General features: G+C 63.4%; 52 protein-coding genes and 1 pseudogene (1 of these 53 running past the window's edge). 37 read left to right on the top strand and 16 right to left on the bottom strand.

Annotation, left to right across the window (positions count from 1 at the left end; genetic code table 11):
- Window positions 1-147: the start of an amino acid ABC transporter permease gene (locus NCR38_RS24535; RefSeq protein WP_061119143.1), read on the bottom strand. The gene continues 498 nt to the left of window position 1, outside the view; 147 of the gene's 645 nt are visible here — the first part of the coding sequence; its start codon is at window positions 145-147; its stop codon lies beyond the left edge, outside the window.
- Window positions 148-174: 27 nt separating this feature from the next.
- Window positions 175-1,044, bottom strand: a complete 870-nt coding sequence (locus NCR38_RS24530) for a transporter substrate-binding domain-containing protein (protein ID WP_061119142.1) — start codon at window positions 1,042-1,044, stop codon at window positions 175-177.
- A gap of 333 nt (window positions 1,045-1,377) precedes the next feature.
- Here NCR38_RS24530 and NCR38_RS24525 point away from each other — a divergent pair.
- Window positions 1,378-1,533, top strand: a pseudogene (locus NCR38_RS24525) (2,4-dienoyl-CoA reductase); the annotation flags it as partial.
- A 54-nt stretch (window positions 1,534-1,587) separates the two neighbouring features.
- On the opposite strand, the gene NCR38_RS24520 reads toward NCR38_RS24525, so the two are convergent.
- Entirely contained in the window at window positions 1,588-2,979 is a 1,392-nt protein-coding gene (locus NCR38_RS24520) for a PLP-dependent aminotransferase family protein (RefSeq protein ID WP_250477730.1), read from the bottom strand.
- A gap of 380 nt (window positions 2,980-3,359) precedes the next feature.
- Between NCR38_RS24520 and NCR38_RS24515 the strand changes: the two genes are divergently transcribed.
- The 15 genes from NCR38_RS24515 (at window position 3,360) to NCR38_RS24445 (ending at window position 18,542) form a co-directional block, all read left to right on the top strand.
- Window positions 3,360-3,842, top strand: coding sequence for an MSMEG_0572/Sll0783 family nitrogen starvation response protein (locus NCR38_RS24515; protein ID WP_061119141.1), 483 nt, complete (start codon window positions 3,360-3,362; stop codon window positions 3,840-3,842).
- 5 nt (window positions 3,843-3,847) lie between these two features.
- Complete coding sequence (locus NCR38_RS24510) at window positions 3,848-4,855, top strand: Nit6803 family nitrilase (protein ID WP_250477729.1); 1,008 nt, start codon at window positions 3,848-3,850, stop codon at window positions 4,853-4,855.
- Window positions 4,848-5,918, top strand: coding sequence for an MSMEG_0568 family radical SAM protein (locus NCR38_RS24505; protein WP_061119140.1), 1,071 nt, complete (start codon window positions 4,848-4,850; stop codon window positions 5,916-5,918). Before NCR38_RS24510 ends, NCR38_RS24505 begins: the two co-directional genes overlap by 8 nt.
- Before the next feature lie 2 nt (window positions 5,919-5,920).
- Complete coding sequence (locus NCR38_RS24500; protein ID WP_061119139.1) at window positions 5,921-6,481, top strand: MSMEG_0567/Sll0786 family nitrogen starvation N-acetyltransferase; 561 nt, start codon at window positions 5,921-5,923, stop codon at window positions 6,479-6,481.
- Window positions 6,478-7,428: a sll0787 family AIR synthase-like protein gene (locus tag NCR38_RS24495; RefSeq protein WP_061119138.1), complete on the top strand. Its 951-nt coding sequence runs from the start codon at window positions 6,478-6,480 to the stop codon at window positions 7,426-7,428. The genes NCR38_RS24500 and NCR38_RS24495 overlap by 4 nt, the downstream gene beginning before the upstream one ends.
- Window positions 7,416-8,603 (top strand): MSMEG_0565 family glycosyltransferase, encoded by a 1,188-nt coding sequence (locus NCR38_RS24490; RefSeq protein WP_409219305.1) that lies wholly within the window; start codon window positions 7,416-7,418, stop codon window positions 8,601-8,603. The genes NCR38_RS24495 and NCR38_RS24490 overlap by 13 nt, the downstream gene beginning before the upstream one ends.
- A 13-nt stretch (window positions 8,604-8,616) precedes the next feature.
- Window positions 8,617-8,901, top strand: a complete 285-nt coding sequence (locus NCR38_RS24485) for an MSMEG_0570 family nitrogen starvation response protein (protein WP_061119137.1) — start codon at window positions 8,617-8,619, stop codon at window positions 8,899-8,901.
- Between the two features lie 25 nt (window positions 8,902-8,926).
- Entirely contained in the window at window positions 8,927-10,216 is a 1,290-nt protein-coding gene (locus NCR38_RS24480; protein ID WP_061119136.1) for an MSMEG_0569 family flavin-dependent oxidoreductase, read from the top strand.
- 6 nt (window positions 10,217-10,222) lie between these two features.
- On the top strand, window positions 10,223-11,050 hold the full coding sequence (locus NCR38_RS24475; protein ID WP_061119135.1) for a Pnap_2097 family protein: 828 nt from the start codon (window positions 10,223-10,225) through the stop codon (window positions 11,048-11,050).
- Window positions 11,047-13,152: a methylmalonyl-CoA mutase gene (gene scpA, locus NCR38_RS24470; RefSeq protein WP_061119134.1), complete on the top strand. Its 2,106-nt coding sequence runs from the start codon at window positions 11,047-11,049 to the stop codon at window positions 13,150-13,152. The genes NCR38_RS24475 and scpA overlap by 4 nt, the downstream gene beginning before the upstream one ends.
- 297 nt (window positions 13,153-13,449) lie before the next feature.
- Window positions 13,450-14,751 (top strand): gallate dioxygenase, encoded by a 1,302-nt coding sequence (locus NCR38_RS24465; RefSeq protein WP_061119133.1) that lies wholly within the window; start codon window positions 13,450-13,452, stop codon window positions 14,749-14,751.
- 26 nt (window positions 14,752-14,777) lie between these two features.
- Window positions 14,778-16,127 carry an aromatic acid/H+ symport family MFS transporter gene (locus NCR38_RS24460; protein WP_061119132.1) on the top strand — a complete coding sequence of 450 codons (1,350 nt, stop codon included), beginning with the start codon at window positions 14,778-14,780 and terminating at the stop codon, window positions 16,125-16,127.
- Window positions 16,128-16,142: 15 nt separating this feature from the next.
- Entirely contained in the window at window positions 16,143-17,168 is a 1,026-nt protein-coding gene (locus tag NCR38_RS24455) for an amidohydrolase family protein (RefSeq protein WP_061119131.1), read from the top strand.
- A 1-nt stretch (window position 17,169) separates the two neighbouring features.
- The gene (gene ligK, locus NCR38_RS24450) at window positions 17,170-17,853 is read left to right on the top strand and encodes a 4-carboxy-4-hydroxy-2-oxoadipate aldolase/oxaloacetate decarboxylase (protein WP_061119130.1); all 684 of its coding nucleotides are present in this window, start codon (window positions 17,170-17,172) and stop codon (window positions 17,851-17,853) included.
- Window positions 17,854-17,858: 5 nt separating this feature from the next.
- Complete coding sequence (locus tag NCR38_RS24445; RefSeq protein WP_250477728.1) at window positions 17,859-18,542, top strand: substrate-binding domain-containing protein; 684 nt, start codon at window positions 17,859-17,861, stop codon at window positions 18,540-18,542.
- Window positions 18,543-18,633: 91 nt separating this feature from the next.
- Here the strand turns inward: NCR38_RS24445 and NCR38_RS24440 are convergent, their stop codons facing one another.
- The 3 genes from NCR38_RS24440 to NCR38_RS24430 all read right to left on the bottom strand — a co-directional run bounded on the left by NCR38_RS24440 (window position 18,634) and on the right by NCR38_RS24430 (window position 22,147).
- A complete protein-coding gene (locus NCR38_RS24440; RefSeq protein ID WP_061119129.1) occupies window positions 18,634-19,554 on the bottom strand; it encodes a dihydrodipicolinate synthase family protein in 921 nt (306 codons plus the stop codon).
- Between the two features lie 295 nt (window positions 19,555-19,849).
- Window positions 19,850-20,851: a 4-hydroxythreonine-4-phosphate dehydrogenase PdxA gene (locus NCR38_RS24435; protein ID WP_061119128.1), complete on the bottom strand. Its 1,002-nt coding sequence runs from the start codon at window positions 20,849-20,851 to the stop codon at window positions 19,850-19,852.
- A gap of 120 nt (window positions 20,852-20,971) precedes the next feature.
- The gene (locus tag NCR38_RS24430; protein ID WP_061119127.1) at window positions 20,972-22,147 is read right to left on the bottom strand and encodes an L-rhamnonate dehydratase; all 1,176 of its coding nucleotides are present in this window, start codon (window positions 22,145-22,147) and stop codon (window positions 20,972-20,974) included.
- 145 nt (window positions 22,148-22,292) lie between these two features.
- On the opposite strand from NCR38_RS24430, the gene NCR38_RS24425 reads away from it, so the two are divergent.
- The gene (locus NCR38_RS24425; protein ID WP_250477727.1) at window positions 22,293-23,216 is read left to right on the top strand and encodes a LysR family transcriptional regulator; all 924 of its coding nucleotides are present in this window, start codon (window positions 22,293-22,295) and stop codon (window positions 23,214-23,216) included.
- A 19-nt stretch (window positions 23,217-23,235) separates the two neighbouring features.
- On the opposite strand, the gene NCR38_RS34360 is transcribed toward NCR38_RS24425, so the two are convergent.
- The gene (locus NCR38_RS34360) at window positions 23,236-23,706 is read right to left on the bottom strand and encodes an Lrp/AsnC family transcriptional regulator (RefSeq protein ID WP_061119125.1); all 471 of its coding nucleotides are present in this window, start codon (window positions 23,704-23,706) and stop codon (window positions 23,236-23,238) included.
- Between the two features lie 294 nt (window positions 23,707-24,000).
- Between NCR38_RS34360 and NCR38_RS24415 the strand changes: the two genes are divergently transcribed.
- The 9 genes from NCR38_RS24415 to NCR38_RS24375 all read left to right on the top strand — a co-directional run bounded on the left by NCR38_RS24415 (window position 24,001) and on the right by NCR38_RS24375 (window position 33,537).
- On the top strand, window positions 24,001-24,828 hold the full coding sequence (locus NCR38_RS24415) for an alpha/beta hydrolase (protein ID WP_061119124.1): 828 nt from the start codon (window positions 24,001-24,003) through the stop codon (window positions 24,826-24,828).
- Window positions 24,829-25,770 (top strand): tryptophan 2,3-dioxygenase, encoded by a 942-nt coding sequence (locus tag NCR38_RS24410; protein ID WP_061119123.1) that lies wholly within the window; start codon window positions 24,829-24,831, stop codon window positions 25,768-25,770.
- A 3-nt stretch (window positions 25,771-25,773) separates the two neighbouring features.
- Window positions 25,774-27,000 (top strand): kynureninase, encoded by a 1,227-nt coding sequence (gene kynU / locus NCR38_RS24405; protein WP_061119122.1) that lies wholly within the window; start codon window positions 25,774-25,776, stop codon window positions 26,998-27,000.
- Window positions 27,001-27,069: 69 nt separating this feature from the next.
- On the top strand, window positions 27,070-28,467 hold the full coding sequence (locus NCR38_RS24400; RefSeq protein ID WP_250477726.1) for an amino acid permease: 1,398 nt from the start codon (window positions 27,070-27,072) through the stop codon (window positions 28,465-28,467).
- Window positions 28,468-28,500: 33 nt separating this feature from the next.
- Complete coding sequence (locus NCR38_RS24395; RefSeq protein ID WP_061119120.1) at window positions 28,501-29,634, top strand: cupin domain-containing protein; 1,134 nt, start codon at window positions 28,501-28,503, stop codon at window positions 29,632-29,634.
- 43 nt (window positions 29,635-29,677) lie between these two features.
- A complete protein-coding gene (locus NCR38_RS24390; protein WP_061119119.1) occupies window positions 29,678-30,634 on the top strand; it encodes a fumarylacetoacetate hydrolase family protein in 957 nt (318 codons plus the stop codon).
- Window positions 30,634-31,650 (top strand): carbon-nitrogen hydrolase family protein, encoded by a 1,017-nt coding sequence (locus tag NCR38_RS24385; protein ID WP_061119118.1) that lies wholly within the window; start codon window positions 30,634-30,636, stop codon window positions 31,648-31,650. Before NCR38_RS24390 ends, NCR38_RS24385 begins: the two co-directional genes overlap by 1 nt.
- Window positions 31,643-32,401: an Asp/Glu racemase gene (locus NCR38_RS24380; RefSeq protein ID WP_061119117.1), complete on the top strand. Its 759-nt coding sequence runs from the start codon at window positions 31,643-31,645 to the stop codon at window positions 32,399-32,401. Before NCR38_RS24385 ends, NCR38_RS24380 begins: the two co-directional genes overlap by 8 nt.
- A gap of 68 nt (window positions 32,402-32,469) precedes the next feature.
- On the top strand, window positions 32,470-33,537 hold the full coding sequence (locus NCR38_RS24375; RefSeq protein WP_086961225.1) for a porin: 1,068 nt from the start codon (window positions 32,470-32,472) through the stop codon (window positions 33,535-33,537).
- Window positions 33,538-33,710: 173 nt separating this feature from the next.
- Here NCR38_RS24375 and NCR38_RS24370 read toward each other — a convergent pair whose 3' ends face one another.
- From NCR38_RS24370 to NCR38_RS24360, 3 genes are all read right to left on the bottom strand, one after another.
- Complete coding sequence (locus NCR38_RS24370) at window positions 33,711-35,036, bottom strand: MFS transporter (protein WP_061119116.1); 1,326 nt, start codon at window positions 35,034-35,036, stop codon at window positions 33,711-33,713.
- A 227-nt stretch (window positions 35,037-35,263) separates the two neighbouring features.
- On the bottom strand, window positions 35,264-36,820 hold the full coding sequence (locus NCR38_RS24365) for a methyl-accepting chemotaxis protein (protein WP_061119115.1): 1,557 nt from the start codon (window positions 36,818-36,820) through the stop codon (window positions 35,264-35,266).
- A 172-nt stretch (window positions 36,821-36,992) separates the two neighbouring features.
- On the bottom strand, window positions 36,993-37,772 hold the full coding sequence (locus tag NCR38_RS24360) for a DUF2182 domain-containing protein (RefSeq protein ID WP_086961244.1): 780 nt from the start codon (window positions 37,770-37,772) through the stop codon (window positions 36,993-36,995).
- A 99-nt stretch (window positions 37,773-37,871) separates the two neighbouring features.
- On the opposite strand from NCR38_RS24360, the gene NCR38_RS24355 reads away from it, so the two are divergent.
- The 5 genes from NCR38_RS24355 (at window position 37,872) to NCR38_RS24335 (ending at window position 44,177) form a co-directional block, all read left to right on the top strand.
- A complete protein-coding gene (locus NCR38_RS24355) occupies window positions 37,872-39,092 on the top strand; it encodes a hypothetical protein (protein WP_061119113.1) in 1,221 nt (406 codons plus the stop codon).
- A gap of 36 nt (window positions 39,093-39,128) precedes the next feature.
- Window positions 39,129-39,767: a hypothetical protein gene (locus NCR38_RS24350; protein ID WP_061119112.1), complete on the top strand. Its 639-nt coding sequence runs from the start codon at window positions 39,129-39,131 to the stop codon at window positions 39,765-39,767.
- Between the two features lie 126 nt (window positions 39,768-39,893).
- Complete coding sequence (locus NCR38_RS24345; protein ID WP_061119111.1) at window positions 39,894-42,173, top strand: EAL domain-containing protein; 2,280 nt, start codon at window positions 39,894-39,896, stop codon at window positions 42,171-42,173.
- 49 nt (window positions 42,174-42,222) lie between these two features.
- On the top strand, window positions 42,223-42,873 hold the full coding sequence (locus NCR38_RS24340) for a hypothetical protein (protein WP_061119110.1): 651 nt from the start codon (window positions 42,223-42,225) through the stop codon (window positions 42,871-42,873).
- Window positions 42,874-42,959: 86 nt separating this feature from the next.
- Entirely contained in the window at window positions 42,960-44,177 is a 1,218-nt protein-coding gene (locus tag NCR38_RS24335) for an MFS transporter (RefSeq protein WP_250477724.1), read from the top strand.
- Here NCR38_RS24335 and NCR38_RS24330 read toward each other — a convergent pair.
- Entirely contained in the window at window positions 44,119-45,102 is a 984-nt protein-coding gene (locus NCR38_RS24330) for a LysR family transcriptional regulator (RefSeq protein ID WP_061119258.1), read from the bottom strand. The genes NCR38_RS24335 and NCR38_RS24330 overlap by 59 nt on opposite strands.
- 120 nt (window positions 45,103-45,222) lie before the next feature.
- Between NCR38_RS24330 and NCR38_RS24325 the strand changes: the two genes are divergently transcribed.
- The 4 genes from NCR38_RS24325 to NCR38_RS24310 all read left to right on the top strand — a co-directional run bounded on the left by NCR38_RS24325 (window position 45,223) and on the right by NCR38_RS24310 (window position 51,350).
- Window positions 45,223-46,536 (top strand): MFS transporter, encoded by a 1,314-nt coding sequence (locus NCR38_RS24325; RefSeq protein ID WP_061119108.1) that lies wholly within the window; start codon window positions 45,223-45,225, stop codon window positions 46,534-46,536.
- A gap of 31 nt (window positions 46,537-46,567) precedes the next feature.
- The gene (locus tag NCR38_RS24320; RefSeq protein ID WP_061119107.1) at window positions 46,568-48,076 is read left to right on the top strand and encodes a M81 family metallopeptidase; all 1,509 of its coding nucleotides are present in this window, start codon (window positions 46,568-46,570) and stop codon (window positions 48,074-48,076) included.
- A 54-nt stretch (window positions 48,077-48,130) separates the two neighbouring features.
- Window positions 48,131-49,159, top strand: a complete 1,029-nt coding sequence (locus NCR38_RS24315; protein ID WP_061119106.1) for an alpha/beta fold hydrolase — start codon at window positions 48,131-48,133, stop codon at window positions 49,157-49,159.
- Window positions 49,160-49,373: 214 nt separating this feature from the next.
- A complete protein-coding gene (locus NCR38_RS24310; protein WP_061119105.1) occupies window positions 49,374-51,350 on the top strand; it encodes a PhoX family phosphatase in 1,977 nt (658 codons plus the stop codon).
- A gap of 61 nt (window positions 51,351-51,411) precedes the next feature.
- Here NCR38_RS24310 and NCR38_RS24305 read toward each other — a convergent pair whose 3' ends face one another.
- Window positions 51,412-51,615, bottom strand: a complete 204-nt coding sequence (locus tag NCR38_RS24305) for a hypothetical protein (RefSeq protein WP_061119104.1) — start codon at window positions 51,613-51,615, stop codon at window positions 51,412-51,414.
- 383 nt (window positions 51,616-51,998) lie between these two features.
- Between NCR38_RS24305 and NCR38_RS24300 the strand changes: the two genes are divergently transcribed.
- Window positions 51,999-53,105 (top strand): porin, encoded by a 1,107-nt coding sequence (locus NCR38_RS24300; protein ID WP_250477723.1) that lies wholly within the window; start codon window positions 51,999-52,001, stop codon window positions 53,103-53,105.
- 54 nt (window positions 53,106-53,159) lie between these two features.
- Here NCR38_RS24300 and NCR38_RS24295 read toward each other — a convergent pair whose 3' ends face one another.
- Window positions 53,160-53,909 (bottom strand): SDR family oxidoreductase, encoded by a 750-nt coding sequence (locus NCR38_RS24295; RefSeq protein WP_061119103.1) that lies wholly within the window; start codon window positions 53,907-53,909, stop codon window positions 53,160-53,162.
- Window positions 53,910-54,011: 102 nt separating this feature from the next.
- On the opposite strand from NCR38_RS24295, the gene NCR38_RS24290 reads away from it, so the two are divergent.
- A complete protein-coding gene (locus NCR38_RS24290; RefSeq protein WP_061119256.1) occupies window positions 54,012-55,481 on the top strand; it encodes a PLP-dependent aminotransferase family protein in 1,470 nt (489 codons plus the stop codon).
- Here the strand turns inward: NCR38_RS24290 and NCR38_RS24285 are convergent.
- From NCR38_RS24285 to NCR38_RS24275, 3 genes are all read right to left on the bottom strand, one after another.
- A complete protein-coding gene (locus tag NCR38_RS24285; RefSeq protein ID WP_061119102.1) occupies window positions 55,478-56,095 on the bottom strand; it encodes an FMN-dependent NADH-azoreductase in 618 nt (205 codons plus the stop codon). The two genes, NCR38_RS24290 and NCR38_RS24285, sit on opposite strands and share 4 nt — an antisense overlap.
- A complete protein-coding gene (locus tag NCR38_RS24280; protein WP_061119101.1) occupies window positions 56,092-56,553 on the bottom strand; it encodes a GNAT family N-acetyltransferase in 462 nt (153 codons plus the stop codon). The genes NCR38_RS24285 and NCR38_RS24280 overlap by 4 nt, the downstream gene beginning before the upstream one ends.
- Before the next feature lie 102 nt (window positions 56,554-56,655).
- A complete protein-coding gene (locus NCR38_RS24275; protein WP_061119100.1) occupies window positions 56,656-57,219 on the bottom strand; it encodes a PAS and helix-turn-helix domain-containing protein in 564 nt (187 codons plus the stop codon).
- Window positions 57,220-57,362 lie beyond the last annotated feature (143 nt).

Raw genomic sequence — 57,362 nt, 5'->3', positions numbered from 1 at the left:
CACGATGCGGTTGAGATACGGCACGCGCGCCCAGCGGATCAACGCGAGGCCGAGTCCCAGCGGCACGCCGAGCACGATGCTGGCGACCGAGAGAAGCACGGTCTCCAGCGCTCCTTGCGCGATGCTCCAGTAATCGAAGGCGTTCATCGATGCGGGATGATATGGGCGTAAAGGTCAGTTGACCGACTGCGGCATGTCCTTGTAGCTCGCGCCGAGCCACTTCTGCTGGAGCTGGTACATCTCGCCGCTCTTGCGCAGTTCGAGCAAAGCGGCATCGACTATCTTCAGCACGTCGGTATTGCCCTTTTTCACGGCCCACGCGATATAGGTCGGCTTGCCGATCGCCTGGCCGACGACGAACACGTCCGGGCGCGTCTTCACGAGCGAGTTCAGGCTGATCTGCGTATTCGCGACCGCATCGACGCGACCGAGCCCGAGATCCTGATAAGCCTCCGGATACGACTGATACTCGACGATCTGCTTGAGACCGTTGCCGCCGTGCTTCTTTTTCAGTTCCTCGTTGAAGGACTTGAGGTCCGCCAGCATCGCGCTGCCCGTTTCCGCGCCCACGACCTTGCCGACGAGATCGTCGGCGGTCTTGATCGGGGCGCCCTTCTTGGTCGCATACACGGTGACGGCCTCGCAGGTCGGCGACGCGAAGTCGAAGTTCTTCTTGCGCTCTTCGGTGACGAGCACCGCGCTCAATGCCATGTCGTACTTGCCCGTCGTGACGCCGGGCAGGATGCCGGACCACGGCATCACCTGTTGTTTGACGTCGACGCCGAGCTTCTTGCGCATCAGCGCGAGCAGGTCGTTGTCATAGCCCGTGTTCTTGCCGTTCTCGACGAATTCGAACGGGTTGTAGTCGTCCTCGGTCGCGACGCTCAGATAGCCCCGCGCCTTGATTTCCTCCGCGCCCGCTGCATGAGCCGCCTGGCTCAGGCCGAACGTCGCGACGAGCATGAGCGCGCACGAGCGAAGAAGCGTGACGGCGGTGCGCTGTTTCGACTGACGAGCATCGCGACGGGTGAGACAGGCTGACATGAGAGGCCTCTTTGATGTTTGCGATGGCGCGCACGGCGTTCGATGCATGCGCGGTCGCTGGTTGGCGATCGTCGAATGGACGATTCGTTCGAGTACCGATGAAATCGACTTCGGAATATGCAAGTGGTATGCCAACGATCCATCGCGCCGCCATCCCCGACGAACCGGCGTTCATGCGGCACACGAGCCGCCGTATCGAAATATGTGGTGCACCACAGATGTCCTGGCGGCCTCGTCTTCGTGCATGACCGCACCGAGTTGCGACATGGGGCGGCAATCGGTGGTTTGCTTATCCGCGAATTGGTGTTCGCTTGCGGGCTTCGGACTCAGATCGACGCGCGGCAGGCCGTGATGATGCTCAATGACTTGAAGGAGAATCTCGTCGAACGCTCAGGCGGCAGCTATGAAGCTCCTGCCATGCAAGGCGAAGCGCGTGACGGTCGCACGGTGGCGCGTGAGGGCTGCTTTGTGGGCTTTGCGCGCGGTATCCGCAAGAGACCGCTGCGGGTCGAATCGCCCGTTCACTTAGGCGATAGCGCGTTTTCAAAGCGTCGGCATATGCAGATGATGCGGATCGCCCATCATATCGGCGACGCGCCTTAGCGCTTCGCGGCAATCTTCCCGGTTCTGAGGTCCACCGAGACATAACCGCAGCGCATTCGGCGGATTCCCATCTGCGGAAAATGCGGCCCCGGCCACCGCGCCGATGCCTTGATTGCGCAACTGGAGGGCCAATTCCGGCGCACTCCAGTCACACATCGAAGGCACGGGCAGCCACAGATGAAACCCGTGCGGGTCGGCGTCGAACGCGAAGCCTCGAAGCTCGTCCGACGCGATCGCCTGTCTGGCCGATGCCTCCTCGCGAATAGCTTCGAGCACGTCTGAAGCCGTGCCGTCGTTGACCCATTGGGTCGCGAGGAGGACGGTGAAAGGGCTCGGCATGACCGTCGTCGCACGCAATGCTCCCGCGATCCGCTGCGTCTGCCGCAGCGTAGGCGCTTTGAGATATGCCACGCGCAACCCCGCGCCCAGCGTCTTCGATAAGCCGGTCACGTGATACGTCAGTTCGGGCGCGAGTTGCGCGAGCGTGGCGGGCGCGTCGAAAGGCAACATGCCGTAAGGCTCGTCTTCGATGATCGGCACGTTGTAACGCAAGGCCACATCGGCAAGGGCTTCGCGCCGCTGCAGCGTAAGCGTCAATGTGCTCGGGTTCTGCAGCGTGGGATTGCAGTAGAACGCTCCCGGCTTCTCCGTCTTGCACAACGCTTCGAACGCATGCGGCAACGGGCCTTCGTCATCGCGGGGCAAGGCCTGCAAGCGCACGCCTAGTTGCGAAGCAATCGCCTTGATCCCGGGATAAGCGAGCGAATCCAGACAGATGATCTCGCCCGGCCGCGCAAGCTGCGACACCAGCGCAACGAGCGCGCCATGAATGCCCGGACAAACGAGCACGTTATCGACATCGCAATCCGGAACGCGTTTCCGAAGCCATTCGCGTCCCGCCGCGCGATCCGCCGCCGTTCCGCCGAAATCCTGATAACGCAACAACTGAAACGGATCGGCACGCTCCATCAGGCTCGCCGCCGACGCGCGCAGTCGCGCTGCCAACAGCGGTGGTTCGGGCGGCATGTTCATCGACATCTCGACGCCGCCGCCCCCCGCGAGCGGCAACGTCGGCGTCCTGCCGCGCGCGAAGGTTCCGCTACCCGCGCGCGCATCGAGCAGGCCGCGCTTGCGCGCTTCCGCGTACGCACGCGCGACCGTCGTGTAGTTGAGGCCGAGCAGGTCGGCGAGATCGCGCAAACCCGGCAATCGGTCACGTGGCTGCAATCGCCCGGTGGCAAGGTCTTCTTCGATCAGATCGGGAATCGTCAGATAAGCGGGCTTTCTACTCTCCTCGAGCTTTCTGATCCAGTGATGCGCCGGCTGATTCATGACCGCGATGTCCTCGGCGAAGGTTCGATTCACCTTAGCATGACAAATCAATCAAAAGAAAAGAGATCGCATGCGCTGATCGCAGTTGATTGCATTGATCGCATCCATGCACATCGTCAGTGTGCTGCGCACCACGCACAGGCTTTCCTGCGCTGAAAGCGTGCGCGCCTCGCTCGGCAAGGCTCCCGTGCACGACTACGAAAGGCCGTCCGCAACGGCTTGCACGAGAATTTTTCGTGTCGCGCATGCAAGTTTGTTTTGCTTGATTGCAAAGTGATTGCATTTTACGGGCCAATCATTGGCATATCCGTTGCGTTTGAGCGTTCGCCGTCGCGATGAAACATGACGGTATACACGTGAACCCAACATCGGAGAATGCCATGCCCGCAGTCAATCAACCGCTTCACAAGAACGGCGACTTTCTGGTCGACTACGAAGAGAAAGTTTTCGAAGACGTGAAGGCCGAACCTGGCGAGAAAGCACTCGTCACGTTTCATACGGTCGCATTCGAAGGCTCGATCGGCTTCGTGAATCTGCTGCAAGCCACGCGTCTGCAACGCAAGGGATTCGACACCTCCGTGCTGCTCTATGGACCGGGCGTGACGCTCGGCCTGCAACGCGGCTTCCCGACGCTCGGCGACGAAGCGTTCCCCGGCCATCTCAACTTCAACAAGCAGCTTCAGAAGTTCATGGCTGAAGGCGGGAAGGTCTACGCATGCCGCTTCGCATTGCAGGCTCTCTACGGACACGGCGAGGCGTCGCTCATCGAAGGCATTCGTCCGATCAACCCGCTCGATGTGCTCGATCTTCAGTTGCTTCATCGCAAGGAGAACGCGCTCGTTATTCATACGTGGACCGTGTGACGATCATGGCCGATGCCCTGACGACCAAGCGCGTCGTGCGCGCCGCCGCCGTGCAGATCGCGCCGGATTTCGAACGCCCGAACGGCACGCTCGAGCGCGTCTGCACGACCATCGACGAAGCCGCCGCGAAAGGCGTGCAGCTGATCGTGTTTCCCGAGACCTTCGTGCCGTATTACCCGTACTTCTCGTTCGTGCGCGCACCGGTTGCTTCGGGTCCGGATCACATGAAGCTCTACGAACAGGCGGTGGTCGTGCCGGGTCCGGTCACGCAGGCAATCGCGGAACACGCGCGGCTCGCGAACATGGTGGTCGTGCTCGGCGTCAACGAGCGCGATCACGGCAGCCTCTACAACACGCAGCTCATCTTCGACACCGATGGCCGCCTGCTGCTCAAGCGCCGCAAGATCACGCCGACGTTCCACGAACGGATGATCTGGGGACAAGGCGATGCCGCGGGGCTGAAGGTCGCTGAAACGCGCGTTGGCCGCGTCGGCGCGCTGGCTTGCTGGGAGCACTACAACCCGCTCGCGCGGTACGCGCTGATGACGCAGCATGAAGAGATCCATTGCAGCCAGTTTCCCGGCTCGCTGGTCGGCCCGATCTTCGCCGAGCAGATCGAAGTGACGATCCGGCATCACGCGCTGGAGTCGGGTTGCTTCGTCGTCAATGCGACAGGCTGGCTGACCGATGCGCAGATGGAAGCCATTACGCCGGATCCGAACCTGCAACGCGCGCTGCGCGGCGGCTGCAACACGGCGATCGTCTCGCCCGAAGGTCAGCATCTGGCCGAGCCTTTGCGCGAAGGCGAAGGCATGGTGATCGCCGATCTCGACATGTCGCTCATCACCAAGCGCAAACGCATGATGGATTCGGTCGGCCACTACGCGCGGCCCGAGCTGCTGAGTCTCGCGATCAACGACCGACCCGCCACGCCCGTCACTTCTTTCAAGGACACCTACGACGATGAGCGCAAGAGAGAGCCTGCCGGCGTCGAGCCGGCAATTGATGATTGAGCTTCAGTCGAGCGGCCTGCGACTGGTCGATCCGCGCGCGGGTGTGTCGAGCCGGCGCGGCGGCGCGGGACCATCGGATCACAAGGCGGTGACCGTCGATGGCGTGACCATCATGGTGCCCGTGCATACGAGCACTGCCTGGGATTCGCCGTTCGTCGCGGGCCAGCCGGACGCGAGCGGCAACAGCGCGCTGATGCGCAACACGATCCCGATCGCGAGCATCAGCTTTCCGAAGACGCCGCGCTTCTACGCGATGCAGACACTCGACGGCGTGCCTTATTCGCACATAGCGACGCTGCACAGTGCCGACGTCCTCGCGACAACCGTGCTGCAAACCTGCATCCGTTACGAAAGCCGGCGCAAATCGTGCAAGTTCTGCGCGATCGGGCAATCGCTCGCGGCGGGACGCACCATCGCGCGCAAGACACCCGAGCAGCTCGCCGAGGTGGCGCGCGCCGCCGTGTTGCTCGACGGCGTCAAGCACATGGTGCTGACCACCGGCACGCCGCCGACGCCGGATCGCGGCGCGCAGATCCTGTGTGAGAGCGCGTTCGCGATCAGGGCGGCAGTCGATCTGCCGATCCAGGCGCAGTGCGAGCCGCCCGATGACGACCGCTGGTTCGAGCGCATGAAGGCGAGCGGCATCGATACGCTCGGCATGCATCTCGAAGCGGTGACGCCCGCGGTGCGCGACCGCATCATGCCAGGCAAGGCGAGCGTGCCGGTGTCGCGCTACATGGAAGCGTTCGAGGCAGCGGTCGCGGTGTTCGGGCGCGGGCAGGTGAGCACGTACATCCTCGCGGGACTCGGCGACACCGCACAGGCCATCGTCGATATGGCGGGCGATTTGATTGCGCTCGGCGTGTATCCGTTCGTCGTGCCGTTCGTGCCGATCAGCGGCACGCCGCTCGAGGACCATCCCGCACCCACGCCCGACTTCATGCGCTCGGTGCTGGCGCCGATCGGCGCGATGCTCGCGCAGGCGAGCATGCGTTCCGCCGATATCAAGGCGGGCTGCGGCAAATGCGGCGCATGTTCGTCGCTTTCATCGTACGAGGTGTGACCATGTTCGTCGAAGCCATCGTCGGCGATGCGTTCGATCTCGACTACACGCCGGTCGAATACCGCGTGAAGTGGGCAACGCTGCCGTGGGAAGAGGATGAAGCGTACACGCTGCGGCGCGCGGTGTTCTGCATCGAGCAGGGCGTGTTCGTCGGTGACGATCGCGACGAGATCGATGAGCGCGCGCAGTTGCTGGTCGCGCTGAGTTGCGTCGCAGGCATGCCGGAGCAGGTGGTCGGCACCGTGCGCATCCACGAGACGGAGCCGGGCGTGTGGTGCGGCTCGCGGCTCGCGGTGCACGCGGCCTTCCGCTCGCATGGAAAGATCGGCTCGACGCTCATCCGGCTCGCGGTATCGAGCGCGCATGCGCTGGGCTGCGAGACTTTTCTCGCCCATGTGCAGGCGCAGAACGTGCCGCTCTTTCGCCGTCTGCGCTGGGACACGCAGCAGGAGGAAACGCTGTTCGGCCGCCCTCATCATTTGATGCGCGCGCAACTCGACGCGTACCCGCCGTGCCTGACCCCGCAAAGCGGTTTCGTCGCGCTGGCGCGGAGGCTGCCGTGAGCGCGCTCGCCGGACTGGTCGAGCGCCTGCGCGAGAGTCGCGGCTTTCGTCACAAGAACGATATCTCGCATGTGCTTTCGCGTCTTCGTCCGAACGCGCAATCCGTGGCGATCGGCGATGACTGCGCCGCGATTCCCGACGGCGATGGCTATCTGCTCTTCGCGATCGAAGGCATGGTGAGCGACTTCGTTCGCTCGATGCCCTGGTTCGCCGGCTACAGCGGCGTGATGGTGAACGTGAGCGACATCTACGCGATGGGCGGCCGCCCGCTCGCCGTCGTCGATGCGCTGTGGAGCGGCAGCGCACACGCCGCCGGCGAAGTGCTCGCGGGCATGGCGGCGGCATCGGAGGTGTATGGCGTGCCGGTCGTCGGCGGACACAGCAACGTGCGCAGCGACGGCGCGCAACTCGCGGTGGCGATCGTAGGACGGGCGCGCAAGCTTCTGACCAGTTTCGATGCGCGCCCGGGCGATGCGCTCGTGATGGCCGTCGATCTGCGCGGCAGGTTCGAGGAGCCGTATCCGTTCTGGAATGCATCGGTGGGGTCGCCCGAAGGCCGCGCACGCGCCGATTTCGAATTGCTGCCCGCGCTCGCCGAAGAGGGTCTGTGCGATGCCGCAAAGGACATCAGCATGGCGGGCGTGCTTGGGACCGCATTGATGCTGCTCGAATGCTCGAAAGCCGGCGCGCGTATCGACCTCGATGCGTTGCCGCGTCCCGCCGATGTCGGGATCGAACGCTGGCTCACGGCGTTTCCGAGCTTCGGCTTCGTGCTTTCCGTGCGTCGCGAGCATGTCGGCGAGGTGCTGGCCCGTTTCGCCGGGCGCGATCTCGCGAGCGCGGTGATCGGTGAAGTCGATGCCTCGCGCGAAGTGGTCGTGACGCGCGGCAGCGAGGCCGCCTTGCTGTGGAATCTGCGTGAGGAGCCGTTCATATGTGCGCGATGAACACACTGCGCGTCGCGCTGCTCACGCATTCGGTGAACCCGCGCGGCGGTGTCGTGCATACGCTCGAACTCGGGCGCGCATTGCATGAACTTGGTCATGACGTCACGGTGTTCGCGCCGGCGCGCGCGGGCGAGTCGATGTTCCGCGCATCGCCGTGCCGCATCGTGCTGGCGCGAATCGAAGGCGCGCAGCAAGGTCTGGCGGGCATGGTCGGCGAGCGCATGAACGCATTGAAGCGGACGCTCGCGGACCAGGGCACCGGTCTCTTCGATGTGATGCACGCGCAGGACAGCATCGGCGGCAATGCGCTGGCGGACCTGAAGGAACAAGGGGCGATTCGCGGTTTCATTCGCACGGTGCATCATCTCGACCATTTCGACGATGCGCGGCTCGCGCACTGGCAAACCCGCGCATGGCGCGATGCCGATGCCGTGCTGTGCGTGAGCGAAGCCTGGACGCACACGATGCGTTCGACCTGCGGCATCGCGGCGCATACGGTCACCAACGGCATCGACCGCGCGCGCTTCGGGGCATCGGCGGATGGCGAAACAGCGGCGTTGCGCGAGCGCTTCGGTCTCGGCGCGGGACCGGTCGTGCTGGCGGTGGGCGGCATAGAGGCGCGCAAGAATACCTCGATGCTGCTCGAAGCGTTCGCATTCTTGCGCCGCCGGCGGCCCGGCGCGCAACTCGTGCTCGCGGGCGGCGCAAGTCTGCTCGATCACGACGTCTATACGCGCGGCTTTCTCGCACGCGCCGCCGAACTGCGACTGGACGTGAGCGGCAAAGGCACGCCGGTCGTCGTCACCGGCGCGCTGCCCGATGCATCGATGCCCGCGCTTTATCGCCTGGCCGGTGTCGTCTCGATGATCTCGCTGCGCGAAGGCTTCGGCCTCGTGGTGCTGGAGGCGCTGGCGAGCGGGCGTGCGGTCGTGGTGTCGCACATCGCGCCGTTCACCGAATATCTCGACGATAAAGCGTGCCTCTTCGCCGATCCGCACGACGCGCAAGCCATTGCCGCGGCACTCGACACGGCGCTCGAGGGCAGGAGCGGCATCGACTTCCTTCACGCCGTGCCCGCGCTGCTGCGGCGCTTCACCTGGCGGGCAAGCGCCGTGCGTCATCTCGACATCTATGGCAGGTGGCTCGCGCGCGCGCCGCTTGCGCTCAACCCATAACGGAGGCTTGCACATGCCTGTCATGCACTTTCGAATTCGCTGGCCGGACGGCGTCGAGGCGAACTGCTATTCGCCCTCTACGGTCGTCAGCGAATATTTCGCGGTGGGCGAAAGCTATGCCGTCGGCGACTTCGTCGCGCGCTCGCGCGAGGCGCTCAACATCGGCTCGCAGCGCGTGCGCGAGAAGTACGGCTTCGCGTGCTCCGCGGCGCTCGATCAGCTTGCACGTATCGAAGACGATGCGGGACGGTTTGCCGATGCGCACGATGCGCGCGTGACCGTGCTCGCGCTCGATTGACCCATTTGTCGAAGAGGAAGCGGATATGTCGAACATCGAATCCACTCAGGCAGCGCCGGAACATCTCGGCGTGATCGTCATCGGCGGCGGGCAGGCCGGGCTCTCGGTCAGCTACTTTCTGCAACAGGCGAATATCGGGCATCTCGTGCTCGAAAAGCACAGTCTCACGCACACGTGGCGCACACAGCGCTGGGACACGTTCTGTCTCGTGACGCCCAACTGGCAATGCGCGCTGCCGGGCCATCCATACGATGGCCCGGACCCGCACGGCTTCATGAAGAAGGACGAGATCATCGCCTATCTCGATGCGTTCATCGCCAAGGTGAACGCGCCGGTGCTCGAAGGCGCGGCTGTCACGCGGGTAACGCGCAACGCCGGTGGCGGCTACATCGTCCAAAGCACGCGCGGGACGTATACGGCCGATCAGGTGGTCGTCGCGTCGGGCGGCTATCACACGCCGATCGTGCCGCGCATGGCGGAGCGCCTGCCGCAGAGCATCGTGCAGGTGCAGTCGTCGGAATACCGCAACGCCGACGCGCTGCCACCCGGCGCGGTGCTCGTCGTCGGCTCGGGGCAGTCCGGCGCGCAGATCGCGGAAGATCTGCACCTGGCGGGCCGCAAGGTGCATCTCGCGGTCGGGGAGGCGCCGCGTTGCGCGCGCTTTTATCGGGGCCGCGACGTCGTCGACTGGCTGGCCGACATGCGCTACTACGACATGCCGGTGACCGATCATCCGCTGCGCGAAGGCGTGCGCGACAACACCAATCACTATGTGACGGGCCGCGACGGCGGACGCGATATCGACCTGCGCCGCTTCGCGTCCGAAGGCATGGAACTGTTCGGGCGGCTGGAGGACTTCCGCGATGGAAAACTGCGTTTTGCGCCGAACCTGCGCGCCAACCTCGACGATGCGGACGACACGTACAACCGCATCAACGCGAGCATCGACGGTTTCATCGAGAAGCATGGTATCGATGCGCCGGCTGCCGCGCGGTATGAGCCGCTGTGGCATCCGCCGGCTGAACGCGCGGAACTCGATCTGCAGGCGAGCGGCATCACGTCTATCGTGTGGTGCATCGGCTTCACGCCGGACTTCGCCTGGCTCGACGCCCCAGTGTTCAACGGGCGCGGATATCCGGCTCACGTGCGCGGCGTGACGGCCGTTCCGGGCATTTATTTCGTCGGCCTCCCGTGGCTGCATACGTGGGGCTCGGGACGCTTCTCCGGCGTCGCGCGCGACGCGCAGTACGTCGTCGACGCGATCTGCGCGCAGCGCTCGAACGTGCCCGATCATGTGTCGATTGCGTGTGCGTGAAGAAGCATGACGCCTCCTTACGACGACACTTACCGCGCCGGCATGCCGCAACTCAACTACGCCGGCCTGTCCGAAAACTGGCTGCTCAAGGAATGCGGCGACCGGCACTGGGGCGCACTCGCGCAAGCCACCGGCAGCGACTTCGTCGCCGATGAAGGCACGCGCGCCTATGCCGCGTTCACGTCGATCCGGCTGCGCGCGCACGGCATGCACGAGGTGCGCGAGAACGACGCGTTCCGCATTCGCACGGAGCTTGCGCGGATCGGCGCGGCGCGGCATATCAGCGAGCATCGCGTGGAGCGTGAACATGGCGCGATCGCCTCGCTGTCGATGATGTCCACCTTCGTGCGGCGAACCGAGGCGCGTAACAACCGCTCGGTCGCGCGCGCGAGCTTTGCGAAAATGAAGGGCGACATCGCGCCGATGAACGCGGCGATCACCGACATACAGGACGCCGCGCGCCAACTGCGCCTGTGCGAAGCGGGGCCGCGCCTCGTGGAAATGGGCCTGCGCGCGGAAGACTGCGCGCCGGTCGAGTTTCTGCCGTGCCCTTACAACGATTTCAATGGCGCGCACTTCCTCTACTTCGCAAGCTTCCAGGGCTTTGTCGATCGCGCGGAATGGCAGACCTGGCGTCTCGCGGATACCCCCGCGCTCGTCTCGCGCGAACTGCATTATCACGGCAACATCGACGTCGGCGAGAGCCTGCGCCTGACGTTTCGGCGCGCCTTCGTCGACGAGACACGCGTGGCGCACTGGTGCGAGATCGAACGCACGAGCGACGGCAGGAAGATCGCCGACGTCCTCACGCACAAGGCCCGGAGGCGCGCATGAGCCGTCCGCGACGCGTTCCATTGAAGCCGCTTTACACTTCGGCGGATCTTGACCGCATCGAGCATCTCGGTTCGCAACCCGGCGCGCAACCATTCGTGCGCGGACCGTATGCCTCCATGTACACGGCGAAACCCTGGACCATTCGCCAGTACGCCGGTTATGCGGACGCCGCAGATTCGAATCTCGCGTTTCGCAAGGCGCTCGCACACGGGGCGCAAGGCCTGTCTGTGGCCTTCGATCTGCCGACGCAGCTCGGCTACGATTCCACCGATCGCGAAGCATGCCCGGACGTCGGCCTCGCAGGCGTGGCGATCGATACTGTCGACGACATGGCGCGTCTCTTCGAAGGCATCGCGCTCGATCGCGTGTCCGTCTCGATGACGATGAACGGCGCAGTGCTGCCGGTACTCGCCGCTTTCATCGTCGCGGCCGAAGAGCGCGGCATCGCGATGGATTCGCTCTCGGGCACGGTGCAGAACGACATCCTCAAGGAGTTCATGGTGCGCAATGCCTACGTGTTCGCGCCGGAACCGTCGATGCGCATCGTCGCGGATGTCGCGCAGTTTCTGAACGAACACATGCCGCGCTTCAAGGCGCTTTCCGTGTCGGGCTATCACTTTCAGGAAGCGGGCGCGGATGCATCGCTCGAACTTGCGCTCACGTTCGCGAATGCCCGCGAATATCTTCGCGCGTTGCGTGCGCGCGGCCTGGAGGCCAATGCCGTTTGCGAGCAACTGAGCTTTTTCTTCGGCGCCGGAACGGACTTTTATACAGAGATCGCGAAACTGCGCGCGGCGCGCTTGCTGTGGTCGAGAATCGCGGCCGAAGAGGGTGCGAGCACGCCGAAAGGCCGTGCGCTACGCATGCACTGCCAGACTTCGGGCTGGTCGCTCAGCCCGACGCGCACGCATAACAACATCGTGCGTACGACCGTCGAGGCGATGGCGGCCGTGTTCGGCGGAACGCAGTCGCTGCACACGAATGCGCATGACGAGGCGCTCGCGCTGCCATCCGCATCGGCTTCGCAACTCGCGCGCGACACGCAACTCATCCTTCAGCACGAAATGGGCTTGTGCGACGTGATCGATCCGTGGGCCGGCTCGTACATGATGGAATCGCTGACGGCGGATCTTGCCGGGCGGGCGCGCGACATGATCGACGCAATCGAGGCGGGCGGCGGCGCGCGCGAGGCGATTCGCACGGGCTGGGTTCAGCAGCAGATTCGAGCAAGCGCGGCGGCGACGCAGGCGCGCATCGATGCGGGGAAACAGGTGATCGTCGGCACCAACGCCTTTCCGGCAATCGAGGCAGATGATGATGCTCCCGAATGTGTCGCAATCGATGGGGAACGTGTGCGCGTGCAACAGTCGCGCAGAATTTCCGACGTCAAGCGCCGACGCGACGAGTATCGGGTGAGCACGACGCTCTCGGCATTGACTCGCGCCGCACACGACGATGCCGCAAACCTGCTTGCACTGACAATCGATTGCATGCGCGCACGGGCGACGGTGGGTGAATGCACGCGTGCCCTTGAAGCAGTTTGGCCGCGCCATGTGCAGGCATCCGGCGTTGTGTCGAATGCGTATGGAACACGATGTGGAGAGGACGAGGCATGGCATGCGGTGAGGGCACAGGTAGCGCGTCTCGCGAAAAAGCTAGGCAGAAGACCACGCCTGCTGATGGCAAAACTCGGACTCGACGGACACGATCGCGGCGCGAACGTGGTGTCGGCGGCGCTGAAGGACGCGGGCTTCGATGTAGCGATGAGCGGCCTGTTTGCTTCGCCGACGCGTGCAGCGAGGATTGCCGGGAAAGAAGGATGCGACGTGATCGGTATTTCGTCGCTCGCGGGAGCGCATGGAAGTCTCGTCCTTCAATTCATGCGCGAGCTTGGAGAAATAGACGTATGTGCGCCGGTAGTCGTCGGCGGGATCGTGCCAGATCAAGACGCGCTTTCTCTGCGGAACATAGGCGTGGCAGAAATCTTCGGACCGGGGACAACCGTACACGAGATCGTCGAGCGGCTTGTGCGGCTGATTGAAACGAGCCGCCTCGGTGGGTTGACCCGGCGCGTGCCAGAACGCACGCGAGTCCTCGAATAAGGGTACCGTCTGTACGCTTGATGGATCTTGTCCGAAGATCACGCCTCGCTCATTGCCGTGGACCTGACCCAGACGGTTTCTCGCGACCTCTTGCGTCCTGCTTCACGAGCCATCAGTTTTGTTTATCGACATATCGCTGGTAGTAGGCGGCCGCACGCCTCGCTGCGGCCGTCCCACCGGGCTTTCCACGCGTCAGAACCCTATCCGCAAAAGCAAGATGGTGGTTTACGCGTAGTACCAGCCACGCTGCCTTCATCGCTACCCTTCGGGCTTACGCATTCTGAAGGAGTAGCGCACATGGCACGGATCATCGGAGGCATTGCCGCCTCGCACACACCGACTATCGGTTTCGCGTTCGACAAGAACAAACGCGACGATCCCGTCTGGGCGCCGATCTTCGAGAACTTCGCGCCGCTCACGAACTGGCTCGCGGAGAAGCAGCCCGATGTCATCGTCACGATCTACAACGACCACGTCACGTCATTCTTCTTCGATCACTACTCCGCATTCGCACTCGGCGTAGGACCGCAATGGCGCGTTGCGGACGAAGGCGGCGGCGCACGCGACCTGCCGCCGATCAAGGGTCATCCGGCGCTTGCCGCGCACATCGGCACGTCGCTGATGTCCGACGAATTCGACATGTCGTTCTTCCAGAACAAGGCGCTCGATCACGGCTGCTTCTCGCCGCTTTCGATGCTGTGCCCGCACGAACCCGAATGGCCGGTGAAGCTCGTGCCGCTGCAAATGGGCGTGCTGCAATTGCCCGTGCCGAGCGCGCGCCGCTTCTACAAGCTGGGTCAGGCGCTGCGCCGCGCGATCGAAAGTTATCCGGAGGACATCAAGGTCGCGATTCTCGCGACGGGCGGTCTTTCGCATCAGGTACACGGCGAACGCGCGGGCTTCAATAACACGGCATGGGACGCGCGCTTTCTCGATCTCTTCGAGCGCGATCCCGAACAACTCGCGGACATGACCATCGCCGAATATGCGGCGCTCGGCGGCTACGAAGGCGCCGAAGTCATCATGTGGCTCACGATGCGCGGCGCGTTGTCGTCGAATGTCGTGTGCAAGCATCGCAGCTATTACCTGCCGTCGATGGCGGGCATCGCGACCGCGATCTATGAAGGCGAGGATAGCGAGATCAAGCCGGCGATCATCGAGCGTCATCGTCAGAAGATGGCGGTGCAGCTCACCGTTGTCGAGAACCTCGAAGGCACCTATCCGTTCTCGATCGAAACCGCCGTGCGCGCGTATCGCATCAACGACTATCTGCATCGCATGGTCGAGCCCGCGCATCGCGAGGCATTCAGGCAAGACGAGGAAGCGAGCTTCGAGGCGGCCGGTCTCAGCGAAGAGGAGCGGGACCTCATTCGCCGGCGCGACTGGCGCGGCCTGCTTCATTACGGCGTGATTTTCTTCATGCTGGAGAAGCTCGGCGCGGTGACCGGCGTGTCGAACCTGCACATCTACGCCGCGATGCGCGGCGAAACACTCGAAGCATTTCAGAAGACCCGCAATGCGCCCGGTGCACTGTACTCGGTCGCGGGCAAGGGCGCGGGCAAGCTCGACTGGGACAAGGCCGGGAAGGCCAAAGACTAAGCAGGCAACGGGGACGGGAGACACATATGACTATCGGTAAAACCATCGACATCAAGGGCTTCATCGACGAACGCCCGATTTCCGCCTACCAGTGGCTGCTGGTGGCGCTGTGCTTTCTGATCGTGACGGCCGACGGCATGGATGTCGCGATCATGGGCTTCGTCGCGCCTTCGATCATCGCGGACTGGCACATCTCGCGGCCCGCGTTCGGCCTCGTGATGAGCGCGGCGCCCATTGGTCTCGTGATCGGCGCGCTCGCGGCAGGCCCGGCGTCGGATCGCATCGGACGCAAGTGGGTTCTGATTGCGTCGGTGTTTCTCTTCGGCGTGTTCACGATCGCCACCGCGTTCACGAATTCGCCTTCGAGCATGGCCTTGCTGCGCGTGCTGACCGGCATCGGCCTCGGCGCCGCGATGCCCAATACGACGACGCTGCTCTCCGAGTACGCGCCGCAACGCAAGCGCGCGCTACTGATCACGATCATGTTCACGGGCTTCAATCTCGGCTCGGCGCTGATCGGCTTCCTCGCCGGCGCCTTGATTCCGGTGCACGGCTGGCGCTCCGTGCTGATCTGTGGCGGCGCGCTGCCGCTCGTGCTGATTCCGCTGCAAATCTGGCTGCTGCCCGAATCGGCGCGTCTGCTCGCGGTGCGCGGCGCGAGCTCGGCACGCATCGGCAAGGTGCTCGGCCGCGTATGCGGCGCGCGCTTCGACGGCACGGAGACGTTCGTATCGAACGAGCCGCCGCTGCCGACGAAGAAGCCCATCGGCGTGTTGTTTTCGCATGGCTACGGCCTGATGACGGCCGCGCTGTGGGCGACCTATTTCATGGGCCTGCTCGTGATCTACCTGCTCACCGGCTGGCTGCCGACGCTGATGAAGGACGCGGGGCTCACGGTATCGTCGGCGGCGAACATCACGGCGATGTTCCAGATCGGCGGCACGATCGGCGCGATCATCGTCGGGTGGATCATGGACAAGGTGCGCCCGGCGCCCGTCATCAGCGCGGCGTATCTCGGCGGCGCGGTCTGCGTGCTCGGGCTCGCCTGGATCGGCGCGTTGTCGTCGTCGCTGGCCGTGCTCGTGTTCGCAGCGGGCTTTTGCATGAGCGGCGCGCAAACGGGCCTCAACGCGTTCGCGCCGAGCCGTTATCCGACGGTTGCGCGTGCCACCGGCGTGAGCTGGATGCTCGGCATGGGCCGCTTCGGCAGCATCTTCGGCTCCGCGTTCGGCGGCGCGCTGCTCGGCCTCGGCTGGGAGTTCGGCGCGATCCTCGCGATCCTTGCCGTGCCCGCGACGCTCGCCGCGATTTCGATACTCGTCGCGCAACGCACGCATGCCGACGAAGCGCACGCACAAACCAAAGCAGCACATTAGTACCTGGAGTGACGCATGATCATCGACATTCACGGCCACTACACGACCGCGCCGAAGGCGCTGGAAGCGTGGCGCAACCGGCAGATAGCCGGCATCGAGAATCCTTCGGCGATGCCGGCCGCATCGGAGCTGCATATCAGCGACGATGAACTGCGCGAATCCATCGAAGCGAATCAGCTTCGACTGATGCGCGAACGCGGCCTCGATCTCACCGTGTTCAGCCCGCGCGCGAGCTTCATGGCGCATCACATCGGCGACTTCGAAGTGTCGAGCACGTGGGCCGCGATCTGCAACGAGCTGTGCTATCGCGTGAGCGAGCTGTTTCCGGACAGCTTCATTCCGGCGGCGATGCTGCCGCAGAGTCCGGGCGTCGATGTCTCGACGTGCATCCCCGAGCTCGTGAAGTGCGTCGAGCAATACGGCAATGTCGCGATCAACCTGAATCCGGACCCGTCGGGCGGCCACTGGACGAGCCCGCCGCTCTCGGATCGCTACTGGTATCCGATCTACGAAAAGATGGTCGAGTACGACGTCCCCGCGATGATTCACGTGAGCACAAGCTGCAACGCGTGTTTCCATACGACGGGCGCGCATTACCTCAATGCGGACACCACCGCGTTCATGCAGTGCCTCACGTCCGATCTGTTCCGCGATTTCCCGACGCTCAAGTTTGTGATTCCGCACGGCGGCGGCGCGGTGCCGTATCACTGGGGACGTTTCCGGGGTCTCGCGCAGGAGCTGAAAAAACCCTTGCTGAAGGATCATTTGCTGAACAACGTGTTCTTCGATACGTGCGTCTATCACCAACCGGGCATCGACTTGCTGACGCGCGTGATCCCCGTCGACAACATTCTGTTCGCAAGCGAGATGATCGGCGCGGTGCGTGGCATCGATCCTGAAACGGGGCATTATTTCGACGATACGAAGCGCTATGTCGAGGCTGCGCACATCGAGCCCGACGCGCGCTACAAGATCTACGAAGGCAACGCGCGCCGCGTGTATCCGCGCCTCGATGCGGCGCTCAAGGCAAAGGGACGCTGACATGTACGAACTGGGTGTGGTGTATCGCAACATCGGTCGCGCGAACGCGGATGCGGCGGAAAAGCTCGGCCCGCTCGGCGCGGCGACCGTGCACGAAGCAATGGGCCGTGTCGGCCTGATGAAGACCTACATGCGGCCGATCTACGCGGGCGCGCAGGCGAGCGGCACGGCCGTCACCGTGCTGCTGCAACCGGGCGACAACTGGATGCTCCATGTCGCCGCCGAGCAGATTCAGCCGGGCGATATCGTCGTGGCTGCCTGCACGACCGATAACACCGATGGTTTCTTCGGCGATCTGCTCGCCACGAGCTTCAAGGCGCGCGGCGCGCGGGCGCTCATCATCGACGGTGGCGTGCGCGATGTGCGTGTGCTGACCGGGATGAACTTCCCGGTCTGGAGCCGCGCGATTTCGGCGAAAGGCACGGTGAAGGCGACGCTCGGCTCGGTGAACATTCCCGTCGTGTGCGCGGGCGCATGGGTGAACCCGGGTGATGTGATCGTCGCGGATGACGACGGCGTCGTCGTCGTGCCATCCGCATCGGCGCAGCAGGTGCTCGACAAGGCCGTCGCGCGCGAGGCGCTCGAAGAAGAGAAGCGCGCGAAGCTCGCAAGCGGCGTGCTCGGCCTCGACATGTACGCCATGCGCGAACCGCTGGAAAAAGCGGGGCTGCGCTATATCGATTGATGACCATGAGCATCACCGCTATCTCTTCGATGGCGACGCGCCAGGTGCTCGATGCGCTTGCCTCGACATTCGAAGCGCAGACGGGGCAGCGCATCGCGATCGAATCGGTGGGCGGCGTCGCGGCGTTAAAGCGAATCGAGGAAGGCGAGGCGTTCGATATCGTCGTGCTCGCTTCGGACGCGATCGACCGGCTCGCGGCGGCGGCGCGTATCGATGCAACGAGCCGCGTGCGCATCGCGCGCTCGGGCGTGGCCATCGCGGTGGCGTCGGGCTTGCCGCGTCCCTCCATCGACGATGAGGCGGCCGTGCGCGAGGCGGTGCTCGCGGCGCGCAGCATCGGATATTCGACGGGGCCGAGCGGCGTTTATCTCATGCGTCTGTTCGAGCGCTGGGGCATTGCGGAACGCATCGCGTCGCGCATCGTGCAGGCGCCGCCGGGCGTCGCGGTGGGCGCGCTCATCGCGCGTGGCGAGGTTGAACTGGGCTTTCAGCAGATGAGCGAGATGACCGGCCTCGAAGGTATCGACGTGCTCGGCATGTTGCCGCCTGCGATTCAGACTCTCACGGTGTTCGAAGGCGCGATATGCGCGAACGCGAATGCGCCGCAACTGGCTCGCGCGTTCCTTGCGTTTCTCGGTTCGTCCAACGCCGATAGCGCGAAGGTACGGCACGGCATGGAGCCTTGCTAACAAGACTGATTGCACGCCGCGGAACAGGCGCGGGAACGCCTGGGCGTTCCCGCGATGAAGGCCGATACGGAAAAAGAAGCGCCGGCGCCAGTCAATGTCCCCAGCGCAGCACGAGCGGATCGAGCTTGCGCGCGACTTTCAACAGCCCTTCGCGCACGGCGGGATGCATCGGCGCGAGCGGATGACGCACCGCATCCGAGCGAATGACGCCGCCTTCCTTCATCAGGGTCTTGCATGCGGCGAGACCGCATTGCCGGTTCTCGTAGTTGATGAGCGGAAGCCATTGCTGATACAGGTCGGCGGCTCGGTCGGTGTCGCCCGCGAAGTAAGCATCGACGATCTTGCGAATGCCGTCCGGGTAGCCGCCGCCCGTCATCGCGCCCGTGGCGCCCGCATCGAAGTCGGGGATCAGCGTGATCGCTTCTTCTCCGTCCCACGGACCGACGATCGCATCGCCGCCCAACCCGATCAGTTCGCGCAGCTTCGAGGCGGCCTGCGCCGTTTCGATCTTGAAGTACGACACATGCTCGACGTCGCGCGCGAGCTTCGCGAGAAACGATGCAGAGAGCGGCGTGCCCGCGACGGGCGCGTCCTGAATCATGATAGGAATGTCGATCGCATTCGATACTTCGCGATAGAACTCGTGAATGCCGCGCTCTCCGACGCGAATCGTCGCGCCATGATACGGCGGCATGATCATGACCATCGCAGCGCCCGCGTCTTGCGCTGCGCGGCTGCGCTCGGCGCACACGCGCGAGCTGAAATGCGTCGTCGTGACGATGACGGGCACGCGCCCGGCGACATGTTCGAGCACGGTGCGCTGCACCGTATCGCGCTCGGCATCGGACAGTGCGAATTGCTCGGAGAAGTTCGCGAGTATGCACACGCCGTGCGAACCGGCGTCGATCATGAAATCGATCGCGCGTTTCTGGCCTTCGAGATCGAGGCCGCCTTGATCGTCGAAAATGGTCGGGGCGACGGGGAAAACGCCGCGATAAACAGGTGCAGCCATTGAAGTGTGTCTCCTTTGATTGGTTCAGATCCGCTACAGCGTCGCGTTATCGAAGGATAGCGCGAGGCGTTCTTCCCGCGCGCGATGCGTCCGTTGCGCCCGACGCTCCAGCTTACCCCAGCTTCGCCTATGCCCGATATCCAGAGCCATACGTTCGGCCATTGCGCAAGCGCATCTTCGTTGAATTGCCGCCACGGCGCCTGCAATTCGAACATCAGGCCGCTTTTCGGCGCGATGCGCCGCCGCTTTCGGGAAAGCGCGGCGCAAAGTTTCGGTGCGCTCTTGCATCATGGCCTCAGGCCAGGCGATCTTGCGCCATGCGCACGGCGATGTCGAACGCTTTCTGCGTCGCGCCGACATCGGCACGGCCCTGGCCGTGGATATCGAACGCGGTGCCGTGCGCGGGCGTCGCGATCGGCACGGGCAGGCCGCCGTGCACGGTGACGCCGCGCCAGAAGCCCATCAGCTTCATCGCGATCTGACCTTGGTCGTGGTACATCGTGACGACGCCGTCGAAGACCTTCTGATCGCGTGCGCGCACGAAGATGGTGTCGGCGGGGAAGGGGCCTTGCGCATCGTAACCTCGAGCGCGCGCATGTTCGACGGCTGGCGCGATCACGTCGATTTCCTCGCGACCGAACGCGCCGTTGTCGCCGTTGTGCGGATTGAAGCCGCATACCGCGATGCGCGGCTGCGCCACGCCGGCGCGGTTGAGGCCGTCATGAATCAATTGCACCGCGCCGCCGATGCGCTCCTGCGTGAGTCTCGCGCTCACATCCTTCAACGCGATATGCGACGTCACGCGCGAGGTCCAGAGCTCGTCGAGGACATTGAATTCGCAGAATGCGCCGCTGAAATCGAGCTGGCGCGCAAACCATTCCATCTCGTCGTTCGTCTCCATGCCGGCCATATGCAGCGAGGTCTTGTTGACTGGCGCGAAGAGCATCGCCTGCGTGCGGTTGGCGCGCGTCATCGCAAGGGCTTGTTTGAAGGCTTCGAGGCTGTACCGGCCGCCGCGTTCGGTCGATACGGCGCGCTCATAGGGGGCGTCGTCGGGGAGGCGGAAGTCGATGAGCGATGGCACGTCGGTGTCGCGCGCGGCGTCGTCGACGCGCTCGACCAGTCGATAGTCGAAGCGCTGCTGCGCGATCTCCATGCCGTGATCCAGCTCGCGCTTGTCGCCGACGATGAGCAGATCGGCGCGCGCGCGATTCTCAGCCTTCGCGATGAGGCGCGCGATGAGTTCGGGACCGATGCCGGCGGGATCGCCGAGAAGAACTGCGATGAGAGGTTTCATGTTGGTAGGGTCTCGTATCTCGTGATCGGTTGCAAGCGGGGGCGGCGCCGGTCGAGGGCGGTCGAACCGAAGATATGCACCCGCGCGCACGCGCCGTAAAAGTGCAGCCGCGTGTTTGCATCACTCGATGATGTCGAAGTCGCTCAGATGCTTGTCGGACAGCGTGATGCCGAGACCCGGCGTTTCATCGGAAAGTTGCAGATAACCGTTTTGCGGTTGCGGCTCGCCGTCGAAGATGTAATAGAAGAGCTCGTTGCCCACTTCCACATCGAACACGGGGAAGAACTCGGACATCGGGCTCGCGGTGCTCGACATCGTCAGGTGATAGTTGTGCATCTGCCCCGCGTGCGGAATCACAGGAACGGACCACGCTTCGGCCATCGCGTTGATCTTGCGCGCGGCGGTGATGCCCCCCACGCGATTCGTATCGTACTGAATGACATCGACGGCGCGGCGTTCCAGCAGATCCTTGAAGCCATAGCTCGTGAACTCGTGCTCGCCGCCGGAGATCGGCACGATGTTCATTTTCTTCAGCTCCTGATAGCCTTCGACGTCGTCGCCGATCACGGGCTCTTCGAGCCAGCGCGGATTGAACTCGGCAAGACGCGGCAGCATGCGGCGCGCGTATTCCAGCGTCCAGCCCATATAGCATTCCAGCATGATGTCCACATCGTCGCCTGCGAGTTCGCGCAGCAGGCGCACCTGCTCCAGATTCTTCGCCATGCCCTTCGGACCATCTTTCGGGCCGTAGCCGAAGCGCATCTTCATCGCGGTGAAGCCCTGGTCGAGATAGCCCTGGGCTTCCGCGAGAAAGGCGTCGCGGTCGTCGTTGTTATAGAGCTTCGATGCGTAGCACCAGATGTTTTCTTTCGTGCGGCCGCCGAGCAGCTTGAAGACGGGCTTTTTCACCGCCTTGCCCATGATGTCCCACAGGGCGATATCCATCGCGGAGATCGCCGCCATGCCGATGCCCTTGCGGCCCCATGCGAGCGTGCGCCGATACATCTTCTGCCAGATATATTCATGATCGAACGGATCTTCGCCGATGGCGATAGGCGCGAGATATTCATCGACGATCTGCTTCGCGACACGCGGCGCGAGCGCGCAATTGCCGATGCCGATGGTGCCGTCGTCGCATTCGATCTCGACGACGAGCCAGCCGTGAAAGCGGAACGAGCCCATCGCGTCGCCGCGCTCGTAGAGGATATCGACGGCATTCGTGCAGAAGTGCGCTTGCGGCGGAACGACCTTGCCTTTCCATTCGAAAACGCGTGCGCGGACGTGCTTGATCTTCATCTTCGGTGTCTCCGGGTTCTATTCGGGTGGGGCCGCTGAAACGAGGGTTTGCGCGGCTGTATCGGGTAGCGCTAGTGTGCGAAACTCCGCGATAACTGACCATTGAATTATTTGCATCAGGCTATTTCCTGGAGTTATCGCTCGCATGATCGCGCCCGCCACGGCCATACGCAAACGCCTGCGCCTGCGTCATCTGCAATTGATGACGGCGCTCTCGGAAACGGAATCGCTCAGAAGCGCAGCCGACGAGCTCTCGATGACGCAGCCCGCCGCGACCAAGGCGTTGAAGGAGCTGGAGGACACCATCGGGGCAACGTTATTCGTGCGTCATGCGCGAGGGATGGAGCCGACCATCTACGGAGAGGCGGTGATGCGATACGCGCGCGTCGTCTTCGAGGATCTCGATGAATTGCGCGAGGAACTGGCGGCGATCGAGGCGGGCGATATCGGCAAGGTGCGCATCGGCGCGGTGATGGCGCCGGCTCCCGATTTGCTCACGAAGGTGATCGTGCAATTGAAGGAAGCGCATCCGCGCCTGCAGATCAGCGTGCAGATCGACACGAGCGATGTGCTCGTGCAGGCGTTGCAGCAGGATCAGCTGGATATCGTGGTGGGGCGCATTCCTTACGGCTTTTCCGCGCTGGATCTGACGTTCGAGACCTTGTCGGAAGAGGCGCTCGCGATCGTCGCGCGGCCGGATCACCCGGCTGTCGGCATGACGGCGAAACCGAAGCTCGCCGATCTCGCGAAGTATCCGTGGATCGTGCAGCCGCATCCGAGTCCGATGCGGCAGATCATCGACCAGACGTTTCGGGAATCGCGCGTTGCGCCGCCGGTGAGTACCGTCGAGACGTCTTCTATTCTGACGACCTTGTCGCTCTTGAGGGATTCGGACATGCTCGCCGTGCTGCCGAGTTCGGTCGCAGACTATTATTCCGCGCTCGATACGATCGCTTCGTTGCCCACCGCATTGCGTGGGCGCCTCGCGCCTTATGGGTTGATTCTCAGAAAGAACCGGCGGATCAGTCCGGCGACGCAGCTGGTTATCGAAGCGATTCGGCAGGCGTGAGGGAGTAGCGAGGCGGCGCTCAGTCGAGCGGCAGACGGTTGGATTCCTTTATCGTGTGCATGACAAATGCACTGCGTACCTCCCTGACATGGGGCAGCGCCGCCAGGACTTTCCGGCTGAAGTTGGCGAATCCGTCGAGATCCGGCGCGACGATCCGCAGAAGATAGTCCTCGACACCGGACAGGATGTAACACGACAGGACCTGGTCGATTGCCTGCAGGGAAGTCTCGAACTCGACGGCGTCCCGTTCCTGATGGGACGTGATCTTCACAAAGACGAAGGCGTCGATTCCGAAGCCGAGGGCCTTCCGATTCAGGTCCAGGTGATAGCCTTCGATAACCCCGACCTCTTGCAGGCGTTTGACGCGACGCCACACCGGCGATGAGGAACTGTTCATTCGCTCGGCCAGTTCCGCCATGGATATGCGCGGATCTTCCTGCAGATGGCGAAGAATCTGACGATCGGTCGAACTGAGCGGCGTGGTTTCCACTGCGATTTCCTCTGGAACGAATTTGTGTCTGCTGCGGGATCGCGGGTCAAGTCTATCGGATATTCGGCACCGTTCGGCAAGTTCATGCCGATGCTACTTTATTTCGCGTGATATCAGACCGCGAGCGCTAGGGTTGACCCTGATCTCTTAGCGTCGTCCTTAAAGGTCGGCAAATCATTTCGCCTTGAAGTTATATGCCGGCATCACATGCCGCTCTCGCCGATTAAACCGGCAAAAATAGAAAAGAAAAACCGCCTGTCAAAAACTAGAATTTTTTGCATCAGGAGACGAGACATGTGGCAAGAATTCACTCAGGCACAGTTGGAGCGGGAGTACTCGCCTAGCTCCGTCGCCCACGACTACCTGGCGGTCGTCGCTGCCTACACTGCCGAGAGCGAAGCGGTATCGGCATCCCTCGTAAGCTATCGGCTGAAGTACGGCTTGCCGTCCGATGAGTATTCGATCGTATTCCCCGCCCGGACCTCGGCGGGTGCGATCGTGGTTTTTATCCACGGCGGCTACTGGCAGGAACTCTCCGCGGAGGATTCCTGCTTCCCCGCGCGGGAGTTCGTCGAACGCGGTGTGTCGTATGCGGCCGTGAACTACACACTCGCGCCCCTTGCGAACATCGGCATGATGATTCGGCAATGTGAAAGGGCGATACGCGCCATTGCTGCCGCTCATCCTGACCTGAAGCTCGTGATCGCGGGAAGCTCAGCAGGGGCACACCTTGCCGCAATGATGGCGACGCTCGATTGGGAGCCCGAGCTCGAGACGCGAATCAAGGGTTATGTGCTTGCGTCGGGCGTCTACGATCTGCGCCCGATCGTAGGCACCTACATCAACGAGCCGCTCGATCTGAGCAGCGAGACGGCTTTAGCGGTAAGCCCGATGTTCATCAAGACCCGCCATCGCTTGCCTACACTCATAAGCTGGGGTGAGCACGAAACTGCTGAATTCAAGCGTCAAAGCCTTGAATACGCACAGCGCCTGACCGATGACGCCGTGCCTGTACGGCTCCTCGAAGTCTCCGGACGCAACCACTTTGACATCCTGTTCGATCTGGCGACGCCGTCCAGCGAACTGGGCGCCGCAATTGAACATTTGATTGGAGCAAAGTAAATGTCTGCAAGCCGCAAACGCGTGATTCCGGAAATCCGCAATCCGGAACTGGAGCTATCGCTCGTCAGTGAAATTGCTATTTCGACGAACGAAACGCGCAACGAAGCGGTGAAGACCACGGCCGGCGAGCCGATGGTCAGCTTCGAGGGAAAGAGCAATCCCTACATCGATTATCACCGCAACGACCTGTTGCTCAGCATCCAGCACATGCGCAGCGAAGGGCACGATGAAATGGTGTTCATCCTGATGACGCAGTGCAAGGAGTTGACGTTCAAAGCTATCCATTACGAGCTGTACAACATGCAGTTGCGTATCACACGAGACGACGTGAGCGGGGCGCTCGAGCTCGTCCCGCGCGTGAAGCGCCTGTTCGAGTACCTGATCAAGACCTGGGACGTGTTGTCGACGATTACGACGCACGGCTTCAACGAGTTCCGCAATCATCTGGGCGTGTCTTCTGGACAGCAATCGTATATCTACCGGCACGTCGAATTCATTCTCGGCAACAAGTCGAAGCGACTGGCGGCGGCGCATTCGAATAACCCCGATGTCTATCCGCAATTGCAAGAGGCACTCAACAATCCGAGCCTGTACGACGATGTACTGGCGCTGCTGCATCGCCGGGGTATTCCGGTGCCGGAGCAAGCGCTGGATCGTGCCTGGTCGGAAACTTACGCGTCCAATCCCGAGGTCGAGAAAGCATGGCTCGCGGTTTATGCGGACCCGTCGCCGGACAACGACCTCTACCTTCTCGGCGAAGCGCTGATCGAAATTGCGGACCTGTTCGCCCAATATCGCTGGCGGCACTTTACCTCGGTGGAGCGCATTCTCGGTTTCAAGCCCGGTACGGGCGGTTCCGCAGGCGTCGGCTGGCTCAAACATGTCGTCGAGCTTCGCTTCTTCCCGGAACTCTGGTCTATCCGCACTGTGTTGGGGGCGTGAGAGATGAATGATATGACCGTTCCCGCATCTCCCGCTCGCGATACGTTCGCGCTGACTCGGGAAAAATTTTCCCTGCCGGAGGGTGTTCGATACTTTGATGGAAACTCGCTGGGCCCACTGCCCAAGGCCGTTCAGATGCAGGCCTATATCACGACGACCCACGAGTGGGGCGACGGGTTGATCCGCTCGTGGCGGAGCGCGAAATGGAATACGCTGCCGCAGCGCGTCGGCGATGCGATCGGCCGTTTGATCGGCGCGGCCGCGGGACAGGTGGTTGCCTGCGATTCCACGTCGGTCAACCTGTTCAAGGTCTTGACCGCGGCGCTACGCCTGCGTGCCGACCGGAAGGTGATCTTGACCGACGCATCGTCGTTTCCGACCGACCTTTACATCGCCGAGCAGGTGGCTCGGCTGTGCGGTGCGGAGATACTCAACTTGCCGGTGAGCGAATTTCCGAAATTCCTGAACGATCGCGTGGCGGCAGTATTGCTGTGCCATGTCGACTATCGCAGCGCCGAGGTTTATGACCTCGCTCGCCTGACACGCGCGGCACATCGGGCCGGCGCGCTCATGGTATGCGACCTTTCGCATTCCGCCGGTGCGATTCCCTGCAACCTCGACGAGTCCGAGGTCGATTTCGCGGTCGGCTGCGGATACAAATACTTGAACGGCGGTCCCGGTGCACCCGCTTTCCTGTACGCCGCGAAGCGTCACCACACGGATTGCGAACAGCCGCTGACCGGATGGTTCGGGCACGCCGCGCCGTTCGAGTTCACGCCGTCCTATGCGCCCGCGCCGGGCATCGAGCGCTTTCTCTGCGGGACGAATCAGGTGATCGCGCTTTCGCTCCTGAACCGTTCGCTCGAAGTGTTCGACGGAATTTCGATCGAAGAAATCAGAACCCGAAGCCTCGAGTTGACCGAGCAGTTCATATCGAGCGCGGAGAACCGGCTTGCTCCGCACGGGTTCGTGGTCGCCTCGCCGAAGGATTCGAATGTGCGCGGAAGCCACGTCTCGCTTCGTCACCCGCAAGGCTACGCCATCATGCAGGAGTTGAGCCGGCGAGGCGTAATCGGGGACTTCCGCATGCCGGATTTCATGCGATTCGGCTTCGCGCCGCTCTTCAACACGGCGGATGAAGTGGAGTACCTCGTGGATCAAATCGATCAGATCATGACGACTCGTGCCTGGGACAACCCCGACTACGAACAGCGTCGCGCCTTCACGTAAGCACGTAGCCGCAACAAAGAGAATGGAAACTTTCCATTTAATCAGTATAACGAATCGACGGAGACATGAATGAGTGCGGTCAAAGGATTCAAGGTCATCGCGGACAGAGAAGGCGGACTGAAGCGATCTCTTACACGAGCTCAACTGATGATGATCGCCATCGGAAGCGCGATCGGCACAGGCCTTTTCCTGGGCAGCGGCGCCGCGATCCATCTTGCCGGGCCGAGCGTCATTATCAGCTTTGCAATCGGCGCTTTTATTGCCCTTCTTCTCATGGGTTGTCTGGCCGAAATGGTGGTCACACATCCGAGTACCGGCTCGTTCGGGTCGTACGCGGAACATTATCTGGGAGGCCTGGCGGGGTTCGTCGTCAGATACGCATACTGGATCTCCGTCGTGCTCGTGATCGGCGCCGAAGTGACGGCGATATCCGTCTATATGCACTTCTGGTTTCCAACCTCTCCGGGCTGGTTGTGGATCGTCGTCTTCTCCGCCGCGCTGATCGCGATCAATGCCCGAAGCGCCAGCGCCTTCGGAGCGGCGGAGTACTGGTTCTCGATCGTCAAGGTAGCCGCCATCGTCGGATTCATCATCCTCGGCAGCTACGCGGTGTTTTCCGCTCCTGAAAATAGCTCAGTGGGCCTCGCGAACTTCTATGTCGACGGCGGATTCTTTCCGAACGGATTCTCAGGAACATGGAACGCGGTGGTGGTTGCGGTATTCAGCTTTATCGGCATCGAGTTTATCGCCGTGGCGGCAGGCGAGGCCAATGAACCCGAGCGCGCCGCAAGGAGCGCATTCAAGTCGGCGCTTCTTCGACTCGTCATCTTCTATATTTTGACGATCGGTTTGATGGTTGCCATCGTTCCCTGGCAGTCCGCCGGCACCGGCAAAAGTCCATTCGTGATGGTGATGGAAAAGATCGGAGTGTCTGGCGGTCCGAGCGTCATGAACTTCGTTATCTTGACGGCCGCCTTGTCGGCGATGAATGCCCAGTTGTACGTCGCGACACGGATGATCTTCAGCCTGTCACGGAGTGGCTATGCGCCGGCGTTCCTGAGCAGTGTCAGCAGTAACGGCGTACCCGTTCGCGCTTTGCTGCTTTCGTCCCTCGGTGTGGCCTTTGCAGCGATCACGAGCGTCATGATGCCCGGAGGATCGTTCATTCTGGTCATGTCGATTGCGATGTTCGGGGCGCTCTTCGGCTGGCTGATGATCTTCGCGACTCATCTTCGGTTCCGTATGGCGTGCAAGCGCGATGGTGTTACCCCGGCCTTTCGACTGCCCTTGTTCCCGATTCCCACTTTGCTCGGCCTCGTCATGATGGTAGCGGTCATCGTCTCGACGTTCTTCGTGCCCGCGTTCCGCATGTCGGTGGTTACGGGTGTTCCGATGCTCGTCGCTCTCATGGTGACCTATGCGCTGCTTAAAAAGCCGGATCCGCAAAAACTTCTGGCGGTCGAGTGACCTGGAAATGAGCCGATCGACTGGAGCAACGCGATGACCAAGTACGACACTTTTCGCGAAGAGATGGCGGGCCGGGCAAACGTCGAAGATTCGCCTGAACTCATCGCTTATTACCGCGACCTCGAGCGACTCAAGACCGGTGCACTGTGGACCGTGGCCAACAAGATCGAACCGTGGCAGCCGAAATCGGAATCGGTGCCCGTGATCTGGCGCTATCGCGACCTTCGCGAACATGTGCTGCGTTCCGTGCGGCTCGTCACGCCGGAGAAGGCTGGCCGGCGGGTGATCTTCTTCGAGAACCCTGGAAGGCGGGATGTATCGGCGGCAGTGGGATGGCTCTACTCGGGACTGCAGGTCATGCATCCGGGCGAGCGGGCCACCGCGCATCGGCACTCGTCTTCTGCGCTGCGTTTCATCATGGAAGGAAGCGGCGCATACACGATCGTCGATGGTCACAAGATGACGCTCGGCGCGAACGACTTCGTGCTCACGCCGAATGGCACATGGCATGAACACGGCGTCGAGGAGAACGGGACGCCATGCATCTGGCAGGACGGTCTGGATATCCCGCTGGTCAACGCACTCGAGGCCGGGTTCTATGCGGTGCACCCGGATTTGCATCAGGCCGTCGGATTTCCCGTGGATGACGGCGTGAGCATGTGGGGCGCGGCCGGACTTCGTGCGCATCAGGCTGGCTGGGACAAGCCTTATTCCCCGTTGTTCAAGTACCAGTGGGAACCGACGTACGATGCATTGAAAAACTACGCCGCGAACCACGATGACAACCCGTTCGACAGCGCGCTGATGCACTACACGAATCCTGTTACCGGTGGCCACGTCATGGCGACCGCCGGCGCCAGCATGCAGCTTCTTCGTCCCGGCTTCGAGGGCAAGGCTCACCGTCACACCGGGAGTTTTCTTTATCAGGTGGCAAAGGGCGCGGGCTATTCGATCATCGACGGACACCGTTTCGACTGGCGCGAACGGGACATATTCTGCGTCCCCTCGTGGGCATGGCATGAGCACGTGAACCTCAGTTCGACCGAGGACGCCTGCCTGTTCTCGTTCAATGATCTTCCAGTGATGGAAAAACTGGGGCTCTTCTACGAAGAGGCCTTGGCGGATAACGCGGGCCACCAGCCGGTTTCTTCGCAGCCAGCGCTTTGAGCGAAATTTCGCGTCGGAACTTTTGATTCAAGAGACACACATCATGCAACTCGCTACCTATCGAACGAATGTTACCGCTGCCGCCCGGCTCGGCGCGGTTGTCGGTGATTTCATCATCGACATCGAGCAACTCGGTGCTCACGCCGGTGTCACGCTTCCCTCCGATATGCTCGAATTCATCGACATCGGGCCGCACGCGGTCGAGCGCGTTGCGAAGCTGCTGGAGCAGCACGGGGGGAACGGGCCGCTGGACTGTGCTGTTCCGCTCGTGAACGTGAAGCTGCTCGCACCCATTCCGCGGCCGCGGAAGAACATATTCGGCGTCGGATTGAATTACGTCGAACACGTGGATGAGTCGAGCCGAACACTGGACACGTCGAAGGATCTGGCGAAGCAACCGGTCATATTTTCGAAGCCTCCCACGAGCGTGATCGGAACAGGAGACGCCATCGAGCATAACGCGGCGATCACGCAGCAGCTCGACTGGGAAGGTGAGCTGGCCGTCGTCATCGGTCGTCGGGCAAAGAACGTGAGCGTGCAAGACGCGCTCGGCCACGTCTTCGGCTACACGGTCATTAATGACATCAGCGCCCGTGACAATCGCCGCGCCGGTCAATGGATCTTCTCGAAGGGCCAAGACACGTACGCACCGCTCGGACCTGTGCTCGTGACGGCCGACGAGATTGGCGATCCCCACGACCTGGACCTCGGCTTGAAGGTCAATGGCGTGGAGAAGCAACGCTCCAACACGCGCCACTTGTTGTTCGACATTCCAGCTCTGATCGCGGACATCAGTTCGGCCATTACGTTGGAACCGGGCGACATCATCGCGACGGGGACACCCGCGGGCGTCGGGGCGGGACGATCGCCTCAGGAATGGTTGTGGCCGGGCGATGTCGTCGAGGCGTGGGTCGAAAAGATCGGTACGCTGCGCAACCCGGTGGTCGCCGTGGGCAACGAGCCGCGAAAGACTCGGTCGCAACGTGCCGGGGATAACTGATGCTGCAACTTCGCAAATTCAAAGCCGCGGCGGTCCAGACGGCCCCTGTGTTTCTCGACACGGATGCGACCGTCGAGAAGGCAGTGAGCCTCATCGCAGAAGCAGCGGCCAATGGCGCGCAGCTCGTGGCCTTCCCGGAAGTGTTCGTTTCCGCGTATCCCTATTGGAGCTGGCTCGGCGACCCATTGCAAGGCAGCCGCTGGTTCGAGCGCCTGGCGCGCGCGGCAATCGAGATTCCCGGCCCCGAGATTTCGAAGATCGCGGAAGCAGCAGCACTGCACCGGATCAACGTGGTAATCGGTGTCAACGAGCGCAGCCGGAGTTCCATCGGGACTTTGTTCAACACCGTCGTCACGATATCCGACGAGGGGCGGATTCTCGGCCGTCATCGCAAGCTGGTGCCCACATGGGCGGAAAAGCTCACGTGGGCGCCGGGGGATGCCGCATGCCTGCGTGTTCACGCTACGAGCGTGGGACCGCTCGGCGTGCTCGCTTGTGGAGAAAACACCAACACGCTCGCGCGCTTCGCACTGATCGCGCAAGGTGAGCTGGTGCACGTCGCGAACTACATCGCGTTGCCGGCGGCGCCGCTGGACTACGACATGGCCGAAGCCATCAAAGTACGCGCGGCTGCGCATAGCTTCGAGGGCAAGCTATTCACTGTCGTCTCGTGCTCGACCGTTTCAGAAGAGATCATTGGCGCGCTCGAAACCGATTATCCGAACGCGCGCGAGCGCCTGACGCGGCGCCACAGTGCGTTTTCAGGTTTTCTCGGACCGGACGGTCGGGTGATCGGTGAACCGCTCATCGACGAAGAAGGAATCGCCTACGCGGATATCGATCTCGGAAATTGTATCCAGCCGCGCCAGATGCATGACATCGCCGGGCAATACAACCGATTCGATATTTTCCAACTTCGTGTGAAACGCAAGCCGCTGCAAGCAGCGACGTTCGAGGATGCGGCTTCCGAACAAGCCGAGAACGATAACGAGTTGCTGGAGCCCGGAAATGAGTGAAAAGAAGGCCTTTCGTATCGGACAGATCGTTCCTTCCTCGAATACCACGATGGAGACGGAGGTCCCCGCCATCTTTCGGGCGCGCGAGGCCGTCGCAAGCGAACGCTTCACGTTTCATTCGAGCCGGATGCGCATGAAGCACGTGACGAAGGAAGAGCTGGAGCGCATGGACGGCGAGAGCGAGCGATGTGCGCTCGAACTGTCCGATGCGCACGTCGATGTCATCGGCTATGCGTGTCTGGTCGCCATCATGAGCATGGGACCCGGCTATCACCACACGTCGGAGGCCCGGCTGATGCGGCGAACGGTGGAAAACGGCGCGCTGGCGCCGGTCGTGACCAGTGCGGGTGCTCTGGTCGATGGTCTCAAGACGTTGGGCGCCAGGAAGGTGTCGATTCTCACGCCCTACATGAAGCCATTGACCGGGCTGGTCATCGACTACCTCGCGAACGAGGGAATCGAAGTCGTCGACAGCATCTCGCTCGAAATCCCCGATAACATCGAAGTGGGACTTCGAGACCCGCGCGCGCCCATCGAGATAACGCGAAGACTCAATATCAGCGGAGTCGATGCCGTTGTCGCATCCGCCTGCGTTCAGATGCCGTCGCTCGCGTCCGTCCAGCCAATCGAGGATCGGATCGGCCTGCCGGTGGTGTCTTCTTCGGTGGCGACCGCATTCGCCATGCTCAAGCGGCTTGGCCTGGATCCGTCGGTGCCTGGCTTCGGCTCCCTGTTGTCCGGACGATATTGAGAAGTTCGAGCGTTACGTACGAGTGACGTTTGCGACCGAGCAAATAGTAAATCGGTTTAAGTTTAGATATGCTAAGGAGACGGAAAATTAAAAGACCAATCATAGCGGCCATTGCGACTTTGACGTGCGGAGCCGCTTCAGCGCAATCATCCGTGACTTTGTACGGAATAATCGATGCGGGAGTCACTTACACCAATCGGGTGGATACGCCCACGCAGAAGGGCGCCGTCGTGCAATTCACGTCGGGATCTTCACAGGGCAGTCGATGGGGACTGAGAGGATCCGAAGATCTGGGCGGTGGACTCAAAGCGATCTTTGCGCTGGAGAACGGGTTCGACGTCGGAACCGGTGCACTCGGTCAGGGCGGGCTCGAGTTCGGACGACAAGCCTTCGTCGGACTGTCGAGCAATTGGGGCACGCTCACGCTGGGCCGGCAGTACGATTTCATCGGCGACATCTTCCCGGCGTTCGCGGTAGGCTCGAATACACCAGCGGGCCTTCTCGCATGGAGTCTCCCCGCATACGCAGCCGGCGGCTACTCGCTCGACAATCGCGTATGGGGCGATCAGGTGAACAACGCGGTGAAGTACCAGTCGCCGTCCATCGCGGGTTTCACGCTTGGCGGTATGTACGGTTTCGGTAACGTTGCCGGTTCGATGGGCACGAACAGTTCGAGCAACTTCGTCGTGAGCTACGACAACGGACCGCTGAGCGCTGCACTTGCGTATATGTCGCGCCACAACGCCACGCCTTCTGCAAACTCGAGAGAATTCGCGGGCGGCGCGGCCTACATGATTGGAAAAGCGCGCCTGTTCGGAATGGTTTCCGACGTGCAACTCAGCAGCGGAACGAAACCGCGCGCAACGACCTATGAAGCCGGCCTGGCCTATCAGGTCATTCCGACGTTGTCTCTTGCGGGCGGCGCGCAATATCAGCACCGCAACAATGGAGTCGGCAGCGCGAACCAGTTGACACTCAGCGGCGACTATTTCCTCTCGAAGCGTACGGACGTCTATTTCGTAGCCGCGCTTGCGCATGACCACGGCTTTAGCGCACAGGCGCAGGCCGCGCTAGGTGACGCGTCCGGGACGGACGTGCAGACCGCGGTTCGAATCGGGATTCGCCACAAGTTCTAAGCGTGCTATGTCCACGGAGCGTTGCGGCCGCCGCGTCCTGATTCAGAGTACCTAAGTGGTCCCCGCAACGGGGGCCTTTGACCGGCGTTCGCGCCGGTCTTTTTTTGCGTTTGAAAGCAGCATGCGTGCATTCGAGTAGCAAAGGCGTTTTGCGGAGGAATACGAGCAGGCCCTCACGACCCGCTCCGCCGCTCCGCCAGCTTCAACTCCCCATGCGCCGTGCGCCCGGCATTATCGGAAGCTGCAGCACTATCCAGTGCGATATCCGGCCGCATGAAAAACGTCATCACGATTCCGACCGCGAGCAACCCGAGCGATCCTGCGAAAGGCAACGTCCAACTCCCAGTCCGGTCGACGACGAACCCGAACACGATCGGCGAAAAGATCCCGGCGATAGCCGATCCCGCATTGACGAGCCCGCTCGCGATCCCGACGTGCTTCGGCGTAATGTCCATCGGCACGGCCCAGATCGGCCCGATCGTCATCTCCAGAAAGAAGAACGACAGGCTCAACGACGCAGCCATGACCGGCAGCGATTTCACGACCATCACCGGCGCGAGAAACACGAGCGCACCGAGGAACGCGACGATGATCATGTTGCGCCGCGCTGAAACGACACTGCCCGTGCGCTTCAGAATGCGATCCGAGATCACGCCGCCCGCCGTATTGCCGACGACACCCGAAAGAAATACGCCCGCCGAAAAGAGCGCCGAGCTCTTCAGATCGAGACCGCGTCCATGCATGAAGAAAGTCGGCAGCCACGTGAAGAAGAGCCAGCCGGTCCAGCCATAGCAGAAGTAGACGATCATCGTCGGCGAGATGCGCTTGAGCAGGCGGCCCCAGGGCGTAGGCTCGCGCGTCTTGTCGACGGCGACCTTGTTTTCAGGCGGCAACTGCGCTTCTTCCTCGGCCGTCATGTGCCGATGCTTGCGCGGGTTATCCGCGAAGTACCACGCATATACGACGACCCACACCGCCGTCAGCGCGCCGACGAGCACGAACGAAGCGCGCCACGAAGCGAACGCGACCAGTAACGCGATCAAGGGCGGCGTGAGCGCGTTGCCGAGGCGCGAGAACGAATGCGTGAGACCTTGCACGAAGCCGCGCTTGCCCGCCGGATACCAGTTGACGAGTGCGCGCGCCTGCGCGGGCAGCGCCGCGCCTTCGCCGACGCCGAGCAGCATGCGCGCGCAGAACAGCGACACGACGCCACCCGCGAATCCCGTCGCGATCGTCGCGACGATCCAGATCGACGCGCACAGCACGAGCGTCGTCTTGGCGCCGAAGCGGTCGCTGAACCATCCGCCGATGACCTGACAGATCGCATACGTATAAGCGAAAGCACCGAACACGAGCCCGATGTCGGTGTTGGTGAGATGAAGATCGTCGCGGATCAGACCTGCGGCAGCAGACAGGTTGACGCGATCGAGGTACATGATGAAGGACATCGCGCACATCAGCGCGAGAACGGAGCGGGTGACTCTTGGGCGATGCAGCATCTTCTTGTCTCCTCCGAGGCTTGTTGCGCGCGGATTGATCCGTTGCGCGCGCTCTTTTCGAGGGCGGACCGCATGATGGTCCGACGTCCCGCAGTCTCGCGAAAACAGCGATAGCCGTCTATTGAATTCGCCTCATGAGGTGATTACCGGCGGTTATGGCTCGGAAAGGAAAACGGCTCGCGTCCCGAAGGATCGCGAGCCGCGCATCATGGAACCGCGAAACGGCTTCAGGCCGTCGCGCGCATGCCTTCGTCGTGAAGCCGGAACGTCTCCACTGCCGTGCGCAACGCGCCAGCCTGATCTTCGAGCGACTGGGCCGCCGCCGCCGCTTCTTCGACGAGCGCCGCGTTCTGTTGCGTCACTTCATCCATCTGCGTGACGGCGCGCGCCACCTGCTCGATGCCGCTGCTCTGCTCTTCCGAAGCCGCCGCGATTTCGCCCATGATGTCGGTCACGCGCTGCACGGCCGTGCTGATCTCGTTCATCGTGCGGCCGGCTTCGTCGACGAGCGCGGTGCCCGATTGCACGCGCTCGACCGAGCTGTCGATCAGTTCCTTGATCTCCTTCGCCGCCGCCGACGAACGCTGCGCGAGCGAGCGCACTTCGCCTGCGACGACTGCGAAGCCGCGTCCTTCCTCGCCGGCGCGCGCGGCTTCGACCGCCGCGTTCAGCGCGAGAATGTTGGTCTGGAACGCGATGCCTTCGATGATCGTGATGATGTCCGCGATCTTCGACGAGCTCTGGTTGATCTCGCCCATCGTCGTCACGACTTGCGACACGACATGGCTGCCCTTGCCCGCGATCTCCGACGCGTTCGCGGCGAGCACGCTAGCCTGACGCGCGTTGTCGGCGTTCTGCTTCACCGTGCCCGTCAGTTCGTCCATGCTCGAGGCGGTTTCCTGAAGCGCCGACGCCTGCTGTTCCGTGCGTGAGGAAAGATCCACGTTGCCCGCCGCGATCTGCTTGGTCGCGGATGCAATCGATTCGCTGCCGCCGCGTACCGTGCGAACCGTATCGATGAGGCTCGCTTGCATGGTCGCGAGACCGCGCAACAACTGGCCCATTTCGTCGTTCGAGCTGACCGTCACGCTGCGGCGCAGGTCGCCGTTTGCGATCGCATTGAATTGCGCGAGCGCGGCATCGAGCGGACGCGAGATACGACGGCGCAACGACATCCACGTATGGAGCGCCGCGGCGACGCCGAGCAGAATCGCAACAATGCAGCCGATGCGAAACGCGCCGAAGGTTTCCTGGCCTTCGTCATACAAGGCCTTCGCCTGGTCGAATTGCAGCTTGCGCAGCGCGACGCCCGTCTTCGCGAACTCGTTGAATGCTGCCTGCATCGCGCTCGCGTCGGCGACGATCTTCGCCTGATCCTGCGCGCGGATATCGGCATAACCTTCGTCGATCTGCTTTTGCAGCGCGAGACGCTGCTCGTTGAATTTGTCGGCGAGCGGCTTTTCGTCGGAGCCTTGCGGCAGGCCGGCATATTTCGTCCATGCGTCGTCGGAGGTCTTGCGCATCAGCGCGCCGCGTCCGATCGCATCTTCCGCCGCGGGCGTGCCCACATTCAGCGCTGCGCGGTCGAAGGAGAGGCGCTCGCGCGCCATGAACATTTCCGCGTTGCCGACGGACACCGCGCTCGGCATTTCATTCGTGAAGAGGTCGTACGCTACCGCGTTGGACCGGCTCATGCCGGTCAGTCCGACCATGCCGATCGCGACAAGCAGCGCGCTCAACAGCATCATGGCCAAGGCCAGACGGCCTTTGATTGTCGAAAACATAGTTCTCTCAAGAGTGGCTGCATCGAGAAGGCGTACGCACGCGGGCGGCGATGCTTCGCCTGCTGCGCGGCCGATGAAACGCGTCGGCTGGTCTGTATAACGACAGCAAAGCACCCTCCTTTAGTGAGCGATTAAAACGTATTTCAAATCGCTTGCCCGGTAAAGGCCTTGCTTACAGCCGGCTTGAACCGGCGATAATCATCAACCCGAGCAGCACCAGAACGATGCCGATAACCTGCGGCACGCGCCTGAACGAAGGCAGCAGACGTTCCGCGGTTATCGCCAGCGTAACGAGCGCCATTGCGCGCAGATCCATGACGCCGAAGACGAAGAGGGCCGCGGTCAGGCCTGCGCAGCAAGAGACGCAATGAAGTCCGTGTCGCACGCCGTCGAGCCACTCGGCACGCATGTGCCTGCAATGCGTGCAGCGCGCAAGCAGCGTCGCATGCCACTGCGAACACTGCGCCACGCCCGCCAGCGACACGACGGCGCCACTCGCGAAGGGAACACAACGCGCGATGGCCGGTGCGCGCATCACGAACTCGGTGAGGATCGCGACGAGCGCGAAAGCAGCGATGCCGGTCATCGTCCAAATGAAGGCATAGCCTGCGGCCATGCTCCACGAGAGACGCGTGCCCGCGCCATCGAGCATTGCGCGATAACGCCACAGAAGCGGCGCGAAAGAAGGCAGCATCATCGCGGTCATCATCGCGATCCACATGCCGACGAATGCCGTCGCCGTGCGCAGCCATGTGCGGCCGCACATCGGCGTGAAGGTGGGCGAGAGCATCCAGCCGCCGGGCATCGGCAACTCGCTCATCGATGACATCGACGTATGGATCGCGCACGTCACGATCACGCCCGCCAGAAAAACGAGCGCGGCCACGGCAACGAAGCGGCGGCGCGAATGAGGCGAGGCCTCTCGTTCGATGTTCACGGTGAGCACGTTCATGATGTCGTCCCTTTGCATTCGCCCGGTGCGCGTCGGGTACGGTGTTAGATTAGTCGCGGGCATCTACCGCAAAGGAGTGACAAGTGTGTCGGGATTCGCATGGATTCGCTGATCACGGCGGCGGCGCGCGCGCTCGCGGCGGGTGATCCGCTCGGCGCGCTGAATCGCATCGCGCTGCGTGAGGATGCAAGCGCGCTTGCGTTGCGCGGCATCGCGATGGCGCAGCTCGGCGACTTCGTGCGCGCGCGTGCGCTCGTGAAAAGCGCGGCGCGTGCGTTCGGTGCGAAAGAGGCGCTCGCGCGCTCGCGCTGTATCGTCGCGGAAGCGGAGATCGCGCTCGCATCGCGCGATCTCGCGTGGCCCGCGAAAGCACTCGATCACGCCCGCGCGATTCTCGAAGCGCACGGCGACCACGCGAACGCCGCGCATGCGCGCTATCTGGAAGTGCGTCGCGCGCTGCTCATCGGACGAACCGACGATGCCGAGCGCATGCTCGTCGAACTGAATCCCGGGGCGCTTCCCGCTGCGTCGCGGGCGGCGCATGAGCTGATCGCGGCAGGCATCGCGTTGCGGCGTCTTCATACGAAAGCGGCGCACGCCGCGCTCGAACGCGCGACGCAAGCCGCGCGGCAGGCGGGCATTCCGGCACTTGCCGCCGAAGTGGATAGCGCATGGCGCATGTTGAGCACGCCCGCCGCGCGCCTCATCGCACATGGGCAAGAGCGGCTGCTGCGGCTCTACGAAGTCGAGGCGTTGCTGGCATCGGACGCATTTGTCGTCGATGCATGCCGTCTGTGCGTGCGTGAGAACGGCATGTCGATATCGCTCGCGACGCGCCCCGTGCTCTTCACGCTCGCGCGCATGCTCGCGCAGGCATGGCCTCGCGACGTGCCGCGCGACGCGCTCATTCTGCGGGCGTTTCGCATCAGGGAAGCGGACGAGACGCATCGTGCGCGGCTGCGCGTCGAGATGGGCAGATTACGCGCGATGCTGCGGGCGCACGCGAGCATCGACGCGACGCCGCGAGGCTTCGTGCTGAAGCCGCGTCATGCGCGCGACGTGGCCGTGCTCGCGCTGCCCGTCGAAGACGAATTCGCGCCGTTGCTGGCGTTTCTCGCCGATGGCGAGTCGTGGTCGAGCTCGGCGCTCGCAATTGCGCTCGGCGCGAGCCAGCGCACGGTGCAGCGCTCGCTCGATGCGCTCGCCGCGAGCGGCAAGGTGCAATCGTTCGGTCGCGGTCGCGCGCGCCGCTGGACGACGCCGCCGATGCCCGGATTCACGACGACCTTGTTACTCCCCATCGGGCTCGCGAGTGATTAGCATGAAGTCACGATCAGTCATCAGGAGGACGGCGACATGAAACGCGCAAAGGCGGAAATCATCCGTGAATACGGGCCTTTTCCGGACGTCGAGGGCGTGCACGGCGTCACCTGGGACGGGGAGCGCGTGTGGTTCGCGGCGGGCGACACGCTCAACGCCTTCAATCCGGACAGCGGCGAGAAAGAACGTTCGCTGAACATTGCGGCGCATGCGGGCACGGCCTTCGACGGCGAGCATCTGTTTCAGATCGCCGAGGACCGCATTCAGAAGATCGATCCGAAGACAGGGCGCGTCCTCTCGACGATTCCCGCGCCCGGCGGCGGCGCGGACTCGGGCCTCGCGTGGGCCGAGGGCACGCTCTGGGTCGGGCAATACAACGAGCGCAAGATTCATCAGGTCGATCCGGACAACGGTGCGATCCTGCGCACCATCGAGTCGAATCGCTTCGTCACGGGCGTGACCTGGATCGAGGGCGAACTCTGGCATGCGACGTGGGAAGGCGACGAGAGCGAGCTGCGGCATATCGATCCGCAATCGGGCGAAGTCATCGAGCGGCTGGAGATGCCCGAAGGCGTCGGCGTGTCCGGGCTCGAATCGGACGGCCAGGACCGCTTCTTCTGCGGCGGCGGGCGCACGGGCAAGGTGCGGGCGGTGCGCAAACCCAGGCGCGGCTGAAAACCTGCTTTCGTCCGGCGTCGCGGCACGACTCGGCAATCTTTACCACCGCATCGCTTATTCAAGAGTTCCGCCCTCACGCCGATAAACACCGATCAAACCCATCATTGCAACAGGGCCAGAAAGGTGCAGAGAGGCGCCAACGATTTCCTCGGGACCATCGGCGAAACCATCGCCAGGAACCTGCCGTACATCGAACGCGCACGTCGTTTCGGTGGGCTCGGTCTCGCGCCGCTCGGCGTGCTCGTCGCCGCGTGCGGCGCCTTCTTCGTGCCGCGGCCGTGGAACGGGCTGCTCGCCGCGCTGCTCTTCGGCGCGGCGATCGTCGTGCATCGCATGCAGAAGGCGAATCGCCAGGTCTTCGTCGCGCGGCAGGTCGCGCACGGACTGCTTTCGATCGCCGAGGATTGCCTGAAGCTGCTATCGCTCGAAGGCCGCATCATGTGCATCTCCGAAGTCGGCAGGCGTTTGCTCGGAGCGGACTGCGCCGAGGAACTCGTCGGCTTCGACTGGCTCGCGCTCTGGGACGGTCCCGATGCGCGGCAAGCCTTCGAGCGCGCGAAGCTGGGTGAATCGACGTCGTTTTCCGGCACCTGCCGCACGATGCACGGCACGCTGAAGTGGTGGACATCGACCTTCGCGCCCGTCTACGGCGAGCACGGCAAGGTCACCGCGGTCCTGTGCAAATCGCGCGACATCACCGCGGAAGTGAATCTCATCGAGGAATTGCGCGGCAACGCGCGCGTGCAGAAGGACATGGAAGATCACGTCGACGCCGTGTTCTGGACCGCGACGCGCGATTTTCGCGAGCTCCTGCATGTGAGCTCCGCATTCGAGCGCATGTGGGAAATGCCGATGTCGGCGCTCGAAGCGGATCAGACCGCATGGTCGCAGCGCGTGCATCCCGACGATCTGCCCGCGCTGCGCGATGAAATGCGCACGGCCCTGAACATGGGCGCCCCGACGCAGAGTTATTTCCGCCTGTGCCTGCCGCACGGCCGCACGCGCTGGGTTCGCGCGGACATCTATCCGGTGACCGAGGACGGCGTCGTGTCGCGCGTCGTGAGCGTGTGCGTGGATGCCACCGACGAGCGCGAGCGTCTTCAGGAACTGCACCGGCTCGCGAACACCGACAGCCTCACGGGCCTCGCCAACCGCAACGCGATGATGGACGCGCTCCTGAAGCGCTGTGAAGCGGGCGCGCCGTTCGCGTATCTCTTCATCGATATCGACCGCTTCAAGTCCATCAACGACACGGCGGGCCATATCGCCGGCGATGCCGTGTTGCGCACGATCGCCCGACGCATCCAGGAAACGCTGCCCGAAGGCGCCGTGGCCGCGCGTCCGGGCGGCGACGAGTTCACGGTGATCCTGCCGGGCACGTTCGCACAGGAAAGCATTGCGCGGGCGTGCCGCAAGCTCTCGCTCGCCTGCCATCGGCCGATCAAGATCGACTGCAAGAGCGTGACGATGACATGCTCGATCGGCGTCGCGCTCTATCCCGAACACGGACGCACGCCCGAAGCGCTCTTCATCAGCGCCGACATGGCGATGTACGCCGCGAAGCGCGCGGGCCGCAACACGTTCCGCGTGTTCGGCGATCGCGAGAAGGACGATCTCGCGCGCGCGCATCTGGAGGCGGAACTGCACGGCGCGATCCGCGAGAATCAGTTCGTGCTGCACTATCAGCCGCAGTATCGCGTCGAGACGGGCGAGCTCGTCGGCGTCGAGGCGCTCTTGCGCTGGAATCATCCGCAGCTCGGACTGCTCGCGCCCGGCGCGTTCGTGCCGGTGCTGGAAGAGAGCGTGCTCATCGCCGAAGCCGGGCACTGGGTCATACGCGAGGCCGTGCTGGCGGCCTCGCAACTCGCGCTCGCGCTGCCGCAGGCGTGCTCGGTGGCGCTCAACGTGTCGCCGAAACAGTTCCGCGATCCGCGCCTCGTGTCCGTGCTGAGGCAGGCGATCAGGCGCGGCTGCATCGACTCGAACCGCATCACGCTCGAGATCACCGAATCCGCGCTGATCGACAACGTCGACGACGCGCAGGACGTGCTCTCGAATGTGCGGGCGATGGGCGTGCGCATCGCCATCGACGATTTCGGCACGGGCTATTCGAGCCTCAGCTACCTGGCGCGCTTTCGCCCGGACGTGCTGAAGCTCGACAAATCCTTCGTCGACAACATCGCCACCGATGCCATGGTGCGCACGGTGGTCGAAGGTGTGATCGATCTCGCGCACAAGCTCGGTGTGACCGTGGTCGCCGAAGGCGTCGAGACGCAGGAGCAGCTCGATACGCTGCGCGAAGTGAACTGCGACAAGGTGCAGGGCTTTCTGCTCAGCCGTCCGGTGCCGCTCGCGAGCCTGATGGCGCGCTCCGATGCGCAGGAGTTCGCTGCGCTGCCGTGAAGCCGGCGTTATCATCGCGACATTCGCGCATGCGAGCCGGAGACAGCCGATGAACACTTCATCTTTACGCGTTTCGCTGGCCGTGCTCGGCTTCGCGATCAGCACGCTCGCGCTCGCCGATTCCGCGCCGCCGTGTCCGGGCGCGAACGATGCGAACGCGGGCACGCTGGTTCAGGTTCGCGACTTCACGCCGGTAAGTCAGCAAGGCGGCGGATCGCATTTTCCCGGCTCGCGGCTGCGTGCCGCGCGCAACGCGATGAAGGTCGATCAGAACGCATCGGCGCTCGCCGAAGGCATTGTCAGGGCGCTCGACGCGAAGGGCATCGGCGCGTGCCACATGACGGCGGATTCGCCGCCGCCGACCTCGGGCTGGCTCGTGACCGGCGAATTCGACGAAACGCTCTCATCGGGATTCGGCGCCGGGCTGCCGTCGATGGGTTCGTCGGACAAGCCGCCCAACACGCACGTCACCGTGCAGCTCGCCAATCTCGCGGCGAGCCCGGACGCGCCGCTCACGCAGATCGATACGAGCGGCGAGCTGAAAGGGCAGAAATCGGCGGCAGCGCCCAAGCCCTACGGCGCGGCGGCGCGCTTCGTGATCAACACGACCGAGGCAATCTCTTCGCTCGACGATCTCGCAGCCAGGATCGCCGGGCAGATCGCGGCGGAGAAGGCGAAGCTCGACGGCAAGCCGCAGTAGCGCGAATCAAAGCGCAAGATCTGGAGTGCGGGCGCGCGCCGCATCCGTGACGATGAGTTTTCCCAGCCTGTCACGGAGTCACTTCGATGCGCTTCCCCGCTTCGTTTCAACGCCTCGCGTGGTCGAATCTGCTCGCGCAATCGGCGGAACAGATCGGCCTTGCCGCCGCGCCGCTCGCCGCCGTGTTCGCGCTCGGCGCGTCCGCCGTCGATATCGGTTTCTTGCAGAGCGCGCAGACGCTGCCGTTCCTGCTGATGTCCATTCCGCTCGGCGTGATCGCCGACCGCCGCTCGCGCCGCACGCTGATGGCCGCCGCCGAATGCGCCCGCGCGCTCGCGATGGCCTGCGTGCTGCTGCTCGTCCTCACGCACACGTTGACGCTCCCGCTGCTCGCGCTGCTCGGTTTTCTCGGCGCGACCGGCACGGTCGCCTACAACGTCGCCGCGCCCGCGCTCGTGCCGGCGCTCGTCGAGTGCGCCGCGCTGCCCGCCGCGAACGGGCGCATCGAGCTTGCGCGCAGCGCCGCGTATTCGGCGGGGCCGGCGCTGGGCGGGCTGATCGTCGGATGGATCGGCGCGGGCTGGGCGTATGGCTGCGCGGCGGGCTTTTCGGCAGCGGCGGCGGTGCTGCTCGCGGGATTACGCGAACCGCCGCGCCACCACGCCGCCGCGCGCCATTTCCTCATCGAGTTGCGCGAAGGCGCGCGTTTCGTCGGCGGCGATGCGCTGCTGCGCCCGATGCTCGCCACCGCCGTGTTCTTCAACATCGGCTTCTTCACGTTGCAGTCGGTCTATGTGCCCTATGCGGTGCAGCGGCTCGGCCTGAGTGCATCGGCAATCGGCGCCACCCTCGGCGCGTATGGCGTCGGCATGGTGTGCGGCGCGCTCGCGGCGCCGGCCGTGGCGCGGCGCATCGCGTTCGGCCGCATGCTGCTCGTCGGGCCGTTCTGCGGGCTGGCCGCATCGCTCGCGATGGTGGCGACGCTCGCCGTGCCGTCGTTCTGGCTCGCGGCATCGAGCTTCTTTCTGCTGGGCGCGGGGCCGATCCTGTGGACGGTCGGCTCGACGACGCTGCGCCAGGCCATCACGCCCGCGAACATGATGGGCCGCGTCTCGGCGCTCAACAGCACGGCGACCTACGGCGCGCGGCCATTGGGCGCGCTGCTCGGCGCGGCGATCAGCGCGCGCTTCGGCATGGGGCCGTGCCTCGTCGCGGCGGCGGCGGGCTTCGTCGTGCAGGCGTGGATCATCGCGGTTTCTCCGGCGGCGCGTCTCGCCGATGTGCCCGATGGCGCGCTCGTTTGACGCTCGCAGCGGACGGGCGCGCGAACATCGGCATTCGCGTGAGAATCCAGTCGAGCAATTCCTGCGGCCCCGCCGCGAGCGGACGCCCCGTCTTCACGAGCAGCTTCGCCTGCGCGCTTTCGAAGAGCGGATGCGCGATCGGGATGGTCGTCAGCTCGCCGCTCGCCAGTTCCCGATACGCGGCGAATTCGCCGATCAGCGTCATGAAATTTTCCGCGGCGACGAAGCGCTTGAGCGCGCCGAGCGAGTTCGTCGTGAGCGTCGGACGGATCGCGAGATCGTCGGTCGTCTCCAGCATCTTCACGACATGGCCGATGCCGAACGTCGGCGGCATCAGCGCGAGCGGATAGTCGAGCAGATCGCGAATGCGCGCGACGCCGCCGCGTAGCGCGAGCGGATGATCGCGCCGCGCGAGCAGCACGACCGGCTGCGGCGAGCTCGCGCGGCTCTCGATGCGCTCGTGCGGCGGCGGGTTGTACGCAAGCCCGATATGCGCGCGGCTTTGCGCGACTTCTTCCAGCAGGTCGTCGACGGCGAGCATCTGCATGTCGATTTCGAGGCGCGGATAGCGCGCGCAGAACGGCGCGAGCACGTCGTCGACGAGCGTATCGACATAGCCTTCGCTCACGGCGAGCCGTATCTGCCCTTGCTGCAACCCCTTCAGCGCGTGCAACTGGTCTTCGAGCTTCTCCTGTTGCGAGCGATAGCCGCGCCAGAATTCGAGCAGATGAAACGCCGCCTCGGTCGGCCGCACGCCGCGCGGCTCGCGCTCGAAGAGCGTGGTGTCGAGCTCGTCCTCGAGCAGTCTGATCTGCCGCGCAATCACCGACGGCGACGTATTCAGGTGATCCGCCGCCCCCCGAATCGTGCCGTGCGACAGCACTTCATGAAAGTAACGCAGGCGTTGCTGATTGATTTCGCGCATGGTCATTGGCTCAGTGTTGCTCACAGGGCAACGATACGTGAACTTAGTTGCTCTTGCTAGCACGCTCGCCCGCGCTCAACATGGCTTCACCCGTTGGGGGAGACAAACCAGGAGACGCGGATGTCCACGATACAGACCTTGCGAGGCGGCGATGCCGTTTCGGCGCTCTACAGCAGGATCAACTGGCGGCTCCTGCCGCTCCTCGTCGCGTGCTACATGTTCGCGTATCTGGACCGCGTGAACGTGGGCTTCGCGAAACTTCAGATGCAAAGCGATCTCGGTTTCTCCGATGCGGCGTACGGCGTCGGCGCCGGGATCTTTTTCATCGGCTATGTGCTGTTCGAGATTCCGAGCAACCTGATGCTGCCGAAAATCGGCGCGCGCCTCACGTTCAGCCGCATTCTCGTGCTGTGGGGCATCACGTCGGCGTGCATGCTCTTCGTGCGCAACGTGCCCGCGTTCTACGCGATGCGCTTCCTGCTCGGCGTATTCGAAGCCGGCTTCGCGCCGGGCATGATCTATTACCTCTCGTGCTGGTACGGGCCGAAGCGCATGGCGCGCGCGATTGCGCTCGTGTTCGTCGCGGGGCCGCTCGGCGGGGTCGTCGGCGGGCCGCTCTCGGCGTGGCTGATCTCTTCGCTGGCGGGCGTCGGCGGACTGGCCGGCTGGCAGTGGATGTTTCTCGTCGAAGGCTTGCCGTGCATCGCGCTGGGCGCACTCGTGTGGCGCGTGCTCGCGAATCGTCCGGGCGATGCGCGCTGGCTCACGCAGGACGAGCAGCGTCTCGTCGAGGCGGAAGTCGGAGGGCACGGCGGCGCGTCGCATCGCATCGAGTCGTTCAGGGAAATCGCGAAGAATCCGCGCATCTATCTGCTGGCGATCGCGTACTTCTGCATCATCTTTCCGATCTACGCGATCAGCTTCTGGCTGCCGACGCTCATCAAAGACCAAGGGGTAAATGACACGATCCGCCTCGGCTGGTATGTCGCGATTCCCTACGTCGCTGCCGCCGTCGCGATGTACGCGGCCGGACGACGCTCCGACAAGGTCGGCGAGCGCCGCTATCACAGCGCGCTGCCCGCGCTCGCCGCTGCCGCGCTGCTGGTGCTGACGCCGTATGCATCGGGCAATCTCGTCGCCACGCTCACGCTGCTCACGCTCGCCACGGCCTGCATGTGGATGGCCTACACGGTCTTCTGGGCGATTCCGTCCGAAACGATTTCCGGCCCGGCGGCGGCCGGCGGCATCGCGCTCATCAACACGATCGGCCTGTCGGGCGGCTTCTGGGGGCCGGCCGTGATCGGCTGGGTGAAGTCCGCGACCGGCAGCACGAACGGCGGCCTGCTCGTGATGGCGTGCATGGCGGCGCTTGCATGCGTGCTGATTCTCTCGAACAAACGCACGGTCGCCGCGGCCAGCGCGCGCACGGCCTGAACATCAATCGACACTTACGAGGACATCGGTCATGAAGATCCTGATCGCAGGATTCCAGCACGAAACGAACACCTTTGCGCCGACGAAGGCGAGCTATCAGAGCTTCATCCAGGGCGAAGGATTTCCGCCGATGGCGCACGGCGACGATGTGCTCAAGCTGCGCGATGTGAACGTGCCGATCGGCGGTTTCATTCAGTGGGCCGAGGCACAGGGACATGAACTGATTCCCGTGATCTGGGCGGGCGCGAGCGCATCGGCGCATGTGACGGAAGATGCGTACGAGCGCATCGCGGGCACGATCGTCGATCGTGTGCGCGCGGGCGGCTTCGATGCGATCTATCTCGACCTGCACGGCGCGATGGTCACCGAGCATCTCGACGATGGCGAAGGCGAGTTGCTGGCGCGCGTGCGCGGCATTGTCGGCGATGACATGCCGCTCGTCGTGTCGCTCGATCTGCATGCGAACGTCACCGCGCGCATGGTCGCGCTCGCCGATGCGCTCGTCGCGTATCGCACGTATCCGCATGTCGATATGGCGCAGACCGGCCTGCGCGCGGCGCATCTGCTCGCGCGGCGCATCGCGCATGGCGAGCCTCTGAAGCGCGCGATGCGCCGCGTGCCGTTCTTGATTCCGGTGAACGGCATGTGCACGCTCGTCGAGCCGGCGCGCGGCATGTACGGCACGCTCGAATCGCTCGAAAAGGATGAAGTCGTGTCGCTGTCGTTCGCGCCGGGCTTTCCCGCATCGGACTTCGACGAGTGCGGCCCGGTGTTCTGGGGCTACGCGTTCGATCAGCAGGCCGCCGACGAAGCCGTCGATGCGCTCTACACGACGCTCGTGAACGACGAAGCGCGCTGGGACGTGCCGTTTCTTTCGCCCGACGAAGCCGCGCGCGAAGCGATCGAGGCGAGCCGCGACGCGACGAAGCCCGTGATCATCGCGGATACGCAGGACAACCCCGGCGTCGGCGGCGATTCGAACACGATGGGCATGGTCCGCGCGCTGTTGCGCAACGACGCGCGCGATGCGGCTGTCGGCGTCATCTGGGACGAGAAGGCGGCGCGGGCGGCGCATCGCGCGGGCGTGGGCGCGCGCATCCGGCTCGCGCTCGGCGGCGGCTCGAATGTGCCGGGCGATTCACCGCTTGAGGGCGAGTTCGAAGTCGAGTATTTGTCGGATGGACGCTTCCGCTTCGACGGCCCGATGCTCAACGGCATGTCGGGCGAACTCGGGCCGACCGCGTGCCTGCGCATCGGTGGCGTGCGCATCGCGGTGAGCAGCATCAAGATGCAGGTGTTCGATCGCAATCTCTTTCGTGTCGCGGGCATCGAGCCGGAACGCATGAAAATTCTGGTGAACAAGAGCTCGGTGCATTTCCGCGCCGATTTCGAGCCGATCGCGGCGCGCATTCTCGTCGCGAAGGCGCCCGGTCCGATGGCCGCCGATCCGGCCGATCTGCCGTGGCGCAATCTCGATGCGCGGATGCGCGTGCGCCCGCTGGGGCCGACGCTCGCCGCGTTGCGCGCATCGGCCGCATGATCGTTCGCGTTGTTTTCCGCTCATTGAATACGTTAAAAAGAGGAGTATCGCAACATGCCGGATGATCAGATCAACTCATGGCGCCGCCGCTTTCTCGGCACGGCGATCGCGAGCGTCGGCGCCATGCAGCTCGGATTGAGCGACCTCGTTCGCGCTCAGACAGCGCAACGTGCATCGCCGGGAGCGGGCTTCGCGGAGATCCGCCAGATCGATGCGGGCGTGCTCAATATCGGCTATGCGCAAGCGGGGCCGGCGAACGGCCCCGTCGTGATTCTGCTGCACGGCTGGCCGTACGACATCCACGCTTTCGCGGACGTGACGCCGTTGCTCGTCGCGCAGGGATATCGCGTGATCGTGCCGTATCTGCGCGGCTACGGATCGACGCGCTTTCTGTCCGCCGACACGCCGCGCAACGGCCAGCAAGCGGTGGTCGCGGTGGACATCATCGCGTTGATGGACGCGCTCAAGATCAGGCAGGCCACGTTCGGCGCGTTCGACTGGGGCGCGCGCACCGCCAATATCATCGCGGCGCTGTGGCCCGAACGCGTCAAGGCGATGGTCTCCGTGAGCGGCTATCTGATCGGCAGCCAGCAGGCGAATCGTGCGCCGTTGCCGCCGAAGGCCGAATTCGCGTGGTGGTATCAGTTCTACTTCGCAACGGATCGCGGCCAGGCGGGCTACGAGGCGAACCGTCACGATTTCAACAAGCTCATCTGGCAACTCGCATCGCCGAAATGGAATTTCGATGACGCGACGTATGACCGCTCGGCGAAGTCGTTCGAGAATCCGGATCACGTCGCGGTGGTGATTCACAACTATCGCTGGCGTCTCGGGCTCGCGCAGGGCGAGGCGCAATACGACGCGCTGGAGCAGCGTCTCGCGACCGCGCCGACGATCGGCGTGCCGACCATCACGATGGAAGGCGACGCCAACGGCGCACCGCATCCCGATCCAGCGGCGTATGCGAAGAAGTTCACCGGCAAATATCAGCATCGGAATATCGCGGGCGGCATCGGACACAATCTGCCGCAGGAAGCGCCGAAGGCTTTCGCCGATGCGGTGATCGAGGCAGACCGGATGTAAGGGGGGCGAGCGGGCGCAATGTGCCCGCCGCGACCTCGAGTCGAACAGTCCCGCGCTTTCAGGCAAAACACGAAACAATTACATCGGCCTGTCAAACGCATTTCACATTCGTTTCCTAAAGTAGCGCGTCAACCGGCACATCGGGCCGCAACGGCCTGAAGCAGGGACTTTCATCGCCGGTACACAACCCACAATCAAGGACTCGACACCACACATGGCGCAGCGACTCGACCTTTCCCGCCGCAAAGCCCTCAAGATTCTCGCCGGCGCGCCGATGCTGCCGCTCGGCGGCGCGGCTACCGCTTCGTTGCTCGCCACCGCATGCGGCGGCAGCGACAGCAACGCGGCCACGCCCGCGCCCGCGCCGACCGCCGCCTTCACCACGGCGACGTTCACCGGCATGGCCGCACCGACGCTCGCCGATCCGGGCGCGATGGCCAGGACCACCGTCGCATCGACGATGACGGTGAACTTCAGCGACGGCAGCAACCGCGCCTACAAGCTCGCGTATCAGCCGTTCTTCATGACGGGCGATGTCGTGCCGAACACGACCGGCGGGACCATCGTGGCGGGCGGCTATTTCGATATCGACAATCAGCCGATCATCGACCGCTCCACGCCGGGCAAGGAACGCCAGTTCTTCTCGGATTGCCCGGATGGCACGTCGCTCATCAGGATCGACAATCCGACGGTGAAGGGCGTGAAGGGCAACGCCGTGTTCGCGGTCGTGCAGTTCGAATACACGACGCGCGATCAGAGCGCCGTCAGCATGTACGGCCGCCTGCCGTCGCCGATCGCCGTGCTCACGCTCGATCAGGACCCGGCAACCGGCAAGCTCTCGCTCGTGAGCTACGCGAACGTCGATACGTCGAAGGCGAACGGCCTGTGGATCACGTGCGGCGCGAGCCTGTCGCCGTGGAACACGCATTTGTCGAGCGAAGAGTACGAGCCGGATGCGGCTGTTTCGTCGACGGACGCGCAGCTCAAGGCCTACAGCAGGAATCTCTACGGCGATGAAACGAAAGCGCGTCCGTATCACTACGGCCATGTGCCGGAAGTCACCGTGCACGCGGACGGCACCGGCACGATCACGAAGCACTATTGCCTCGGCCGCATCTCGCACGAACTGATCCAGGTGATGCCCGACAAGCGCACCGTGATGATGGGCGATGACGCGACCAACGGCGGCGTCTTCATGTTCGTCGCCGACAGGGAAGCGGATCTTTCGGCGGGCACGCTCTATGTCGCGAAGTGCGCGCAGACGTCGTCGGCGGGCGCGGGTTCGGCCACGCTCACCTGGCTCAACCTCGGCCACGCGACGAGCGACGAGATCGAGCATCTCGCCGACACGCTGACGATCGCCGACATCATGGACGTCGTCACCGACGAAAAGATCGGCCCGACGCTGGATGCGAGCTATACGCGCATTCATTTCGGCGGCAAGTTCAACTGGATTCGCATCAAGCCGGGCATGGAGAAGGCGGCCGCGTTTCTGGAAACGCACCGCTACGCCGCATGGCGCGGCGCGAGCATGTGCTTCACGAAACTCGAAGGCACGACGGTCAACGCGAAGGACAAGATCGTCTATTCGGCGATGTCGCAGATCGTCAAGTCGATGGTGAAGGGCGACGCGCACTCGACGGACATCGCGCTCGATCGCGCCATCACCGCCGGCGCCGTCTACGCGTTCAACCTGAAGGGCGGCCAGCGCGATCTCGCGGGCGCGGCGATCGACAGCGAATGGGTGCCGGTCGACATGGCCGCCCCGGCTGCGCTCGTCGGCGAAGACATTGCGTCCGATGCGCTCGGCAATCTCGCGAACCCGGAGCGCGTCGCGAATCCGGATAACCTCAAGTTCTCGGAGAAGCTGCGCACGCTTTTCATCGGCGAGGACAGCGGCGCGCACGTCAACAACTTTCTGTGGGCGTACAACGTCGATACGAAATCGCTGACGCGCATTCTGTCGGCGCCTTCGGGCGCGGAATCGACGGGGCTGCATGCGGTCGACGAGATCAACGGCTGGACCTACATCATGAGCAACTTCCAGCACGCGGGCGACTGGGAAACGGCCCTGCACGGCAAGGTGCAGGCGACGCTCGATCCGCTCATCCGCGCGAACTACAAGGATCGCTTCGGCGCGGCAGTCGGTTATCTGACCGCCGATCCGGCCTCGCTCAAGCTGAGCCGATGAGGTGAGGTGATGTGAAGCGAAGCATCGCGCTTCGCTTCGTCATGCAGCGGCGTTGCGTGAGTCAGCAGCGCTGCTCGCAATCGATATATTCGAAACCCGCCGCGATTGCGAAGCGGATCGCTTCTTCCACGTTGGGAAACTCGCCCGGCAAACGCACGGAACGCTCCATTCCGTTCAAATCCTGGATTCGCGCCGTCGCGGCAAACACATCGCCATGCCGGACCGCTGCCGGCGTGACCATCATGTCCCTGTAGCTGAAGACCATTTTTTCTCTGTCGGATGTTATCGGCCCGCGGAATACCGCTGCGGGACACTCGTCTTGCATATCGAAAAGGTCCGGAACGATCGTCCGGCTCCTTCTGTTTCAGGTTATCGGCACGGGTAAACGTTTCTTTACGTGGAGCGTTCGAAAACCGCCGGTTGAAGTCGATGAAACGTTTGCATCTGACCGAAACGCTGAGGCCGGTGCGGGCAGCGACGCATGGCAACGTTCGTCATCCGAACGATACGGTAACGCCCGGCGTTTGCGCTCAAGTCATTGCAATAACCCGTCAGATGCCGATTTCTGCCGACTTCACCGGATGGTGCTAAGGTGCAGCCAATCGTTTTCTCTCAACCGGGCAGGGCCAGCATGGAGTGCAGTCGGCCATGAAAGTTCGTCTCTGGAAAGCGGCAGGCCTTCTTCTCGTGACCTCGGGCGCGTGGGCGCAAACGAGCGTCACGATGTACGGCCGGATCGATGGCGGCATCGAATATCTGAATCACATTGCGAACGGCACGGGCGGCAGCGCCTCGCGATGGAGCGCCGAAGGCGGCGACTGGGGCACCAGCATGTGGGGCCTCAAAGGCAACGAAGATCTCGGCGCCGGCCTGAGCGCGGTCTTCGACCTCGAAACCGCCATCCAGATCATGAACGGCACCACCGGCGGCGGACGCCTGTGGTCGCGCCGCGCTTATGTCGGGCTGAGTTCGAAGACGTGGGGCCAGTTGCAGGCGGGCCGCAACCTCTTTATCGATAGCGACGGCGTGTGGGAGTTCGATCCCTTCGTGCAGCAGGCGGTGTCATCGGCGTCGCTCGTGCGCGGGCGCAACTGGCAGCAGACCAGCAATAACGTCGAGTATCACAGCCCCGTGTTTCATGGCTTCGACGTGCAAGGGCAGTATGCGTTCGGCAATCAGCCGGGCGCGTTCAATTCGGGCGCGCCCGGCGAGTTCGGCCGCTCCGAAGGCATCATGCTGACGTATCACTCGCCGGCGCTCGACGTCCGCGGCATCTACGACGAGCTGCGCAGTCAGGACGGCAAGCTGGACAACATCTTTCAGGCGTCGCGAGAGTACTTCGTCGGCGCGAATGTGAAGGTGGACAAGTGGAAGGTGCAGGCCGCCTACACGCACTACGCCGCACCGGATTCGCCCGCAGGCGTGGCCGAAAGCGCCGATCACTACTGGCTCGGCGCGACTTATCAGGCGACGCCCGCCTGGGCCGTCACCGCGGCGGGCTTCTACATCCATGTGGGCGCGGGTGCGGGCGATGCGGCGCACGATCCTGCGAGCCATGCGATGCTCTACGCGCTCGGCACGACCTACAACTTCACGAAGCGCACTTTCCTCTACGGCACCGTGGCCTACGTGCGCAACAGTGCGAACGGCACGTTCTCGGTCTTCGCGACACCGCGCGACGCCGAACCGGGCACGAGTCCGATGGCGGGCGAGTCGCAGACAGGCGCTTACATCGGGATGATGCACGTGTTCTGAAAAGCACCGGCATCGTTTCTACGCGCGAAACGATGCCGCAAAGCGTTGCGCCGGTCAGGAGCGCGCGCGCTTCAGCCAGTCTTCCAGCGCGATGTTTCCATGACGCGCAGCGCCGGTCGGCACGAGCGAGTCCTCCGTGATCGTGCCGCCGAAGTACGTGGCTTTCGGATCCACGACGATCTCACGCGCATCGCCCTGCGCCTTCAGATACTGGCCGACGATCCGATGCAACGGCGCCCGCTGCGGCCCTGCGATGTCGACGATGCCGTTCAACGGCGCGGCGAGGGCGACATCGGCGACGATGGCCGCGACGTCATCGGCTGCGATCGGCTGGAACTGTCCTGTCGAGAGATGCACCTTGCCGTCCTGCATCCCGGCATCTGCGATGCCGCCGAGAAATTCCATGAACTGCGTCGCGCGAATGATGGAATACGGCACGCCCGATTCCGCGATCAGCTTCTCCTGCGCGACCTTCGCGAGGAAATAGCCGTTGTCCGGCATGCGGTCCGTGCCAACGACCGACAGCGCGACATGATGCTGCACGCCCGCCGCGGCCTCGGCCTTGACGAGATTCGTGGTCGACGTACGGAAGAACGCCATCACGTCGTCCGGCGCCCATGAAGGCGCGTTCGATACATCGATCACGATCTGCGCGCCGCGAAGCGCTTCATTCAGACCTGCGCCGCTCACCGAATCCACGCCGTTGCGCGGCGACGCGGCGATAGCCTCGTGACCCTTCGCGCGCAGAATCGCGACCGTTTTCGCGCCGATCAAACCCGAACCGCCGATGACGACGATCTTCATGATGCACCTCTCGGTTAAGTGAAAGTGAAGTCATTGTGCGACAATCATGGCTTAGTACAAAGAGACAAGAATCGTCGATCGGACTAGTCCATGAACCGCGCCATGCCACGAGCCAAGAACACGCTGACCATATCGATCGACCGGCACGAAGCCGCGCCGATTTATCTGCAGATTTGCGAGCGCTTCAAGGCCGCGATCGCAGCGGGCCATCTGAAGCCAGGCGATCGCGTGCCCGCCTTGCGCGGACTCGCGACGCAACTGAATACTGCGCGCGGCACGGTCGAGATGGCTTATAACATTCTCGTCGATGAGGGTTATTTGCAGATGCGCGGCGCGGCGGGCACGTTCGTGTCGTCGTCGCTGCCGGGCGCCGTCACGCTGTCCGCGGCGCGCAAGAACCGCGAGCGCGCGGATGCGCCGCGTGCCAGGCGTGCCGAACCCGCAGCCGATATCGGCAATGACGCAAAACCTTTGCGCCCGGGTCTCCCCGCGCTCGATGCGTTTCCGCGCAAGGTATGGAGCCGGCTCGTCGCGTATCGCGCGCGCAGCGGGGACCTCGCCGCGCTCACGTATCCCGATCCTTCCGGATATCGCCCGTTGCGCGAGCGCATCGCGACCTATCTCGGTCTTTCGCGTGGCGTGGATTGCGTGCCGGAGCAGGTGTTCGTGACGAACGGATATCGCGCGACGCTCGAACTGGTCCTGCGCAGTCTCGCGAAGCCCGAGGACCGCGCATGGTTCGAAGAGCCGGGATATCTGCTCGCGCGTAACTTTCTCGTCGAAGCGGGCGTGCGGCTCGTGCCGGTGCCGGTCGATCACGAAGGGCTCGACGTCGATGCGGGCATTGCGCTCGATGCCGATGCGCGCTTCGCATTCGTCACGCCATCGCATCAAAGTCCGCTCGGTGTGACGCTCGCGCTTCCGAGACGCATGAAACTGCTCGACTGGGCGAGCCGCGCGGGGAGCTGGATCGTCGAGGACGATTACGACAGCGAGTTCCGCTATGTCGGTCGTCCGCTGCCCGCGCTGAAAAGCCTCGATCGCGACGATCGCGTGATCTATTGCGGCACGTTCAGCAAAGTGCTGTTTCCGGGCTTGCGGCTCTCTTATGTGGTGGCGCCCGAGCGGGCCGTCGCGCGCTTCGGGCAGCTCACGAAGAGCATGAATGCGGGCTCGCCTTATCTCTATCAGGCGGCGGTGGCCGACTTCATCGCGCAAGGGCATTTCGCGCGGCATCTGAAGCGCATGCGCGCGCTGTACGCCGAGCGGCGCATGCTGCTCGCGAACGCGATCGTGAAGGCGTTCGGCGATCGCGTGGCGATCGACTTGCCGACCGGCGGCATGCATCTCGTCGCGATCTTCCGGAAGGGACGCGGCGGTCCCATCGACGACATGGCGATGGCCGCCCGCGCGCGTGAAGCGGGGCTTGCGGTGATCGCGCTGTCGGCGTGGTACCTGAACGGGCGCACGAAGCATACGTTGCGCGGGATCGTCGCCGGCTTCGCGAATGTCGCCGATGCTGCGCAAGCCGCGCGTCTCGCCCGCATGCTTCGACGCGCCTACGATGGTTAGAGCGTGACGGCGTCGTCCGAGGCGAAAAGCGCGTGGCGCGCGATTTCATCGCGTGCGCATTGCAGCGCTTCGTTTACGGCTTCGTCGCCGCGCACGAGTCCTTGCAGCAGGAGAAAGTGCAGGCTTTGCAAGCCGATCGAGCCGAGCGCGTAGCGTAAATATGGCGTGAGGAAATCGCGTTGTCGCGCGTGCTCGCCGCAATGAAACCCGCCTGATCCGACGATCACGAACGCGGGCCGGTCGCGCATCAGACCGACCTTGCCCTCGGGCGTGGCCGCGAACGTGCGGTGAATGCGCAGCACGTAGTCGATCCACAGCTTCAACGCGGCGGGCACGGTGAAGTTGTGCATCGGCGTGTTGATGATGAGTGCGTCCGTCGTTTCGATTTCGCGGACCAGTTCCTCGGATACGTAGAACGGGCTCGCATCCGGATGACGCGACGTGATCGCGCGCGCATAGTCCTGCGTGATGGGCGGCAACGGCTTCGCGGCGAGATCGCGTTCGACGACTTCGACGCGCGTCGTCTTGCGCAGCATGCCGATCATTTCCAGCGCGAGCCGATAGCCATGGCTCGCATCGCCGTGCGGGCTCGCGTTGATGAAAAGCACTTTCATCGCGCGGCCTCCGTGCCGTTGGCGGCGAGCGTTTCGACGAAGCGCATGCCTTTCGCGAGCAGCCCATTGCGATAGTAGAAGCGCTGAGCGAGCGCCATGTGCAGGCCGGTATCGAGCACGAAATGCGCACAGCGTGAATGACGCGCGATCTCGCGGACCTTGTCGAGCAATTGCGCGCCGATGCCGCTGCGTTGCAGACGTGCCGTCACGACGAGATCGTCGAGATAGACGAAACGCCCGTACAGCGTGTTCGTTTGCGTGCGATAGCCGGCAAGACCGAGAATCGCGCCATCGTCGCATGCGGCGAGCAGGCGATAGCTTTCCTCGCGTTGACGGCGCATTTGCGCGCGGAAGGCGTCGGCGTCGGTGAGATGCGGGCGCAGTTCCTTCATGACGTCGAAGGCGCGCGTCAACTCGTCGGGCGTGTCGAGATGCCGAAGGGTGATCGAAGTGTTCATGCGTGTTCTCCACGTTGCATGACACCTACGATATCCGCGCGATGGCACAGGCTGAAGGGCCAAGATTCGATCTTTCGACCAGGCCAAGCGTTCGCGTTCGCCCTACGCCAGCAGTCGGGCAATGAGGTCTTGTGTCGCTCTCGCGCCGTATTTGCGCAGCAGGCTCGCGCGATGTATGTCGACCGTGCGCGGACTGATATTCAGTTCCTTGCCGATCTCCTTGCTCGTCATGCCGTGAACGAGCAGGGCGGCTACGTCGCGCTCGCGCTCGGTCAGCATGCTCGCGTTATCGGATTGCTTCGTGCCCTGCGACAGGTCCGTGAACGTCCAGATTGCAAGCTCGAATGGCCGCTTCGGGTTATAGCCGAAGCCGCAAACCGTGACCCAGAAGTGCGTGCCGTCGATGCGCCGCATGATGCGGTCATCGCTGAAGAGGGCATGCTTTGCAAGGAGCGGCGCGAGGCGGCGACCGGTGGTGGAGAAGTCCTTGCGCTGCGGATAGAGCTTCGAGAACGATTGACCGATGATGTCGCCGCGTGTCGCCCTGAAGAGTTCCAGGGCTCTCGAATTGCAATCCACCATGACCCGTTCTCTCGCAACGATGACGGCAACGGGCAAATGCCTGAATAAATCTTCGTAGTCGAGCTTGGGCGTCGAGTCGGTCATATCGGGAAGCGCGCCGCGTCTGGCGAAAAGTTATCGTAGCACCGAGTTCCGATAACTTTCGCGCGGGATCAGACGTTCCAGACTTCGCCGAAGAAGCGCATCCAGTTTTCGCCCATCACTTTCTTGATGCGCGACTCGCTCCA

The sequence above is a fragment of the Caballeronia sp. INML1 genome, from assembly GCF_023631085.1.
Taxonomy (GTDB): Bacteria; Pseudomonadota; Gammaproteobacteria; order Burkholderiales; family Burkholderiaceae; genus Caballeronia; species Caballeronia turbans.
This window is presented reverse-complemented; position numbering and strand designations above follow the sequence as displayed.

Bases quoted from the DNA above. Each gene is read 5' to 3' on its own strand.
- NCR38_RS24390 (WP_061119119.1), top strand. From the start codon at position 29,678: ATGCAACTCGCTACCTATCGAACGAATGTTACCGCTGCCGCCCGGCTC.
- NCR38_RS24335 (WP_250477724.1), top strand. From the start codon at position 42,960: ATGCGCTTCCCCGCTTCGTTTCAACGCCTCGCGTGGTCGAATCTGCTC.
- ligK (WP_061119130.1), top strand. From the start codon at position 17,170: ATGTACGAACTGGGTGTGGTGTATCGCAACATCGGTCGCGCGAACGCG.
- NCR38_RS24380 (WP_061119117.1), top strand. From the start codon at position 31,643: ATGAGTGAAAAGAAGGCCTTTCGTATCGGACAGATCGTTCCTTCCTCG.
- NCR38_RS24465 (WP_061119133.1), top strand. From the start codon at position 13,450: ATGGCACGGATCATCGGAGGCATTGCCGCCTCGCACACACCGACTATC.
- NCR38_RS24310 (WP_061119105.1), top strand. From the start codon at position 49,374: ATGGCGCAGCGACTCGACCTTTCCCGCCGCAAAGCCCTCAAGATTCTC.
- NCR38_RS24290 (WP_061119256.1), top strand. From the start codon at position 54,012: ATGCCACGAGCCAAGAACACGCTGACCATATCGATCGACCGGCACGAA.
- NCR38_RS24360 (WP_086961244.1), bottom strand. From the start codon at position 37,772: ATGAACGTGCTCACCGTGAACATCGAACGAGAGGCCTCGCCTCATTCG.
- NCR38_RS24460 (WP_061119132.1), top strand. From the start codon at position 14,778: ATGACTATCGGTAAAACCATCGACATCAAGGGCTTCATCGACGAACGC.
- NCR38_RS24455 (WP_061119131.1), top strand. From the start codon at position 16,143: ATGATCATCGACATTCACGGCCACTACACGACCGCGCCGAAGGCGCTG.
- NCR38_RS24445 (WP_250477728.1), top strand. From the start codon at position 17,859: ATGAGCATCACCGCTATCTCTTCGATGGCGACGCGCCAGGTGCTCGAT.
- NCR38_RS24300 (WP_250477723.1), top strand. From the start codon at position 51,999: ATGAAAGTTCGTCTCTGGAAAGCGGCAGGCCTTCTTCTCGTGACCTCG.
- NCR38_RS24490 (WP_409219305.1), top strand. From the start codon at position 7,416: ATGTGCGCGATGAACACACTGCGCGTCGCGCTGCTCACGCATTCGGTG.
- NCR38_RS24365 (WP_061119115.1), bottom strand. From the start codon at position 36,820: ATGTTTTCGACAATCAAAGGCCGTCTGGCCTTGGCCATGATGCTGTTG.
- NCR38_RS24385 (WP_061119118.1), top strand. From the start codon at position 30,634: ATGCTGCAACTTCGCAAATTCAAAGCCGCGGCGGTCCAGACGGCCCCT.
- NCR38_RS24320 (WP_061119107.1), top strand. From the start codon at position 46,568: ATGAAGATCCTGATCGCAGGATTCCAGCACGAAACGAACACCTTTGCG.
- NCR38_RS24415 (WP_061119124.1), top strand. From the start codon at position 24,001: ATGTGGCAAGAATTCACTCAGGCACAGTTGGAGCGGGAGTACTCGCCT.
- NCR38_RS24305 (WP_061119104.1), bottom strand. From the start codon at position 51,615: ATGGTCTTCAGCTACAGGGACATGATGGTCACGCCGGCAGCGGTCCGG.
- NCR38_RS24430 (WP_061119127.1), bottom strand. From the start codon at position 22,147: ATGAAGATCAAGCACGTCCGCGCACGCGTTTTCGAATGGAAAGGCAAG.
- NCR38_RS24375 (WP_086961225.1), top strand. From the start codon at position 32,470: ATGCTAAGGAGACGGAAAATTAAAAGACCAATCATAGCGGCCATTGCG.
- NCR38_RS24475 (WP_061119135.1), top strand. From the start codon at position 10,223: ATGACGCCTCCTTACGACGACACTTACCGCGCCGGCATGCCGCAACTC.
- NCR38_RS24435 (WP_061119128.1), bottom strand. From the start codon at position 20,851: ATGAAACCTCTCATCGCAGTTCTTCTCGGCGATCCCGCCGGCATCGGT.
- NCR38_RS24315 (WP_061119106.1), top strand. From the start codon at position 48,131: ATGCCGGATGATCAGATCAACTCATGGCGCCGCCGCTTTCTCGGCACG.
- scpA (WP_061119134.1), top strand. From the start codon at position 11,047: ATGAGCCGTCCGCGACGCGTTCCATTGAAGCCGCTTTACACTTCGGCG.
- NCR38_RS24515 (WP_061119141.1), top strand. From the start codon at position 3,360: ATGCCCGCAGTCAATCAACCGCTTCACAAGAACGGCGACTTTCTGGTC.
- kynU (WP_061119122.1), top strand. From the start codon at position 25,774: ATGAATGATATGACCGTTCCCGCATCTCCCGCTCGCGATACGTTCGCG.
- NCR38_RS24395 (WP_061119120.1), top strand. From the start codon at position 28,501: ATGACCAAGTACGACACTTTTCGCGAAGAGATGGCGGGCCGGGCAAAC.
- NCR38_RS24485 (WP_061119137.1), top strand. From the start codon at position 8,617: ATGCCTGTCATGCACTTTCGAATTCGCTGGCCGGACGGCGTCGAGGCG.
- NCR38_RS24480 (WP_061119136.1), top strand. From the start codon at position 8,927: ATGTCGAACATCGAATCCACTCAGGCAGCGCCGGAACATCTCGGCGTG.
- NCR38_RS24275 (WP_061119100.1), bottom strand. From the start codon at position 57,219: ATGACCGACTCGACGCCCAAGCTCGACTACGAAGATTTATTCAGGCAT.
- NCR38_RS24510 (WP_250477729.1), top strand. From the start codon at position 3,848: ATGGCCGATGCCCTGACGACCAAGCGCGTCGTGCGCGCCGCCGCCGTG.
- NCR38_RS24330 (WP_061119258.1), bottom strand. From the start codon at position 45,102: ATGCGCGAAATCAATCAGCAACGCCTGCGTTACTTTCATGAAGTGCTG.
- NCR38_RS24440 (WP_061119129.1), bottom strand. From the start codon at position 19,554: ATGGCTGCACCTGTTTATCGCGGCGTTTTCCCCGTCGCCCCGACCATT.
- NCR38_RS24355 (WP_061119113.1), top strand. From the start codon at position 37,872: ATGGATTCGCTGATCACGGCGGCGGCGCGCGCGCTCGCGGCGGGTGAT.
- NCR38_RS24400 (WP_250477726.1), top strand. From the start codon at position 27,070: ATGAGTGCGGTCAAAGGATTCAAGGTCATCGCGGACAGAGAAGGCGGA.
- NCR38_RS24340 (WP_061119110.1), top strand. From the start codon at position 42,223: ATGAACACTTCATCTTTACGCGTTTCGCTGGCCGTGCTCGGCTTCGCG.
- NCR38_RS24325 (WP_061119108.1), top strand. From the start codon at position 45,223: ATGTCCACGATACAGACCTTGCGAGGCGGCGATGCCGTTTCGGCGCTC.
- NCR38_RS24500 (WP_061119139.1), top strand. From the start codon at position 5,921: ATGTTCGTCGAAGCCATCGTCGGCGATGCGTTCGATCTCGACTACACG.
- NCR38_RS24295 (WP_061119103.1), bottom strand. From the start codon at position 53,909: ATGAAGATCGTCGTCATCGGCGGTTCGGGTTTGATCGGCGCGAAAACG.
- NCR38_RS24370 (WP_061119116.1), bottom strand. From the start codon at position 35,036: ATGCTGCATCGCCCAAGAGTCACCCGCTCCGTTCTCGCGCTGATGTGC.
- NCR38_RS24350 (WP_061119112.1), top strand. From the start codon at position 39,129: ATGAAACGCGCAAAGGCGGAAATCATCCGTGAATACGGGCCTTTTCCG.
- NCR38_RS24505 (WP_061119140.1), top strand. From the start codon at position 4,848: ATGATTGAGCTTCAGTCGAGCGGCCTGCGACTGGTCGATCCGCGCGCG.
- NCR38_RS24425 (WP_250477727.1), top strand. From the start codon at position 22,293: ATGATCGCGCCCGCCACGGCCATACGCAAACGCCTGCGCCTGCGTCAT.
- NCR38_RS24285 (WP_061119102.1), bottom strand. From the start codon at position 56,095: ATGAAAGTGCTTTTCATCAACGCGAGCCCGCACGGCGATGCGAGCCAT.
- NCR38_RS24520 (WP_250477730.1), bottom strand. From the start codon at position 2,979: ATGAATCAGCCGGCGCATCACTGGATCAGAAAGCTCGAGGAGAGTAGA.
- NCR38_RS24280 (WP_061119101.1), bottom strand. From the start codon at position 56,553: ATGAACACTTCGATCACCCTTCGGCATCTCGACACGCCCGACGAGTTG.
- NCR38_RS24410 (WP_061119123.1), top strand. From the start codon at position 24,829: ATGTCTGCAAGCCGCAAACGCGTGATTCCGGAAATCCGCAATCCGGAA.
- NCR38_RS24530 (WP_061119142.1), bottom strand. From the start codon at position 1,044: ATGTCAGCCTGTCTCACCCGTCGCGATGCTCGTCAGTCGAAACAGCGC.